The sequence below is a fragment of the Hydrogenophaga sp. genome (assembly GCF_019635465.1).
GTDB lineage: Bacteria > Pseudomonadota > Gammaproteobacteria > Burkholderiales > Burkholderiaceae_C > Hydrogenophaga.
Window position 1 is genome coordinate 1 of record NZ_JAHBZK010000019.1, and the last position, 57,671, is coordinate 57,671.

A 57,671-nucleotide genomic window follows, 5' to 3' on the forward strand; every position below is an offset into this window, starting at 1 on the left:
AACAGGTGCCGGAGCGGGTGCCGGAGCAGGTGCCGGAGCAGGTGCCGGAGCAGGTGCCGGAGCAGGTGCGGTCGTGCTCGAGGTCCACCAAGCTGGCGGCTTCCAGTTGGGGAACAGACGCTTGCGCTCGGCCTCGTCCATCTCAAGTATGTTGGCCGGGTATTCGGTCGTGCTGTCCAGCATGGCCGTATCGCCACCGCCACCACCGCCGCCACAGGCGGTCAGGGAAACGCACGCAAACGCAGCCAGGAGCAAGGCCCTGGCGCTGGGTGTGCTGAAATCTGTAATCAATTCGGTTTGCATGGCGGGGCGGGTGACAACTTAAATTAAATGGCCTTGTCGGATAAATTCGGTGAAATCCGAAAAAGGTACTATTTCTGATGCGGGGGAGGCCTTTTCGGCGTGATGCAATTCACGGGTGTTTGGCCTTCCTTTGCGATCTCGGCAGGACTGTGGCGGAATTTAAGGGCCGCAAAAGCGTGAAAAGCGGCACGGATGACAGGCAGTTTGAAAACCAGGATGTGCGGAATTCCACGGTCGCGAGCGGTGGATTCCCACCGATCGACGGCAAATTGATTACGAATTGACACAAAACGCCCCGACCCCCATCCTGGAAATGGGTGTGCAATGGCTGTGGAGACAGGCGGTCGCCTGGGCGGCGTCAGCGGAAGAAATTCGCTGAATGCACTGCGAAAGGATTATTGACCAGGCATTTCCATTTCCCGGTGGCGGCGCGGTAAGGAAATGAAAGTTTCATTCCGGAGGAATTGGTCATTTGTCGCTGATCGTATTGAAGGGGTGTCTAATTGTTAATCCCGGAAATCAATTGCGCCCGGCGACGAGGCGGCAGGGCGCTGGCGTCCCTTGAAATCGGTCGCCACTTGGCTGGGCACGGCGGTGCTTGAGGTCGGCCGCCAGCGCAGCCGGTCCGCATCGACCGTGGCCAAAACAGCGGCCAGTGGAACGTCGTGCTCGCTTTGCACGTTGCTTGCGTCGCGCAGATATGGGCCGTTCTCGATCAGGTTGGCGGCCGACCTCGCGCTGGAGCCGTCGCGCGCGCTGATGCCCCCGGTGTTGATCAGCGTGTTGTGCACGAGGTTGATGTCGAGGGCGTGGTTCAGGTCGAGCCCGCTGTCGTTGCAATGCGCAACGATGTTGTTGGCGGCGAGGCCGAGGCGATGCTCGTGCTCGCGACAGCCGTCACGACGGCATGCGGCGGCGCCGGTGCGGCCACCTCCGAACGAGATGCCCACGCGCACGCCGGGTTGCGAGATGTCCCTTGGCGTGCAGACGACGAGGTTGCGCTCGATGCGCGCGCCCTCGCTGCCTCCCTTGACAAACAGGCCGTAGGAGACGCCATTGCCGGCTTGCTTGACGAAGTTGCCAACGAGGTTGTCCTCGATCACCCAGGCGTCAGCGCCGACCAGATCGAACATGACCACCGGGTTGGCTGTGACGCGGGGGCGGTCGTTGACCAGGGTGTTGTGCGCCAGCAGACCGTGATCGGGCCACACGCCTTGGTGGCCGTTGACCTTCACGGCAGCATTGAAATTGCGCAGTGCGTTGTTGCGAATCACCGTGTGATGCGCATCGCCCACCACATGAAAGGCGTGCTCGCAGTCGTCGTCGCGTGCGCATGTGCCTTCGATTTGCAGGTTCTCGAACACCCAGTGGGGTTTGTCCACCAATACGCCCTCGACCTGCTTGAAGGCCAGCCACGCAGTGCCTGGCTGCTGCGCGCGAAGGGTGATGGGCTCGCGAGCTGTCCCACCATGGCCGAGGCGCAGCGTGGTGTCAAAGGCGTAGCGCCCGGGCGCTATCTCGATCGTCGCGCCCGCCTGGGCTTCCCGCAAAGCCTGCGCCAAGGCGATCTCGGAGACGACCAGTCGATGCTCGCCTGTGGCATGGATCGGGGGCAGGGCCTGGGGTTGTTGACCCTTGCCCAATGCCGGCAGGCTCTCGGCCGGCGGGTCTCGTTCAATCTGGCGCTGCCACCAATGAAGGACGGGTACCGCTGCCAATTCCAGCGAGGGATGGCCCTGCAGGCGCCTGAGCGCGTGGCGGACCAGATCGCGTTGACCGTGCCCCGTCGCAGTTTGCACAAGATGCTGTCCCCTTTCGCTTGAGAACAGCCAAATTCCGACGCCCAGGCCCAACATCAGAAGCCCCACCAGCGTGTACTTCAACCAACGCAACAGGAAATACTTCATACCCGCACCTCGTTTCTAGGCCGAAAGTGTCACAACGCGCCGCTATCATGCGTCGTCCCCGCGGGAGAGGGATGACACACAGGAAACACGGCACATGAAAGTCACGGTGGTGGGAACGGGGTACGTGGGGCTGGTGAGCGGCGCTTGCCTGGCTGAGGTTGGCAACGATGTGCTCTGCCTCGACGTCAATCCGGAGAAGATCCGCATTCTGGAATCGGGCGGCATTCCGATCTACGAGCCCGGATTGAAGGAGATGGTGGCCCGCAACGTGGCCGCGGGCCGTTTGCACTTCACCACCGATGTGTCCCGAGCGGTCAACCACGGCACCATCCAGTTCATCGCGGTGGGCACCCCTCCCGATGAAGACGGATCGGCAGACATGCAGTACGTCCTCGCGGCCGCGCGCAGCATTGGACGTCTGATGACCGACTACAAGGTGGTGGTCGACAAGAGCACCGTGCCTGTGGGCACGGCGGACAAGGTGCAGGCGGCCATTGCCGAGGAGTTGGCCAAGCGCGGTGTGAACACGCCTTTCGGGGTGGTGTCAAACCCCGAGTTCCTGAAGGAAGGCGCCGCCGTCGACGACTTCATGAAGCCCGATCGCATCATTGTGGGCGGCAGCGACGAGCAAGCCATTTTCCTGATGCGTGCGCTCTATGCACCGTTCCAGCGAAACCACGAGCGCCTGCTCGTGACCGACGTGCGCAGCGCCGAGCTCATCAAGTACGCGGCCAACGCCATGCTGGCGACTCGCATCAGCTTCATGAACGAGCTGGCCAATCTGGCTGAAAAGCTGGGTGCCGACATTGAAATGGTTCGCCAAGGCATCGGTTCGGACCCGCGGATCGGCTATCACTTTCTGTACCCGGGCGCGGGCTACGGTGGATCTTGCTTCCCCAAGGACGTCAAGGCGCTCATCCACACCGCCGCCACCGATGGTGGCCTGGATCTTCAGGTTCTCAAGGCGGTGGAAGCCGCCAATGACGCGCAGAAGCAAGTGCTGGTTCGCAAGGTCAAAACCCGGTTTGGCAACGATCTGAAGGGTCGGCATTTCGCGCTTTGGGGTTTGGCCTTCAAGCCGAACACCGACGACATGCGCGAGGCCCCGAGCTTGACCTTCATCGACGAGGTGCTGGCTGCAGGCGCCACGGTCAGCGCCTATGACCCCGCCGCCATGGAAGAAGCACGGCGCGTGATCGGCGATGAGCCTCGCGTGCGCTATGCGGGCAGCCCCGCCGAAGCGCTTGAGGGCGCAGATGCGTTGATCGTGGTGACCGAGTGGAAGGAGTTCCGCAGTCCCGACTTCGAGCTCATCAAGCAAAAGCTCAAACAGCCGCTGATCATCGACGGGCGCAATCTGTACGACCCCATGTTCGTGCGCCGCATGGGATTTGACTACCTGCCCATCGGTCGCTGACCGACTGACCTTGCCCCAAGGAGATCGGAAATGTTGTCCTGCTTTGGTGAAGGCGTCGACGCCCAACTGCTTGACCGAAAACCGTTTCGGTTCGACCACCGGCTCATGGGACACCCCTCGCTCTCCATCGAGAACCTGGCCCGTGTGATTCCCCGCCTGCCGGCATCGCAGGTGATGTACTCGACCCGGATGCTCTCGACCTCGGACAACTTCGAGAAGACCTTCCGTCAGCGGCCGCTGGACCGCAGCATCGAAGAGACCATCGAGACGCTGCGCACGTCCGACTCGTACATCATGGTCAGCTCGCCCCAGACCGATGAGTCATTGCGCGATCTCTATGAATCGCTGATTGGCGACGTCGAGGCGCTGATGCATGAACGTGGCATCGCAGGCAAGGCGGTCACGCCCAAGCTGTACCTGTTCCTTGCGTCCCCCAACAGCGTCACGCCGTTTCACATCGATCGCTACTCGACCTTCCTCTTGCAGTTTCGCGGCAGCAAGCAGGTCACGGTGTCCATGCCCTTTGACGATCGCGTGGTCACTCAGGAGAACTGCGAGAACTACGTCGCGTATGTGAACACCCAGTTGCCCTGGCGCCCTGAGCTCGATGCCTATTCGACGTGCTTTGACTTCGCACCCGGGCAGGCGCTGCACATTCCGTTTGTGGCCGGGCATCACGTGCGCAATGGCGCCGAAGACGTGTCGATTTCGATGTCGATCATCTTCAACACGCCCGAAACCATGATGTGGCGCGAGGCGCTCAACTTCAATCAGCGTGCGCGCAAGTGGTTTGGGCGCATGGGCTACCGGCCGGCACCGGTGGGTGAGGGCGGTGTTCGCGATGGTTTGAAAGCGGGTGCCTGGCGCGCATACGCCCGCGTGCGCTCCTATTGACCGCACTGGATCGCGCCCACCAGCGCAGCCGCATTGGCACTACATCGCCAGGTGGGTACTGACCGGATCGAGCCAGGCCACAGCCGCCTGGGCCTGCACGTGATTCGGTAGCGACAGGCTGCGCACAAGCACCTGGCACTCCTCGTCAGCGACGGCTATGCGTGTGCGGACCTCGGCCGTGTTGGTGCCGGCTTCGAAGACATGGGGTTCGATGGACAAGCCGCTGCCGAGGGCTTTCAGACAGGCTTCCTTGCGGCTCCAGCATCGATAGAAGGTGACCATGCGCGCGTCGGCCGGGGTGGCCAGGAGCGAGTTGAACTCCGTCTGCGAGAAGTTTTGCCGCGCCAAAGTCAGCAAGTCATCCAGAGGGCGCTCGACCTCTATGTCCACCCCGACGGGCGTCTCTGCGCCGATGCCCAGCAGGGCCCATCGGCCGCTGTGGCTCAGGTTGAATGGCGGCGCTCCCGGGCTCGTCAGCACAGGCTTTCCGTGCGCGCCTTCTGCAAACTGCAATGACTCGGGTGGGCATTCCAGGTGGCGCCCGAGCAGCTCGCGCAAAGCCTGGTGACTTCGGCGATAGCGGTGCGCATCTCTCGGGAAATGAAACCTGGCCGCCCGGGCGCGCTCTTGCGGGGACAGCCACCTGTCATCAGCACCTTCTGCCGGAGGGTCGCCCAGATCGATCAGCCACAGGTCGACGTTGCCAGGGCAATCGACCTTCAAGGCGCCACTGGTCAACCTGTCAATGGGGTCGGGGGTATCGGTAATATTTCCTACCTATTGCCTGGTTTCGCGTGTCCAATGCCAGCGGTCATCGGCTTTCTCTGGTGGATTGGCTCTTCGCAGGGTGCCGAAACGCGGTAGATGCGGGAGACATTGTGAGGGATCCGCACGCTATCGGTGCCTCAGCGCTGTTTCGCTTGCGACCCCGTGATGAATGGCACTCGGGAAGGCCCGGGCGGAGCGGGATCGGATGATACGTTCGGTAACATGTCGTCCTGAAAAGCCATACCTTCACGCTACACGCGTTGGGAGTGGTTGGCCGGGGCCGATAGTGCAATTGTGGAGTTCAGGGACGCGCCAATGGAGGGTGACATGGTGGTTTGTGGCACTGGCGCGGTGGTCGCAGTGTGTGGGAGGCTGGCGCCATGAGCAACAGCTGGTTGCTGCGTTTCGTTCCGCGTCATTCACCTCGGATGAGGCTGTTTTGCTTCACGCATGCGGGCGCCAGCGCCGGGGTGTTTCGTCCCTGGTGTCAGGATCTGCCAGAGTCCATCGAACTGGTGGCCATTCAGTTGCCTGGGCGCGCCAATCGCCTCAATGAAGCGCCGCTCAGGCGCATGGCCGATCTGGTGGCAGGGGTGGTGCAGTCGCTCGGTGGGCAGTTGGGTCTGCCCTATGCGTTCTTTGGCCACAGCATGGGCGCCGTGCTGGCCAGCGAAGTGGCGCGGCGACTGCGCGACATGGGCGAACGCGCGCCGGTGCACCTGTTCGTCTCGGGCCGACGTCCACCACATTGGCCCAACCCCGATCCGCTGTTGCACGTGCTCGACGACGCAGGGTTTGTCAGCGAGGTTCAACGCCGCTACGGCGGCATTCCGCCCGAGGTCGCAGTGCACGAGGACCTGATGGCCCTGTTGCTGCCTGCTTTACGTGCCGACATCGAGGCGCTGGAGACGCATCTGCCGCCGTTGGGCCGCGAGCCGCTGGCGTGCCCTGTCACCGTATACGGCGGCGCGGACGACCCGCTCACTCCCCTTGATCACTTGCACGCCTGGCGTGAAGACGCGGGCGGCAGCTTCCGTGTGCGGGTGTGGCCCGGTGACCACTTCTACCTGCAGGCGCAACGCAGCCCGTTGCTGGCCGACCTGGCCGACAGTCTGTTGCCCACTCTGGTCGGCACGGCTCGCGAGGCCGTGGGATGAGCGGGATGCCGGACAACGCAGTGGCCATTGTGGGCATCGGCTGCCGATGGCCCGGCGCGGCGCACGGTCCGGCGGATTTTTGGCAAATGCTGTGCGACGGCAAGGACGCCATCGCCGAGATTCCCCCGGATCGCATCGACCTGGGGCGCTACTTCGATCCGAGGCCTGCCACGCCCGGGCGCATGATGACGCGCTGGGGTGGCTTTCTCGACGCGATCCAGACGTTCGATGCCGACTTCTTCGGCATTTCGCCGCGTGAGGCTGAGCGCATGGACCCGCAGCAGCGACTGCTGCTGGAGACCGCCTGGGAGGCCCTGGAGGACGCGGGCTTCGATGCCTCTTCGCTCGAGGGATCGCAGACCGGCGTCTTCGTGGGCCAATGGTTGAGCGATTTTGAGGCCAGGTTGTTCGCCGACCCCGAGGCGGTCGATTTCCTCATGACCACTGGCAGCGGTCGCTATGCAAGTTCGGGTCGCCTGTCTTACCTGCTTGGGCTGCGAGGTCCCAGTCTCACGCTGGATACGGCCTGTTCGTCCTCGCTGGCGGCGGTGCATCTGGCTGCGCGCAGCGTGCGCAGCGGCGAGAGCGATCTGGCCATCGCCGGTGGCGTGAACATCATCCTGCAGCCCCACATCAGCGTTGCGTACTCACAGAGCCGCATGATGGCGCCCGATGGCCGCTGCAAGTTTGGCGATGCACGCGGCGACGGCTATGTGCGCAGCGAAGGCGCCGGTGTGGTGGTGCTCAAGCCACTGGCGCGTGCGCTTGCCGACGGTGACCGTATCTATGCGCTCGTGCGCGGTAGCGCGCTCAACAACGATGGCCGCAGCAGCGGGTCCATGGGGACACCCAGCCAGGCCGGACAGGAAGCATTGCTGCGCAGCGCCTGTGCCGATGCCGGCGTGGCGCCTGCGGCGATCGACTACGTGGAAGCGCATGGCACAGGCACGCGCGCGGGCGACCCGGTGGAACTGGGCGCGATCGGCACCGTGCTGGGTGAAGCGCGCGAACGCGGGCGACCGGTGCACGTGGGCTCGGTCAAGACCAACATCGGCCACACCGAAGGTGCGGCGGGGGTCGCCGGGCTGATCAAGGCGGCGTTGGCACTGCACCATGAGCGCATACCGCAGAGCCTTCATTGCCAACAACCGAACCCCGCCATCGACTGGGATGGCCTGGGCGTGGCGATCGCCCGCGAGGCCATGACGTGGCCACGCGGGGATCATCCGCGCCGCGCCGGCGTGAGCGCCTTCGGCATCGCCGGCACGAACGCCCATGTGGTGCTGGAAGAAGCGCCTGAGCCTCAGCCGAGAGCCTCAGAGGTGCCCAATCAACGGCCGTCGCTCCTGGTGTTGTCCGCGCGTGATGCGGCCGCGTTGCGTGAGCTGGCCGGACGCTTTGCCCTGTTGCTGGAGCGTGGCGCGCACCTGACCGACGTCTGCCACAGTGCGGCGCGTCGCCGCACGCACCATGAACATCGGGCAGCGTTTGTAGCCCACGACGCCATGGGCATGGCTGAGGCCTTGCGTCAGTACGCCGACGGTGGTCCGGCAGCAGCGCAAGGCCGGGCAGTGCCGGGCCAGGCCCCGCGGCTGGCCTTTGTATGCCCGGGGCAAGGTGCGCAATGGCCAGGCATGGCACGCGGCCTGATGGCCAGCGAGCCGGTTTTCATGGATGAGCTGCTGCGCTGTGATGAAGCGGCGCGTCCGTGGATGGAGGCCTCTATCGTTGCGCAATTGGGCCTCGAGCCAGGTGATCCTGATTCTCTGCTCGACCGGATCGATGTGGTCCAGCCTGTGCTGGTGGCGTTGGCACTGGCCTATGCAGCGTTGTTGCGGGCTTGTGGCGTTCGCCCCGATGCGGTGGTTGGCCACAGCATGGGCGAAGTGGCGGCTGCGGCCATCGCTGGCGTGCTCTCGCGCGACGACGCCATGCGCATCATTTGTCGGCGCAGTGCGCTGATGAGCCGTACCAGCGGCCAGGGCGCCATGGCGCTGGTCGATTTGCCGATGTCGCAAGTCCAGCAACGCCTGGCAGGCCATGAGGCCGAGGTGTCGGTGGCCGTAAGCAACAGCCCGAGGTCTTGTGTGATTTCGGGGCAGGCCGAGGTGGTGAAGAGCCTGATTGCCGGCTGGTCGAGCGACAACGTGTTCTGTCGCCTGATCAACGTCGACGTAGCGTCGCACAGCCCTCAGATGGATCCGCTGGCACAGGCGTTGCGAGCTGAACTCGGCGACCTGAACGCGCGTGCGGTCGATGTGCCCTTGTTCTCGACCGTGCTCGCCCGGCAGGCGGAGCCGCATGAACTGGGGGCCGCCTATTGGGGCGACAACCTGCGGCAGCCGGTGCGCTTCGGGGCGACGGTCGAAGGCATGCTGGCCGAGGGCATTGCCGGCTTCATCGAGCTGGGCCCCCACCCCGTGTTGCTGCCCTCGATCGAACAGACCGCGCAAGCGGCCGACGTTGAGGTGATGGTGGCGGCGCCTGCGCGCCGCGGCGAACCCGATTTGACCGCCTGGCTCTCGACTGTGGGTGCTCTTCACTGCGCCGGTCATCAGGTCAACTGGGCCCAGGTAGTGGCCCCTGGCGGGCGACTGACCGACCTGCCTGCCTATCCCTGGCAGCGCGAAAGACATTGGGTCGACGCTGCCGAACTGGCGGCCTCTGGTGCGCCCGCCCATGGCCTGGCGGTGCCTGGTCATCACCCGGTTCTCGGCGCCGGCGTCGCGCTGGGTGGGACGCCCGCCGGAGCGCTGTGGGCGCTGTCCATCGATCCGGGCCGTGTACCCGCGTGGTTTGAGCACAGACTGCACGGCAGCCCGGTGCTGCCGGCATCGGCCTACCTTGAGCTGGCCTTTGCAGCGGCCGCCGCCTTGATACCGGGCGCCTCATTCGAGCTGGTCCGCCTGTCCTTTGATCGTGCATTGCACCTGCAGACCGATGCGGCCTGCAGCTTGCAGCTGTTGGCCACTCCCGATGGCAATGGTGGGCTTCGCCTGGGCTTTCAATCCCACACGGGCACGACCTGGCAGGTGCATGCGGTGGCCGAGTTGCGCGCCGGGAGCGGGTTTGAGGTGGAGCGCCCATCCGCCAACGCCATCCAGGCCCTGCAGCAAAAGACGGCGGATGCAGCCGATGCCGTGTATGGGCAACTGGCGAGCGTTGGTGCCGGCATCGGCGAACGTCTGCGTGGCATCGCCTCTGCCTGGATCGGGCCCGAAGAGGTCTTGTCCCGCCTGACTGACTCCCCCGTCGACGAGCCAGCTGCGATCGGTTTTGGTTTCGTGCCAGCCGCGCTGGACGCCTGCATGCAGACCGCCGTGTTGCTGGCGCTGTCGTCGGGACTGTGCGTCCCCGTGTCGGTTGAGCGCGTGATTTGGCACCGCCAATCGCAGGGTGCAAGGTGGGTCCATGCGCGTCGCCGGGTGAGCGGCGAACCCGCATCGCCCATCGATCTCACGTTGTTCGACGAGCAAGGTCCTGTGCTTTCAGTCGTCGGCGTACAGCTGCAAGCGGTGGGTGAACTTGGTGCCGTGCAGTCCGGCGATCCCTGCTACGAATTGCGTTGGATCACCCAGGAAGGCGATGCGAACGCAGCCGCAGCCAATGCGCGCCGCTGGCTGGCGTTGGCCGATCGGTCAGGGCAGGGCAGGTTGCTCGTCGATGCGCTGACACGGCTGGGTGAGGTCGCTGAAGTGGTCGATGCCCATCGTGCGGTGGACGCGCCCGCGGTCGGCTCACCTGCGATCGAATGGGTCGACTTGCGCGCACTGGACCTGGCCTCGCCGCAGGCGGTGGTGCCTGGCCTGGGTCTGCTCGTGCGTACTGCGCAGGCACTTGAGCGTTGGTCCCCTGCCGTGTCGGCCAGGCTGCACTGGGTTACCCGCGGTTCGCAGGTGACCGACGACCAGGATGTATCGCAGCTGGCCATGTCGCAAACGCCGGTGAACGGCCTGGCGGCAGTGATGGCGGTTGAACTGGGGAGTCGATGGGGGGGCGTGATCGATCTCGACCCTGGGGCGGATCCGGTGTCCGGTGCTGAGGCATTGGCTCTGGCGTTGGTGCAGAGCGCAGGTACCTGCGCGTTGCGGTCGGGGCGCCGCCTGAGGCCGTCACTGCAAAACGTCGATGCGCCGACCGCTATGGCGCCTGTCAACTTCCGACCCGATGCGAGTTACGTCGTGACCGGCGGCCTTGGTGGTGTGGGGGGGGCTCTGGCGCGTTGGCTTGTTGCGCAAGGTGTGCGCCACTTGGTGGTGTTGTCGCGCACCCCCGTGCCGGCACGTTTGCAATGGGCGGGGCTGACGGCTGACTCGCCCGCAGCGCCCGCTGTGCGGGCGCTGCGGGACATCGAGGCGCTCGGCGCCAGCGTGCAGCATGTCGCGCTGGATGTGGCCGATGAAGCGGCTTTGCAGACTTGGCTGGCCAGCCACCAGGCACAGGCGAGGCCGCCTGTGCGTGGCTTGTTCCATCTCGCCGGTATCACCGAAGACCGCTTGGTGCGCGATCTGGATGAGTCTTCGCTGGCGGCTGTGCTGCGTCCCAAGCTGACGGGCGCCTGGAATCTGCATCGCCTGTTGCCCGAGCTGGATCACTTCGTGATGTTCTCTTCCATGGCAGGTGTTATGCCGCAGGCGGGGCAAGGCAGCTATGCCGCAGCCAACGCTTTCCTCGATTCGCTGGCTCGGCAGCGCCGTGCCACTGGACAAGCTGCGCTGAGCATCGGTTGGGGTGTATGGGCGGGCACGGGCGTGATGCAGGGCGAAGGCGGCCGGCGGCAACAGGACGAACTGCTTCGCCAGGGCATCGGCAGCTTCACCGTGCAACAGGCCACGTCGCTGCTGCCGGTGCTGCTGCAATGGCCGCAGGCCCATGTGCTGGCCATGCCAATCGATTGGCAGCGCATGCGGGCGCAACCTGCCTGGCGCGATGCACCGCTGCTGATGGACCTGCTAGCGCAGGTGCAGACGGTACAAGCCGATGGCAGCAGCGCGGACATTCCGACCACCTCCGATCCGCTTGAGCGCCGTCGCGCCGTTGAACAGGCCGTGCGCGATGTCGTAGGCCGCGTGCTCAAGGTGCAGCCTTCGCGCATCGATCCGCGCAAACCGTTGGGCAACATGGGTATGACATCGCTCATGGCGCTCGAGCTTCGCAACCGCTTGGAGCCGCTGCACGGCAAGCCGCTGTCGGCCACCCTGGCCTGGAACTACCCCACTGTCGAAGCGCTCGTGACCTTCCTCGCAGGGGCGGATGCCGCGCCTGCGGTGCCGCCAGCCAGCCCGACGGCTGCGGCTGGTGACACCCCACCCGCCTTGGCGGACGTGCTCGATGACGTCAACGCCCTCTCCGACGACGACGCGGCCCTGCTGCTTCGCAAGCGCCGCTGACGCCATGAGTGACAAACCTTCTTCCCCGTCGCTTGGCGGACTGTCCGCGGTAAAGCTGGCGCTCATGGCCCAGCAGGTGCGCGCGCAAAGCGAGGCCGTGCTTAAAGCCGATCCGGTGGCGATCGTCGGGATGGGCTGCCGCTTCCCTGGTGGCGCCGATACACCCGAGGCCTTCTGGGACCTGCTTGCCAATGGTGTTGACGCGGTGCGTGCCGTCCCACCCGATCGCTGGGACGCGAAATCGCTGTACGACCCTGATCCCTCTGCGCCGGCCAAGGCGGTGACGCAATGGGGTGGATTTCTTGATCGCATCGATGGCTTCGATGCCGCGTACTTTAACATCCTGCCGCGCGAAGCCGAGCGCATGGACCCGCAGCACCGCCTGTTTCTGGAAGTCGCCATGGAGGCGCTCGACGACGCCGGCCTCACGCGAGCGCGCCTTCGCGGAAGTCGAACGGGCGCCTTTGTTGCCAGCTACCACAACGACTACCAGTTGCTCGAGTACCGGGACCACGAGGCCATTGACGCCCGCACGCTCACGGGCACCGTGCACAGCGTGCTCGTCAATCGCCTGTCCTACCTGCTGGATCTGCGCGGCCCCAGCATCTCCGTGGATACCGCCTGCTCGTCATCACTGGTGGCCATTCATCTCGCCTGCCAAAGCCTGCGCCATGGCGAGAGCGACATCGCACTGGCCGGCGGCGTATCGCTCATGGTGACGCCCGACCTGATGGTGTCTCTGTCCAAAGTCGGGTTCATGGCGCCCGATGGTCGCTGCAAGACCTTCGACGATCGCGCCGACGGTTTCGGCAGGGGCGAGGGCTGCGGCGTGATCGTGCTCAAGCGGCTGAGCGATGCCATCGCAGACGGCGACCGGGTGCTCGGCGTGGTGCGGGGCTCGGCGGTCAACCAGGATGGTCACTCAACACTGCTGGCCGCGCCGAACGGATTGGCGCAACAGGATCTGATCCGTGAGGCACTGGCCTCTGCCCAGCTTGAGCCCGGTCGGATCGGCTTCGTGGAAGCACACGGTACAGGGACACCACTCGGTGATCCGATCGAGGTCGAGGCGCTGGCCGCCACGGTGGGACGCGCTGACGCTGGTGGCGGTACCTGTTGGCTGGGCGCCGCCAAGGCCAATCTGGCCCACATGGAGGCCGCTGCTGGTGTGGCCGGTGTGATCAAGACCGTGCTGGCCATGCAGCATGAGGCCATTCCGCCGCAAATCCATTTCACCTCGCTGAACCGCCATCTCTCGCTTGAGGGCACGCGACTGGCCGTGCCGACCTCGCTGACACCATGGCCGAGAGGCGGCAAGCCTCGCTGTGCCGGCACCAGCTCGTTTGGCGTCGGCGGCACCAACGCGCACGTCATCATCGAAGAGCCGCCGCGGCTGGGATCGGCCGGCGACGCCGGCGGCGCGGCCTCACCCTATCTGTTGTGCCTGTCGGCTCAAAGCGAGTCCGCGCTGCGGGACCTGGCCGTCCGCTGGATCGACTTCCTCGGCCGCAGCCGTGATTCCCTGCGCGACATTTGCTACACCGCTGGCGCTCGCCGCAGCGCGCTCGACCACCGCCTGGCGCTGGTCGGAGATGACCGCGAGGCCCTGCGGTCGCGGCTCGAGGCTTTTCTGCGCGAGGAGTCGCCGCCCGGTTTGAGCGCAGGGCGGGTGCCCACAGACGTCCTTCCGCGGCTCGCCTTTGTGTTCAGCGGACAGGGGCCGCAGTGGTTCGCGATGGGTCGAGAGCTGATGGCCAGTGAACCCGTGTTTCGGGACACCATGGCTCGCTGCGACGCACTGGTGAAGGCCGAGACCGGCTGGTCGCTGCTGGCAGAGTTGGCTGCCGATGAAGCTGCCTCGCGTCTGGACCAGACCGCCATCGCGCAACCGGCGCTGTTCGCAATCCAGGTTGCACTGGCGGCTTTGTGGGCTTCCTGGGGCATACGCCCCGACGGCGTGGTTGGGCACAGCGTGGGCGAACTGGCTGCCTTGCATGTGGCCGGCGTGCTTGGCCTGGACGAGGCCGTGCGCGTGGTATGCCTGCGCGGTCGCGTGATGCAGCGGGCGACCGGCAGCGGCCGCATGGCGGCTGTGGACCTGGACGAAGCCGACGCACTGGCCCTGCTGGGGCCCTTGGGCGATCGTTTGTCGTTGGCGGCGGTCAATGCGCCGCGAAGCGTGGTGCTCTCGGGCGAGCCAGCGGCGCTGGAGGAAGCGCTGGCGGCGTTGACCGCGCGTGGCGTGAACCACCGCATGCTGCCGGTGCAATACGCCTTTCACAGCGCGCAGATGGCGCCGCTGCAGCGAGAACTGGTGGCCGCACTTGGCGCGGTAGCTACCGGCCCGGCCGCGATACCCGTGTACTCAACTGTGACCGGAGCGGGCGCAACGCGCGAGCGCTTTGATGCCACCTACTTCGGCCGAAACGTGCGCGAGCCGGTTCGCCTGCAGGGCGCCATCGCTGCGATGGTCGAAGATGGCCACACGGCCTTTCTGGAGATTGGCCCACATCCGGTTTTGGGTGGTGCGGTTGCCGCCACCCTGGAAGCGCTCGGCTGCGACGCGACGGTCGCAGCATCCTTGCGCCGTGGCAGGCCAGAGCGCGAATCCTTGATGGCCTCGGCCGCAGCATTGCACTCAGCAGGGCATACGCCCGACGTTCAGGCCCTGCTGGGTGGGCCTGGCGACGTGGTTTCGCTGCCTCGCTATCCCTGGCAACGCAAACGATTCTGGTTGCGGCCCACACCTCAGCCAGGGCCGACGATGCCCGCAACTGCGCATGTGCACCCCTTGCTGGGGGTGCGTGTGCCCCTGGCCGACCCCCGTCTGCAGGTGTTCGAGTGCCACTGGACGGCGCACAGCGCCGGTTCCCTGGACGACCACCGCATCGGCGGTCGCTTGCTGATGCCGGCCGCCGCGATGGCTGAGGTTTTGCTGGCTGCCAGCCAGATGAGCAGTGGCCACGTTGCGCGGGCCATTGATGGCTTGGTACTTGATCGGTCAATGGTCTTGCCCGACGCCGGCGAGCGGTGCTGGCAAGTCCATGTGCGCGAAGAGGGCGACATGACGCAGGTCGAGTTGTTCCAGGCGATCGAGACCGGTTGGCAGCGGATCTGCGGCGCCTCAGTCTTGCGCGAGGCGCCCGAGCCTGCTCTCTCGATCGGCGAAGCCAATGAACAGGGTCTTGCCGTTGATCACGACACCTTCTACCAGCGCTTTGAAGCGCTGGGCGTGGCTTTCGGGCCCGGCTTTCGCACAGTGCAGGGCCTCACGGGCGGGGCTGGCTGGGCCCGGGGCAGGCTGGTGCTGCCCGATGCCTGTGCTGAGCAGGCGGTCAGGTTCGGACTGCACCCAGGCCTGCTCGATGGAGCCTTGCAGGTCTGCGCAGCGGCGTCGGCTGAGGCGGCCGATGGCCTGCCGGACCGGCTTTGGGCACCCATGGGCGTGGGCCGGATGATCGTCTGGCGTGCCGGTGCCTCGCGCCTGCGCGCCCATGCCCGTGTGCACCTGGAGGCTGGTGGCCAGACCTTGGTGGCCGATGTCCATATCGAAGACGAAGAGGGCCACCCGGTGGCTTCGTTGAGCCAGGCGCGGTTCACAAGAACCGATGCCCGGCGGCTGGAGGGTGGGGGTCGCGACGACTGGCTCCATCGCTTGCACTGGTACGAGCGAGCGCCGTCGGCGCAGGCGGCCGATGTTCGTGCAGAGGGCACCTGGCTCTTGCTGGCCGACGATTCGCCGTTGCTCGACAGCCTGCGCTCGGCAATTCAGTCACTGGGGGGGCGCTGCGTTCAAGTGCGCGCCGGCTTGGCGCGCGAACGCGATCTCGAAGATCGCTGGAGCGTGAATCCCGCCAGCCCGGAAGATCTGGCTGCGGTATTGCAGGCGGTAGGCCCGGTGCGGGCGGCGATTCATCTCTGGGGCCTTGATGCCGACGCAGTGGAGCCGCAGGACCCCGCGCGCGCCGAGTTGCTTTGCAGCGGTGGCCTGTTGCATCTGGCGCAAGCGCTCGTGGCGCAGGGACAGCCGGCTGCCCTGACCTTGGTCACCCGAGCGGCGCAGGCCACCAACGAGGCCGAAGTGCCCTCCACGCTGGCGGCAGCAGGTGCCTGGGCTTTTCTGGGCGTGGTCCGGGTTGAACACCCGGAGCTGTCGGCGCGCGCTATCGATCTGAGTGCCACCGACGAAGACGGCGCTGCGCTTGCCCGGTTGCTGCTCGCGCCAGGCTCGCAGCCAGATCTGGCGGTACGCCACGGCCGCCAGCTCCAGCGGCGCCTCGAGGTCGTTGGCGAGCCCGGTGCCGCTGTTGCGGTACCTCAGCGTCGCCTGGAAGTCGTGCGGGCAGGCACGCTGGATGGGCTTGCGCTTCGGCCGCTCGTTGCGCGCGCGCTGAAGACCGGGGAGGTGCGCATTGCCGTGGCCGCCGCCGCCCTGAATTTCCGCGACGTGCTGCTGGCGCTGGGGGTCTATCCTGGTGAAGGCATCGCGCTCGGGGCCGAGTGCGCCGGAACCGTGATTGAAGTTGGCCCCGGTGTTGACCAACCGCGCGTGGGCGAGCGCGTATTTGGCTTTGCCCATGACAGCATGGGCAGCGAGGCGGTGGTGCCCGCTGCCTTTGTGTACCCCATGCCACCGGACCTGTCGTTCGACCAGGCAGCGGCGCTGCCGGTGGCCTACCTCACGGCACACCATGGACTGCACGCGATCGCGGGCCTCCAGCGTGGCCAGCGGGTGTTGATCCATGCCGGCGCCGGCGGTGTCGGAATGGCCGCGGTGCAGCTGGCGCTGCGTGCGGGAGCAGAGGTCTACGCCACGGCGGGCTCCCCCGGCAAGCGGGCGTTCCTGCAAGCGCTGGGCGTGTCTCACGTCTTCGACTCGCGCAGTACCTCGTTCGCCACGGAGCTGCTGACCCTGACTGCGGGAGAGGGGGTACAGCTTGTGCTCAACTCTCTGGCCGGCGAGTTCATTCCGGCCGGTTTGTCCGTGGTGGCGCCGCAAGGCTGGTTCCTGGAGCTGGGCAAGCGAGACATCTGGACTGCCGAGGAGGTGGCGCAAAGCCACCCGAAGGTGCGCTATCGCGCCTTTGATTTCGGCGATGAAGCGTATGCCAACCCTGCCATCGTGCGTCCCATGCTGGCTGACGTGCTGGCGGGCATCGCGCGTGGCGAGCTGCGCACCTTGCCCGTCACGGCATTTGGCATCGAGCACGCTGCCGAGGCCTTTCGCTACATGGCGCAGGCACGCCACATTGGCAAGCTGGTGTTGCGACTGCCGGCAATGCCAATCGGCGTCGACCTGCAAGTGCGTGCCGATGCGAGCTACCTGATCACCGGTGGCCTGGGCGCGCTGGGGCTGCACACCGCGCGCTGGTTGCATGATGCCGGCGCGCGCCACCTGGTACTGGTGGGGCGGCGCGACCCGGGACCCGAAGCGCAAACTGCGATCGATGCATTGCGAGCGGCGGGCGCTCAGGTGCACGTGGTGGCAGCTGACGCCGCCAACGAGACCGCCATGCAGGCCTTGCTGAGTGAGCTTGCCCGCGACATGCCGCCGCTGCGCGGAGTGGTTCATGCGGCCGGCGTGATCGACGACGGCGCACTGATCCGCCAGACCTGGCCGCGTTGTGCTGCGGTGCTGCGCCAAAAGGTGCGCGGCGCGCAGGTGCTGGACCGTCTCACGCGACCGCTGGCACTGGATTTCTTTGTCCTGTATTCCGCAGCCGGCCAATGGCTGGGTGCTCCCGGGCAATGCGCTTATGCGGCCGCCAACGCGCAACTTGATGCGCTGACCGGCATGCGCCGTGCCCATGGCCAGGCGGCCCTGAGCGTGGCCTGGGGCATGTGGGGCGATGGTGGAATGGCCTCCCGATTGGCTGACCGTGGTCAAGATCCGTGGGGCGAACGCGGCCTCGGGCGCATCGATGCCGAAGGTGGTATGGCCCGTCTGGAGCGGCTGCTGCGAGAAGGCGTTACCCAGGCCATCGTGCTGCCGATCGACTGGGCACGATTTCTGGCGACCTTGCCTCCTGGGCTGGATCCGAACTTCTTTCCTGGCGCGGCGACACAGGCGGCGCGCCCCGCCGACGTGCCTGCACAGGTGTCGCTGGCCGATAGCATGCGCCGCCTGCCGGCGAGCCAACGCCGAGCGGCGCTCATGGCCCATTTGCGCGAGCGGGCCTTGCAGGTGCTTGGTCTGGAGGCCGCGACACAGGTCGACCCCACTCGTGCGCTCAAGGAACTCGGCCTGGACTCGCTGATGGCGGTCGAATTGCGCAACGCGCTGACCCGCTCGGTCGGCAAGCCGCTGCCGGCCACGCTGTTGTTCGATTACCCCAACCTCAACGCCCTGACGGACCATCTGGCGCGAGTGCTCGGCCTTGACGAAGCGCGCGCCCCAAGTACCGTGCCTGCCGCAGCGACGCCTGTGGCCGCCGACCTGGCTTCCCTCAGCGAAGAGGAGGCCGAAGCGCAGCTGCTGCAGGAGCTCTCCGGCGGCGGTATCCAATCATGACCATGAACGACCCTCTGAACGCCGAAGCCCTGTCGCCCGTCAAGCGTGCCTTGCTCGAGATTCGCGAGCTCAAGGCCCAGTTGGCGCGCGCGCAGGGCGCGGCGCACGAACCGCTGGCGATCGTGGGAATGGCCATGCGCTTGCCCGGTGGCGTGAAGGATGCGGCCGGGCTGGCCGAGCTGCTCTGGCAGGGGCGCGATGCGATCGATGTCGTTCCGCCCGATCGATGGTCGCTCGATGAACTGTTGTCCGACGACCCGGATGCGCCCGGACGCATGACCACCCGCCACGGCGGCTTTATCGACAACGTTGATCGATTTGACGCCGAGTTCTTCGGCATTTCGCCGCGTGAGGCCGCGAGCATGGACCCGCAGCAGCGCCTGCTGCTCGAAGTGGCCTGGGAGGCCCTTGAGGACGCTGGTCAGGCGCCCTCGTCGCTGGCTGGATCGCGCACCGGCGTCTACCTGGGCATCAGCAACAACGACTATGGCCGCGCGCTGTTTGGCCATCGCGAACTCATCGACGCCTACTTCAGCACTGGCAATGCCTTCAGCGTGGCTTCCGGGCGCATGTCCTACGTGCTGGGCCTTCAGGGCCCCAGCGTGGCCGTCGACACGGCCTGCTCGTCCTCCCTGGTTGCGCTGCACCTGGCTTGCCAGGGCCTGCGCCTGGGAGAGTGCGACAGTGCGCTGGTGGGTGCGGTGAACCTCATCCTCACGCCCGAGATGAACATCAACTTCTCGCGGGCCCGGATGATGGCCGCCGACGGTCGTTGCAAGACCTTCGACGCGGCCGCCGACGGCTATGTGCGGGGCGAAGGCTGCGTGGTGCTGGTGGTCAGGCGCCTGCGGGACGCGCAAGCCCGCGGCGACCGGGTGCTGGCGGTGATCCGCGGCAGCGCCATCAACCAGGATGGCCGAAGCGGCGGACTGACCGCACCCAATGGTCCCGCACAAGAGGATGTGATTCGTGCTGCGCTGGCGTCGGCCCGGGTCTCGCCCGGGGACATCGGCTATGTGGAAGCGCATGGCACTGGCACGCCACTGGGCGATCCGATCGAGGTCGGCGCATTGGGTGCTGTGCTGGGCAGCGCCCGCGACGCCAACCATCGGTTGCTCATCGGCTCGGTCAAGACCAACATTGGTCACCTCGAAGCCGCTGCGGGGCTGGCCGGCGTGGCCAAGGTCGTGCTCGCATTGCAGCGTGGGCAGATTCCGCCGCACCTGCACTTCCACCAAGGCAACCCCCACATCGACTGGTCGGCGTGGCCGCTGGCGGTACCTACCGTCACGACGCCCTGGGAGCCGATCAATGGGCGCCGTCTGGCCGGGGTGAGTGCCTTTGGTTTCAGTGGCACCAATGCCCATGTGGTGCTAGAACAGGCGCCCGCTGATGCATCGCCGATGAAATGCGAAGCGCCGCAGCCAGACACCTGCGTTCTGGCGTTGTCGGCACGTTACGAAGGCGCGTTGCAGGAGCTGGCCCGCCGCCATCGGCAGGCACTGGCCGCTCCGGGTGTGAGCCTGGCAGACCTATGTTTCACCGCCAACGCCGGGCGCACGCATTTCGCCCATCGACTGGCGGTGCGCGCCAACAACCCGGCCCGCATGATCGAAGGTTTGCAGGCCTACCTCGACGGGCGCGATGACGAAGCCGTCCTGTATGGCCATGCCGATGGACCGTCGTCGCCTTCGGTGGCCTTTCTGTTCACGGGTCAGGGTGCCCAGTACGCCGGTATGGGGCGCGCCCTGTACGAGCGCTTTCCGGTGTTCCGTGCGTCGATGGATGCCTGCAATGCCGCGCTGGTGCAACACCTCGATCGAGGCCTGCTCGAGCTGCTGTACGCAGCCGACGCGCAGGAAGCACCCATTGACGACACCGCTTATGCCCAGCCAGTCACCTTTGCGATCGAAGTGTCGCTGGCGGCGCTGTGGCGCTCATGGGGCATCGAGCCTGTGGCCCTGCTTGGGCACAGTCTGGGTGAATACGCTGCGGCCTGCGTGGCCGGTGCCATGTCGCTGGAAGACGGGTTACGGGCAGTGGCAGCGCGTGGAAGGCTCACCCAGGCGCTGCCCGCCGACGGCGCGATGGCGGCGGTGTTCGCTTCCCAGGCCATCGTTGAGGAAGCAGTGGTCGCGGAAGGCGATGCGCTGACCATTGCCGCCTACAACGGGCCGGCGCACTTTGTCATCAGCGGCGCACGCGAGGCGGTGTTCGCCGCGCAGGAGCGGCTGGAGAAGCAGGGTGTGCGTGTGAAGCCGCTGCGGGTGCCGCATGCGGCGCATTCGTCGTTGATCGAGCCCGCGCTGCCAGGTCTTCGGGAGGTCATGGGCACAGTGCACTGGTCGCCACCCGCCGTTGCCCTGGTGTCCAACCTCACCGGCGACTGGGTGGGGCCTGAGCAGTTGGCAGATCCCGACTATTGGGTGCAACACATGCGCCAGCCAGTGCGCTTTGCTCAGGCCATGCAGGTACTGCTGCGTCAAGGCATTACCCACTTCGTCGAGGTGGGTCCGCATCCCGTGCTGCTGGGCATGGGCGCGGAGTGTGCGGCAGGAACCACCGCGCAATGGTTGCCATCGCTGCACCGTGAACGTGGCGGCGGCGAGGACATGCTGGAGGGCCTGCAACGCCTGTACGCGTCCGGCGCCGTGGTCGACTGGGCTGGCTTTGACAGTGGCCAGATGCGCCAGCGCGTGGCCGCACCGGTTTACCCCTTCCGCGCCGTGCGCCACTGGATGGATGTCGTCGGCGAACCGCCTGCGGCCACAACGGGGCGCTCCTGGTCCGAAATCAGTCAGTTGCTCGATCGCGTTGCCAACAGCGGTCCGCTGGACCTGGACGTGCGCAGCTACCCTGCCAAATGGGACCGCCTGCGGACAATCACGCGCGCGCATGCGGTCCACACGTTGCGCGCGGCGGGTTTGTTCCTGCGCCCGGGCGAGTCCCATGATCTCGACGATGTGCTGCGATGCGCTGGCATTGATGCCGGCTACCGCCACCTTGTCTCGCGCTGGCTGCAAGGGTTGGCCGGGGAGGGCATGTTGCAACGCAAGGGCGACCAATTCGTCGCCGACGCACCCTTGCCTCAGCCTGACCTTGAGCAGTTGTGGGCCGATGCGGCGCCCATGTTTGCCGACAATCAGCCCTTGTTTGACTATGTGCGCCATTGCGGCGGACTGGTGGAGCCGGTGCTGCGCGGGCGCGAAAGTCCTTTGGAGACCCTGTTCCCGGGCGGCTCGTTCGAACTCGCGGAAAACCTCTATCAGCGCTCGGCCACCATGCGCTATATCAACGGCTTGGCGGCGGCTGCCTTCGATGCCATGGCCGCCACCGTGCCGTCTGGTCGACGCATTCGCGTGCTCGAAATCGGGGGTGGTACGGGCGGCACGAGTGCTGCGGTTCTGGACGCTCTGCCGCCAGAGCGCACGCAGTACCACTTCACCGACGTGTCCGATGTGTTCCTGGACCGTGCGCGCGAGCGCTTTGCCGCTCACGGATGTTTGAGCTTTGGCCGCTTCGACATGGACGCCGATGCCGGCGCCCAGGGGTACGCGCCCCACAGCTTCGATGCCATCGTTGCCGCCAACGCCGTGCATGCCAGCAAGGACCTGCGGGCGGCGCTGCAAACCCTGCGTGGCCTGTTGGCGCCTGGGGGCACCGTGGTGCTGGTGGAGTCAACCACGCACCTGGACTGGTTCGACATGACCACGGGTTTGATCGAAGGTTGGCAGCATTTCGCTGACGACCTGCGTGGCGACAACCCCTTGCTGGCTCCGGCGACCTGGTTGCAGGCGCTGCGCGAGGCTGGCTTCGAGCATGCCGGCGCCTGGCCGCCTGCCGGCTCACCAGCCGAGGTGCTGGGCCAGCACCTCATCGTGGCACGCGTGCCGGGCGAGGGCGGCAGCGGGCTCGCGCCAGCAGAGGCGCCAAGTGCTCAGGCGGCTGATGTGCCGGCGGCGCGCGCCAGTGCACAGGAACTCGCGGCGGGCTTCGTGCAGCGTCTGCGCGACGCACTACCTGCGGAGCAGGAGGATCTGCTGCGTGAATTCGTGCGCGAAAGGGTGGTCCGGGTGCTGCGCCTCGGTTCGGATAACCCACCGGGCAGGCACGATAGGCTGATGGACTTGGGTTTTGATTCCCTCATGGCGGTGCAATTGCGCAATCAGCTCGGTACTGGCCTGGGGCTGGACAAGCCGTTGCCAGCGACCGTGATGTTCGATCACCCGACCATCGAAGCTTTGGCCCGGTACCTGAGGGCTCGGGTCGTGCCCGAAGGCACCGCTACGCCCGCCACGGCGGTTGAGCCGATCGCGGCCACGACGCTCCCGGCGTCGCCTGTGCTGGGTGAGGCCACCGTGGCTGCCATGAGTGATGCCGACATCGAGGCGCTGTTGCTGGCGCGGCTGGATCCGAAGACATGACGGACAAGCACCCGCCGCCACCTGCAACGACCGAGCCAGGGTTGTCCCCGCTCAAACGCGCCTTTCTTGCACTGGAGGCGGCGCAGGCGCGCGTGGCCACGCTGGAAGCCGCCGCCAGCGAGCCCATCGCCGTCATTGGCCTGGGCTGCCGTGTGCCTGGCGGAGGCAACGACGCCGAGAGCTTCTGGCGGCTGATGCGAGACGGGGTGGACGCCATAGGCCCTCTGCCCGCTGACCGGTGGGACACCGACGCCCTGTACGACCCCGATCCCGATGCGCCAGGACGCATCGCCACCCGCAATGGCGGGTTCATCGGACCGGTCGACGGCTTTGATGCCGGTCTTTTCGGCATCGTGCCGCGCGAAGCCCAGGGCATGGACCCGCAGCAGCGCTTGCTGCTCGAAGTCGCCTGGGAGGCCCTGGAGCACGCAGGCATGGCGCCCGACAGACTCGAAGGCACGCCCACAGGTGTGTATGTGGGCGTGACCGCCAGCGACTACGCCTACATGCAGCTCATGAGCGGCGATCGCAAGTTGCTTGACGCGCACTTCACCTCGGGCATTGCACACAGCATCCACTCGGGTCGGCTGTCTTACCTGCTCGGGCTGCAAGGGCCCAGCCTCACGGTGGACACGGCCTGCTCGTCTTCACTGGTGGCGATTCACCTTGCCTGCCAGGCTTTGCGCGCGCGTGATTGCCGCATGGCGCTGGCCGGTGGTGTCAATCTCATCCTTTCTCCCGATATCTTCATTGCCTTGTCGCATGCGCGCATGCTCGCGCCCGATGGCCGCTGCAAGACCTTCGATGCTGCCGCCGACGGCTTCGCGCGGGGTGAAGGTTGTGGCGTGGTGGTGCTCAAGCGGCTGAGCGACGCGCAGGCCGATGGCGATCGGGTGCTGGCGGTGATCCGCGGGAGTGCGGTCAACCAGGATGGCCCCAGCAGCGGCCTCACGGCACCGAATGGCCCGGCGCAGGAGGCCGTGGTGCGCGAGGCACTGGCCCGCGCAGGCTTGACGCCGGATGCTGTGAGCTACATCGAAGCCCACGGCACGGGTACCCAACTCGGTGACCCGCTGGAGGTACAGGCGTTGGGACAGGTGTTCGGTGCCAACCGCCAGCAGCCTTTGTGGTTGGGTTCGGTGAAAACCAACCTGGGCCACCTGGAGGCTGCCGCTGGCGTCACCGGCCTGATCAAGCTGGTGCTGTCGCTTCGGAATCAGCAGATTCCAGCGCACCTGCATTTCCGGCAACCCAGCCCGCATATCCCTTGGGACGAATTCGCACTGCGCGTGCCCACCGCGCTGACACCCTGGGAGCCCATCAATGGGCGCCGCATCGCTGGTGTGAGCTCCTTTGGTTTCAGTGGCACCAATGCACATATCGTTGTCGAAGAGGCCCCGCCGCCTGCAGTGCCAGTTCCCCGCGACGGCGTCGGGCGGCAGCACCTGTTCGTGCTGTCGGCGCGCGACGAAGTGGCGTTGGCGGCCCACGCGGGCCGATTGGCAAAGGCTCTCGAAGGTCAGCCCGACGCCTTGCTTGCAGACGCCTGCTTCACCGCGGCGATCGGGCGGGCGGCGCTGCCGCAGCGGGCGATCGTTTTGTCGCGCAGCATGGGCGAACTGGTCGTGGGTCTGCGGGCATTGGCTGCCGGAGAAGAAGCGCCCGGCCTGCGCACTGCACGCATAAGCAGGCGCGATCCGGCGCGCATCGCCTGGCTGTTCACTGGGCAAGGCGCGCAATACGCGGGCATGGGGCGCGCGCTGTATGAGCGCGAGCCGGTCTTTCGCGAGGCGATGGATGCCTGCGCGGCCGTGCTCGATGAACTCTTGCCACAGCCGCTGCTTGATGTGGTCTTCGGCTCGTCCGGTACACCGATCGACGAAACCGCTTTCACCCAACCGGCGCTGTTTTCGCTCGAGTACGCGCTCGCGCAGCTGTGGCAGCACTGGGGCATCGTACCCGATGCACTCATCGGCCATTCGGTTGGTGAGCTGGTGGCCGCCTGTGTTGCGGGGGTCATGTCTTTGCCGCAGGCACTGGCGCTGGTCGCCGAGCGCGGCAGGTTGATGCAGTCCCTGCCTGCGGGTGGCGGGATGGCAGCGGTGTTTGCGCCCGAATCCCTGGTGGCGCAGGCCATCGCGGCATGCTCGACGCGCGTATCCGTTGCCGCAGTCAACGGACCGGCGCAGACCGTGATAGCCGGACCGATCGACGATTTGCGAGCGGTGTGCGAGACCTTCGCCGCGCAGTCTGTACGCACCCAGTTGCTGCCCGTCTCGCATGCGTTTCACTCGCCTCTGGTCGAGCCGGTACTGGATGCGTTCGAGCGGGCCGCCAGTTCGATGGTCCTTTCCAGGCCGCGCGTGCGACTGGTGTCCAACCTCACCGGGGCTTGGGCCGAGTCGCAGGAGGTGTCTCGGGCGGGCTATTGGCGTCGACATGTGCGGGAAGCCGTGCGTTTTGCCGACGGTCTCCAAACGCTGGTCAGCGCCTCGCCTCAGGTATGCATTGAGCTGGGCCCGCAGCCGACACTGCTGGGATTTGCCGAAGCCACGCTGGGAGAAGCTGCGCCGACGCTGGTTCCGTCTCTGCGCAAGGGCCGCGACGATCATGACCAGCTCGCGGAGTCCCTGGGGGCCTTGTTCCTTGCGGGCGCCACGCCGGACTGGCGCGCGGTGTGGTCGTCATCCGGGGCGTCGCTGATCGATCTTCCGTCCTACCCATTCCAGCGTGAGCGGCATTGGTTCCGCGCCCGTGCAACGCAGCCGGCGGCCGCGGGGCGAGAGACCAATCACCCACTGCTCGGCAAGCGCCTGCGTTCTGCCGCTCGCGACCTGGTGTGTTTTGAGCAAGTCATGAGCGCCGACGCGGTGCGCTGGCTCGCCGATCACCAGGTCAACGGGCGAGCCATCCTGCCGGCCACCGGCTTTCTCGATCTGGCGCTGGCCGCCAGCCGCGAGCTGTGTGGTCGGCCACGTGCGCTGCTCGACGTGGTCATTCTCGAGCCGCTGGCGTTCGCCGACGGCGAGGTGCGCACGGTGCAGCTGGTGCTGCGACGCGGCCAGGCCCAGGTTGAAGAATTCAGCGTTCTGTCCCAGGCGACCGATGCCGCAGAGGACGACTGGCAACTGCACGTGCAGGGGCACTATGGCGAATCCGAAGCCCTGGCCGGGCCGCCATCTGCGCCAGATGACGCCTTGCGAGCGCGTTGCAGCGAGCGAATCGAGCAGCAGGAACACTTGAGGCGACTGCATGAGCGAGGTCTGGTGTTCGGGCCCAGCCTGCATGGCCTGTCCGTCGTCTACCGCGGTGAAGCCGAGGCGCTGGGGGAGGTTGAGTTGCCCGCCGCAGCCGATGCCGCCAGCTATGTGATTCACCCGGCCCTGCTCGATGCCTGTCTGCAGGTGATGGCTGCGGCGCTGCCCCAGGGTACCGCTGCAGGTCGTGCCTACTTGCCCATGGCCATCGAACACATGCAATGGGTGCGCACGCCAGGCCTCAGGGTGACCAGCCAAGTGCGCGTGAGTACCACAGATGCAGTGGCTGGCACGCTCAAGGCCGACGTGGAGGTGTTCGACGAGGCAGGCCTTGTGGCAAGGCTGAAAGGCATCGCGTTGCGACCCGTCAGCGCCAGCACCGCTCCGGTCTACAGCGTCGAATGGCCGCGCGCGCCCGACGCGTCCTGGATCCCCGCGCCCGCAGAGCTGGCCGCGCAGGCCGGACCCGCACTCGATGCGCTGGCGCATGAGCATGGCCTCGACGACTACCACGAGGCTTTCCTCGCGTTGGAGCAACTGAGCGCGCACTGGATCCAGCGTGCACTGTGCGAACTCGGCTGGCAGCCCGCGGTGGGCGATTCGGTGCAGGCCGACCTCCTTGCCCTCGAGCTCGGCATTGCGGCGCGTTTTCACCGATTGTTGCCCCAGCTCCTGGGCATCCTGTCAGAAGATGGCCTGTTGCGCGCCGATGGCACTGGCTGGCGGGTGTTGCGCTGGCCCGCCCCGCAAGATCCGATGCGGGCCGTGCCCGCGCTGTTGGAGCGCCACCCGGCTTCGCGGCCGCGTATCCAGTTGACGGCCCGGTGTGGCGAGGTCCTGTCCGGCATCCTGCGCGGCGAGGTCGACCCGCTGCACCGACTGTTCCCCGACGGATCGGCCGAGCTTGCTGAAGCGTTGTACCGCGACGCACCCGAGGCGCGGGCCTACAACCAACTGGTGCGCGAGACGGTCAGCGTGGCCCTGCGTCGCTTGCCCGTCGGGCAACGGTTGCGCGTGCTTGAAGTGGGCGGTGGCACAGGCGGCACCACGGCATGGTTGGCGCCCGCGTTGCCGGCTGAGCGCTGTGACTACCTGTTTACTGATGTCGGCCCGTCGATGGTGCTGCGCGCCAAGGAGAAGTTCGCGGCTCACGCATTCATGGAGTTCCAGGTGCTCGATCTCGAGCAGGACTTCAATGCGCAGGGCCTGGGTGAGCGGTGTTTCGACCTTGTGATTGCCTCCAATGTGGTTCACGCCACTGCCGACTTGCGGCGAACGCTGGGAAGAATCCAGTCCGTGCTCGCGCCCGGTGGCACGCTCTTGATGCTCGAGGTCGCTGGCCACGAACGCTGGATCGACATCACCTTTGGACTGACCGAAGGTTGGTGGCTGTTCACCGACACGGATCTGCGACCCGACCAGCCGCTGCTCACGCGCCAGACCTGGTTGTCCTTGCTCGACTCGATGGGCTTCGAAGCGGCGGCTGTGGATACCCCGCATGCGCGTTCCCGCGAGGTCCTTCTGGCCGCTCGTCAGCCAGTGCAGCAAGCCGCGGCCTTCTCCGGAACGGGCGACTGGCTGTTGCTGGTCGACGACACGGGTGTCGGTCAAGTGCTGGCACAGCGGTTGCGTGAGGCTGGGCAGCGGGTGCAAGTGGCCCCGGCCAACGGGGACACGGCCAGCCTGCAGCGGGCACTGACGGATGCAACCGGATCGTGGCGAGGCATCGTCCACCTGGGGATGCTCGATGTCCCCGAGCAGGTTGGCGTCGGTGCAGCCGTCGCGGCTGTGCGTCCCTCACTTGCCTCACTGCTTGCGCTCGTGCAGTCGCTGGGTGCGTCGTCATTCGTCACTGCCCCGAGGTTGTGGATGGTGACCTGCGGCGCTCAGGCCGTGGCCACTCTGGACGATGTGGCACCTGGGCAGGCCGCGGGCTGGGGATTGGGGAGGGTGATCGCGCTGGAACACCCCGAGTGGGGCACGCGGTGCGTGGATATTGACCCAGGGGACACGTTGGAGGACCAAGTGAGCTCGCTGTTGCGTGAACTGGCGCGTCCCGATCTTGAGGATCAGATCGCGCTGCGCGGAGCCACGCGTCACGTAGCGCGCCTCATGCCACACGACGAAGGTGGAGACGAACAGCCAGTGCGGCTGGACAAGTCACCCAGCGGTGTGCTCGACGATATCGCTCTGGTTCCCGCCGTGCGGCGCACACCTGCTGCGGGTGAGGTCGAGATTGCCGTGCTGGCAGCGGGCTTGAATTTTCGCGACATCATGAACGCTGTCGCCATGCGCGACGACCCGGAGCCGCTGGGTGGGGAGTGTGCCGGGCGCATCGTGCGGGTGGGCGAAGGCGTGCGAGGGATGGCAGTGGGTGATGCGGTCGTCGCCACGGGCGAGGCCTGCTTTGCCAGTCACATGATCACCGACGCGCGCCATGTGGCCGCGCTGCCGCAGGGCATGGACTATGTCCAGGCGGCGACGTTGCCGTTTGCCTTCATGACGGCATGGCACGCGCTGCATGTACTGGGCGGCATGTCCAAGGGGACGCGCGTGTTGATCCATGCGGCTGCCGGCGGGGTGGGCATGGCTGCCGTTCAGTTGGCCCTGCGTGCCGGTGCCGAGATATTCGCCACGGCGGGTAGCGAGGCCAAGCGCACCGCATTGCGTGCGCTGGGCGTGCCCCACGTCATGGATTCGCGCTCCCTTGACTTCGCCGAGCAAGTGCAACTCGCCACGCAGGGGCGTGGGGTCGACCTCGTGCTCAACTCACTCGCGGGTGATTTCATCGAGACCAGCGTACGTTGCCTGGCGAGCGATGGGGCGTTTCTGGAGATCGGCAAACGCGACATCTGGACTGCCGAGCGTTTCATTCAGGAGCGTCCGCAGGCGCGGTACCACGCGATCGATCTCAATGCACAGCGCTATGAGAATCCGGTGGCTGCTCAAGCCTTGTTCAGGCAAGTGATTGCCTTGGCCAATGCTGGCGAGATTTCGGCGTTGCCGCACCACACCTTTGACCTGAGTCGTGGTGCCCAGGCGTTTCGTTTCATGGCTCAGGCCCGCCACATCGGCAAGGTCGTGCTCACGCGCCACGACTCGCTGTCGGCCTCGATGGAAATGCTGGCGGCGGACGCCAGCTATCTGGTCACCGGTGGCCTGTCCGGCCTGGGGCTGATCACTGCTGCCAGGCTGGCCGAGCGGGGTGCTCGCCATCTGGTGCTGGTCGGCCGGCGGGCGCCCGGCGATGCGGCACTCTCGCAGCTCGACCGGCTGCGAGCGCTGGGCGTTCAGGTCACTGTGGTGCAGGCCGACATGTCGCGCGCTGACGAGGTCGCACGCGTGCTGGCCAGCATCGAGCCGGCGCACCCATTGCGCGGCGTGATTCATTCGGCGGGTGTGCTCGACGACGGTGCGCTGCAGCAGCAGACCTGGTCGCGCTTTCAGGTACCGCTGGGACCGAAAGTGGAGGGCGCCTGGGCGTTGCATCGGTTGACCCAGGCCATGCCACTGGACTTCTTCGTGCTCTATTCGTCGATTGCCGGCACGCTGGGGTCCTCCGGACAGGGCAATCACGCGGCGGCAAATGCCTTCATGGATGCCTTGGCGGCGCATCGGCGCGCGCTGGGCCTGCCGGGGATGAGCATCGCCTGGGGCGCATGGAGCGAAGTGGGCGCTGCTGCCGATCGCTCGGTTGGGCAACGCGTCGGCGATCGAGGGATTCACTCAATCGCGCCAAGCCAGGGACTGGACTGGCTGCAGGATCTGATGCGTGGCGGCGGCGTGCAGGTTGCGGTGTTTCCGGTCGACTGGGAGCGCTTCCTGGAAAACGGCGCTTCCCCGATGCTGGCGCACCTGCGCTCTGCCCGGCGCAGCCTCGCGCCGCGGACCAGCGTTTCTTCTGCGCCCGCAGGCGGGGCCGTGTTGGCCGATGACCTGCGACTGGCGTCGCCCGAGCAGCGCGGCGAACGTTTGCTGGCCTTTGTGGGGGAGCATGTGGCGCGCGTGGTCGACGTCGCAGATCCCCGCCGCATCGACCCCCGCCAGCCGCTGAACGAAATGGGGCTGGATTCGCTGATGGCGGTTGACCTGCGCAACCGTCTGTCCAAAGACCTCGGACTGGCGCGCAGCCTGCCGGCCACACTGGTTTTTGACTACCCAACGCTGGAGGCCCTGGCGGCCTACATCGACCAGCTTTTGATACCGCAGGAACCGGTGCAACCGAGTGCGGCCGCCAGCGCATCGACCCAATCTGTGGCCGTCGATGCGGTCGAAGCCATCGATGACCTCAGCGATGACGAGATCGAGGCCATGTTCGCCAAGAAGTTGCAGAGAAAGTAAAGGCATGTCGGATTTCCTCGAACGCATCAGCCACTTTTCGCCCAAGCGCCTGGCGCTGTTGGCCGATCAGTTGCAGAGTCGCGTGCTGGCACTGGAGGGCGAACTTGCCAAGGGAAGTTCACGCGATCCGATCGCCATCGTCGGTATCGGTTGCCGCTTCCCGGGTGGCGCCGACACGCCGGAAGGTTTCTGGGAACAGTTGCGCGACGGCGTGGATGCCATCACCGAAGTGCCGGCCCAACGGTGGGCGATCAACGACTACTTTGATCCCGATCCCGACGCCGCAGGCCGCATGAACACCCGCTGGGGCGGCTTTGTGGGCGATGTCGACGGCTTCGACCCGCACTTCTTTGGCATTTCACCGCGTGAGGCACGCAGCATGGATCCACAGCAACGCTTGTTGCTGGAGGTCACCTGGCGCGCGCTGGAACACGCCGGAATTGCGGCTGATCGGATTGAGGGCAGTCGCACCGGCGTCTTTGTTGGCATGTCCGCTGGCGACTACTTTCAGATGCTGCGCGACGGCGGCGCCGAGCATTTCGATGCCTACACAGCCTCCGGGATTGCGCACAGCATTGCGTCCGGTCGGCTGTCCTATGTGTTGGGTGCGCGTGGCCCAAGCCTGTCGATAGACACCGCATGTTCTTCATCGTTGGTTGCCATCCATGAAGCGGTGCAGAGCCTGCGCCGCGGCGAGTGCGACGCTGCGCTGGCTGGAGGCGTCAACCTGATCCTGACACCTGATGTGAGCGTGGCACTGTCGCGCGCTCACATGATGGCGCCCGACGGGCGTTGCAAGGCCTTCGATGCCCGCGCCGACGGCTTCGTGCGCAGCGAGGGATGCGCTGTGCTGGTGCTCAAGCGCCTTGCCGACGCGAAGGCCGATGGCGATCGGATCGTGGCTCTGATCCGAGGCTCAGCTATCAATCAGGATGGCCGCAGCAACGGTCTGACCGCACCCAACGGTCCTTCACAGGAGGCAGTACTTCGCGACGCGCTGGCCGATGCGGGGGTTCAGCCTGCGCAAGTGGGCTTTGTCGAGGCCCATGGCACGGGCACCTCGTTGGGTGATCCGATCGAGGTGCAAGCGCTGGCCCGAGTGCTGGGCGAAGGGCGCGCTGCACAACATCCGCTGCTCATCGGTTCGGTCAAGGCCAATGTCGGTCACATGGAGGCTGCGGCCGGTGTGGGCGGCGTGGTCAAGTTGGCCATGGCATTGCGTCATGGACAGGTTCCCGGCCAGTTGCACCTGAGCTCGCTCAACCCTTACATCCCATGGGATGAGCTGGCGGTTCGTGTGCCGACTGCACTGTCCCCTTGGCCAGAGGTCAGCACAGGCCCACGCATTGGCGGCGTGAGCTCCTTTGGTTTCAGCGGAACGAACGTGCACCTGGTGCTTGAAGAGGCACCCGAACCCGCACCATTCGAGCCGGCGGACGGCGCAGATCGCACGCAGCACCTTCTGGCCTTGTCGGCGCGCAGCGACGTCGCTCTGCGCGCCCTGGCCAGCGTCCATGCCGATGCGCTGGACGGCACGTCGTTGGCCGACCTCGCATTCAGCGCGCACACCGGGCGCGCCCATTTTCCGCATCGTTTGACGGTGGTGGCCGCGTCGGCACATGACGCGGCGCAAGCGCTGCGTGCCCATGCGGCGGGCACCGATGCCCCCGGGGCGGTGGCCGCCGTGGCGGGTCCTCGCGCACCCCGGGTGGCTTTTCTGTTCACCGGTCAGGGCGCGCAGTATGTGGGCATGTCGCGCGGGCTGTACGAAACCGAACCCGTGTTCCGCCGTGAGCTCGATCGATGCGCCGCCTGGCTTGACACCCGGCTGTCGCGGCCGCTGTTGCCTGTGCTGTTCGGCCTGCAGCCTGATGCCGCGGCCGATGCACTCGATGACACGGCCTTCACGCAGCCGGCACTGTTCGCGCTCGAATATGCACTGGCCCGCCTTTGGATGTCCTGGGGTGTGAGGCCATCCATGGTGATGGGGCACAGCGTCGGTGAGTACGTCGCGGCATGTATTGCCGATGTGCTGACGCTCGAAGAGGCGTTGCTGCTGATCAGCGAGCGTGGACGCCTCATGGGGCAGCTGCCGCGCAATGGCGCGATGCTCTCGATCGCTGCTGACGAGGCACGCGTGCAGGGTTTGATTGCGGGGCTTTCTGATGCGCTGTCCATTGCGGCGGTCAACGGGCCGCACAGCGTTGTCATTTCGGGCCTGGCAAGCGCTGTCGAGGCGGTGGAGTTGCAGTGCCGCGCCGATGGCCTGGAGACCACCCGGCTCAAGGTCTCGCACGCTTTTCACTCGCCACTGATGGAGCCCATGCTGGCCGAGTTTGCGCAGGTGGTGTCGACGGTGCAATTGCGCTCACCTCGGATTGCGCTGATTTCAAACCTCAACGGGCGCCCGGCAGCGGCAGAGATCACGCAACCCGCCTACTGGTGCGAGCACGTTCGCGCCGCGGTGCGTTTCGCCCCGGCGGTGCAGGCCATGGTGGAGGCTGGCGTCGGGGCCTTCCTGGAGATTGGCCCGCATCCCGTGCTCGTTGGCATGGGGCAGGACTGCGTGCCGCAAGGCGAAGGGACCTGGCTCGCCTCGCTGCGGCGCGGCCGGGACGACACGGAGCAGATGCTGGGTTCACTGGCTTGCCTCTACGGCCTCGGCGTAGCCATCGACTGGGTGGCTTTTGACTCGGGCCGCGCGCGCCAGCGCGTACCGGTGCCTCACTACCCCTTCCAGCGAGAGCGTTTCTGGGCACCCGACGATCACACGAACTCGCGGATTCGTGGTGCAGATCGAGTGGCGCAGGCACCGGGCCTGCCTGGTCGAGAAATCGCCCAGTCCCTGACCCCCGATCGTCTGGTCGAGGCCCACCTGGGACCTTCGCTGCAACCCTGGCTGAGCGATCACCGCATTCTGGGCACTGTGCTGCTGCCATCGCCGGTCTACATGGAAATGGCTCGGGCGGCCATCGCTGCACATAGCAACGCTCAGGCCGTGGAACTGCGCGACTTCGTCGTGCGTCGTGCACAGTCGGTCGAAGGTGACCAGCCGGTGCAGGTACAGCTCGCGGTCGGCGAGGCGGTTGATGGGGTGTCCTCATTGCGTATCGCTGTGCGCGACGCCGAGGGTGCGCCATGGCAGACCAGCGCGACGGCGCAGGCTTGCGCCTGTGGTGTTCCGGCGCGCGCTGCGCCCTCGCTCTCGTTGCTGACCGGGCGTGTCACCGAGCAGGTGCCTGTCGAGACCTACTACCAATGGCTGCAAGGGCTGGGACTGGAGTTCGGCCCGCTGTTTCGCGGCGTGGGCGAAATACGCCGCGCCGATGGTGAGGTGCTGGCCCGCATGCAATGGCCCGAGGCACTGCAAGCCGAGCCTGACCTGCAGTGGCACCCGGCCAGGCTGGATGCCTGCTTTCACGTGATCGGTGCAGCTCTGCCCGATCGGGGCAACGGTCTGGAGCAGGCATTCTTGCTGCTCCAGATCGAGCGCGTCCGCTGGTACCGTGCACCCGGGCGTGCCTGCTGGAACCACGTGCGACTGCGCACGCTGACGGACACGGGGCTCGCTGAAAGGGAAACCTTTGGCGCCGACATGGTCCTGTTCGACGACGACGGTACGGTGCTTGCCGAGTTCGATGGCATGCACTTCAAGCGGGCACATCCGCAGGCTCTGATGTCGCAGACTCAGGTGCCGGTGGCGGTGCAGCGCATGCTGCATCGAATCGCCTGGCGAGAAGTGCCCGCGCCGGGGGCGGTCGCCGTGTCGGTGGCCTCGATTGCCGAGGCCGTGATGCCGCGTTTGCACACGCTCGCCGCCGAGCACGACCTCGACAGCTACGCAGATTTCCTGCCTCGCCTGGACACACTTGCCGCCGAGCATGTGTTGCAGGCCTTGCAAAGGCTTGGAGCGTCGACCGATGAAGGGGAGGACCTGGGCGACGTTGCCACACTGGCCGCTCGCCTGGGCGTGCTGGCGCGCCACCACCGTCTGCTTGAGCGCATGCTGGCCATGCTGGTGGAGGATGGTGTCCTTGTGCGTCAGGCGGACTCGTATGTGGTGGCCCACTGGCGGACGCCTGCGCCGCAGGCCATGCACGCGGAATTGAGCGAACGCTTCCCGCAGGGCAGCGCCGAGATCGACCTCACCATGCGCTGCGCAGGTGAGCTCGCGGCCGTGTTGCGCGGCCAGACCGATCCGCTGGGCCTGCTGTTCCCGGGCGGCTCGCTGGCCGACACCGAGCGCCTGTACCAGTACTCGCCGCCAGCGCAGGTATACAACGGTGTGATCGCCGATGTGCTCGCCGCCATTGCCAGGAGCTGGGCAGCGGGGCGGCCGCTGCGCGTGCTTGAAATCGGTGCCGGGACTGGCAGCACGACCCACCATGTGTTGTCGCGACTGCCGCAGGTGATGCTCGAGTACACCTTTACCGATGTGTCGCCGCTGTTTCTGCACCGAGCGCGCGAGAAGTTCGGCGAGGCCGCCTTCATGCGGTACGCGGTACTCGACATTGGTCGCCCACCGGCCGACCAGGGTTTTGTCGAGCGTGGCTACGACGTGGTCATCGGCGCGAATGTCTTGCATGCCACGCCCGACCTGGACGTGACCTTGGGCCATGTCAACCGGTTGTTGGCACCGGGCGGCACTTTGGTGCTGCTGGAAGGGACGACCCCCCAACGCTTTGGCGACCTGACGGTGGGTTTGCTCGATGGCTGGTGGGCCTACACCGACACCCATCGGCGCAGCTATGCCCTCATGGAGCGCGAGGGCTGGCTGGAGTTGTTGCGCCAGCACGGACTCGCGGACGCCACTGCGCTGCCTGGCAACACGCAGCACCCTGTGCTGCAACAGCAGGCCGTGTTCGTTGCCCGCATGCCGCAAGTGCCGGTCGAGCGTACGGCACGGCGCTGGCTGATCGTGCCCGACACAAGCGGCCATGCACTACCACTGGCCGTCGCATTGCAGGCGAGGGGCGATCAGGCCAAGGTGCTGGCCGATGGCGGTCCCTCCCTGGCGCTGGCGCTGGCCGAGCCCGACACCTGGGATGGCGTGGTTCAACTGCAGGCGCTGGACGCGAAGCTGCACGACGATATGTCGGTGTCTGCTTTGGAGCAAGCGCAGCAGACGCTCATTGGCGGGGTGCTTGCCACCGTTCAGACGCTGAGCGCGCGATCGGCCGCCCATGCGCCACGCTTGTGGATCATTACCCGTGGCGCGCAGGCCACGTGCGCCGACGAGCCCGCTGATCCATCGCAGGCCACGGCATGGGGACTGAGCCATGTCGTTTCCGTTGAGCACCCCGAATTGCGCTGTGCCCGCCTGGATCTGGACCCCGGTGCAAGCGGCGAGGATTCGCTGGCCAGGGTAGTGGAGGAGTTGCAGGCCGACGCGGCTCAGGATCAGATCGCTTGGCGCGGTGCCTCCCGTTTTGTGCGACGCCTGGTGCACCATGAAGGCATTCCATCGACAGCGGGTCAGGTGAGGATCGATGCCGGGTCGAGCTACCTGATCACCGGTGGCCTGCGTGGCCTGGGTCTGCGGGTAGCCGAGTGGATGGTTGAGCAAGGCGCGCGTCATCTGATCCTGATGGGCCGTCAGGTGCCGGACCAGCGGGCCAGCACCGTGCTGGACCGCTTGCAGGCCCGTGGCGTCAAGGTGCTGGCTGTTCAGGGAGACGTGTCGGTACGCGCTGATCTGCAGCGCGTACTGGCTGAAGCTGCCGCAGTGATGCCATCGCTGGTGGGTGCGGTGCACGCAGCAGGGGTGCTTGACGATGGGGTGATCGCATCCCTCTCCTGGTCCCGGTTTGCGACGGTCATGGGGCCCAAGGTGCTGGGTAGCTGGAACTTGCATACGCTCTGCCCGCAACTGCAGTTTCTCGTGCTGTTTTCCTCCGGCGCTTCGGTGGCTGGGTCGCCCGGCCAGGCCAACCACGCTGCTGCCAACGCCTTTGAGGACGCGCTGGCCTGGTACCGCCAGTCGCAAGGGCTGCCTACAGTGAGCATCAATTGGGGCCCTTGGGCCGACATCGGCGCAGCCGCCGATCGGCACCTGGAGCGCCCAGGGTCCTTGCGCGCCATCACGCCTGTTGAGGGTTTGGCGGCGCTGGCCTATGCCATGCGCCAGACGACCGCGGGCGCGCTCTTTGCTCACGCGCAGCTTGCAGCGCTCGACAGCGACTGGCGCCACCTGGCGGCACAGCGAGCCGAAGGCGCCGCCGTGGCGCCGCTCTTCGACGAGCTGCTTCGCGATCTGGCACCGTCGAACAAGACACAAGCCCGGCCGCAAAGCGCAGAAGCGGCGGTGACTTCGCTGCGCGATCGATTGGCCGCAGCGGCGCCCAACCGGCGACGCACGCTGTTGCGCGACCATGTGCGTCAGCTCACGGTCAAGGTTCTGGGTGTTCAGCGCGGTGAAGAGCTTGACGTCACGGAACCCCTGCGCCAGCTGGGCCTGGACTCGCTGATGGCGGTCGAGTTGCGTAACTTGCTCGGTCAGTCGGTCGGACGCACGCTGCCAGCTACATTGACTTTCGATCACCCGTCGGTGGCGGCGCTCACCGAATGCCTGGCGTGTGAGGTGTTTGCCGATCTCATGAATGCACCGGACTCGCCGGCTGCGCGTCCGACAGCGTCGCCAGCCCCGGTACCCGAGGCTGCCACCGTCGCCGAATCGTTTGACGACTTGTCTGAAGATGAACTTGCCCAGCAGTTGCTGCGTCGCCTCGACGGACTGGGCCCGGAGGAAGTACTGTGAGTGAACAACGGCCTGGCGTCGACCATGCGGCGCTGCTCAAGCGCTCCCTGGTCGCCATCGACCAACTCAAGGCCCGCTTGGCGGCCGTCGAGGCGTCACGCAGCGAGCCCATCGCGATCATCGGCATCGGCTGCCGCTTTCCTGGAGGTGTGGACTCACCCGAGGCGTTCTGGACCTTGCTCCACAGTGGCCGAGATGCAGTGACCGAAGTGCCCCCGCATCGCTGGGATGTCGAGCGCTACTACGACGCCAACCCGGACGTTGTTGGCAAGAGCTACACGCGCTGGGGTTCGTTTGTCGATGACGTCGATCGCTTCGATGCGCCTTTCTTCGGCATATCGCCACGCGAGGCAGTCAGCCTGGATCCTCAGCAGCGCTTGCTGCTGGAGGTGACCTGGGAGTCGCTGGAGCGCGCTGGTATTGCACCCTCGTCGCTTGCGGGCTCACGCACCGCTGTGTACATGGGCATCACCACTGGCGACTACGCAGGGCTCATGAACGAGGAGCGTGGTCTGGGCAACGGTGACGCCTACACACCATCCGGCACGGCACACAGCGTGGCCGCAGGGCGGTTGTCCTATTTCCTCGGTCTGCATGGTCCCAACGTTGCGATCGATACGGCCTGTTCATCATCTCTCGTGGCGATCCACTGGGGCATCCAGTCGTTGCGCAACGGCGAGACCGATCTCGCACTTGCCGGCGGGGTGAACCTGACCTTGTCACCCGATGGGTCCATCCTGACCTCGCGCGCGCGCATGATGTCTTTCGACGGCCACTGCAAGACCTTCGACGCCAAGGCCGATGGCTATGTCCGCGGTGAAGGTTGCGGCGTGCTCGTGCTCAAGCGTTTGTCTGACGCACGTCGGGATGGCGACCGCGTTCTGGCTGTCCTGCGTGGCTCTGCGCTCAATCAGGATGGACGCAGCAGCGGCCTGACGGCACCCAACGGTGCGGCACAGGAGGCCGTGATCCGCGATGCGCTGGCCAATGCGCGGCTGCAGCCCGCAGATATTGGCTACGTCGAGGCCCATGGCACCGGCACGCCGCTGGGCGATCCCATTGAAGTAAAGGCCCTGCATCAGGTTTATGGGCGAGAGCGAACCGGGGGCAAGCTCTTGCTGGGGTCGGTCAAGACCAATATTGGTCACCTGGAAGCCGCTGCCGGCGTGGCCGGTGTCATCAAAGTGGTGATGGCGTTGCAGCACGCGACCATCCCCCCGCACCTTCACCTGAAGAACCCCAATCCGCTGATTGCCTGGGATCAGTATCCGATCCAGGTGCCGACTGTTCCAACGCCCTGGCCGCGCGAAGGCGCCGCGCCGCGCCGTGCGGCCGTGAGTTCGTTCGGCTTCAGCGGTACCAATGCCCACATGGTGATCGAGGAAGCGCCGACGCACGATGTGACCAGCGAGACGGGTGTGCGCGCCGAGCATCTGTTTGTACTGTCGGCGCAGACGCCGTCGGCACTGACCGAACAGGCTCGCCGCCTGGCCGATGCGCTGGCGGCCGACCCTTCTCTGGCGCCAGGTCCGGTAGCCGCCACCTTGGCACTGGGGCGCTCGCATTTTGTCGAGCGCCTGGCGACTGTGGCTGGCAGCACCGAGGAGCTGCGTTCGCAATTGCGCAGCTTTGTTGATGCAACCGACGCCGACGATGCGGTCCTGCCGGGGGGTCTGGTGCGGTCGCGCGCTTCGCTTGGCGCCGCACCCGAGGTGGTGTTCATGTTCACTGGACAGGGCGCGCAGTACCTGGACATGGGGCGTCAGTTGTACGAGCAGGAACCCGTGTTTCGCGCCGCGATGGACGAATGCGACCGGCTCGCGTCGCCGCACCTGCCTCAGGGTCTGCTGCAGACCATGTTTGGGCAGGAAGCAGACCGTCTGGACGACACGGCGTTCACCCAGCCGTCGCTGTTTGCCATCGAATACTCGCTGGCCCAGTTGTGGCGCTCCTGGGGCGTTGAGCCAACCGGTGTGATGGGGCACAGCGTCGGCGAATACGTCGCGGCCTGCGTCGCAGGCGTGTTCAGCCTCGAAGACGGCCTGCGCCTGATTGCCGAGCGGGGCCGGCTCATGAGTGCGCTGCCACGCGACGGCGGCATGGCTGCGGTTTTTGCCGATGAGGCCACCGTGCGCGAGGCCATCGCTGGCGCCGGCAGTGCGCTGTCCATTGCCGCCGTCAACGGCCCGCAGAACACCGTGATCTCAGGTCGCATGGATGCTTTGCAGGCCGCACTGGCCTGGCTCCAGAACAAAGGCATCGAGGCGCAGGCGTTGAGCGTGTCCCATGCCTTTCACTCGCCTCTGATGGAACCCATGCTCGAGGCCTTCCGCTCGGTGGTGGCCGGGGTCGAACTACGTCCGCCCGGCATCGACCTGGCGTCCAACCTCAGTGGCTCGCTGGCGGGCGAGGAGCTCTGCCAGCCCGACTACTGGTGTCGCCACATCCGCGATGCGGTGCGGTTCGACGATGGCATCGTGGCCATGCAGCAAGCTGGCTATCGGGTCTTTCTGGAAGTGGGGCCATCGCCCACGCTTGTGAACATGGCGCAGCGTGGCAGCGGCGCGGCCGACGCGACCTGGATCGCTTCCCTGCGCAAGGGGCGTGTTGACACGCGTTGTCTGCTTGACGGCCTGGGCCGTTTGCACGCGCGCGGCGTGCCGGTGCGTTGGCCCGCTGTGCTGGGTGAGGCAATGGCGCGCCGACGTGTCAACCTGCCAACGTATGCGTTCCAGCGCGAGCGGTACTGGTTCGAGCCGACGGGGCGCCCTGGCGGCGCCTCCCTGGCCGCCACTCGCAGCGGGCATCCGCTGCTCGGTGGACAGGTGCCAAGCCCGCTGTCCATCTTTCAGAACGACATCGACCTGTCCACCCAGCCCTGGCTCAAGGACCACCGCATTTTCGAATTCACACTGTTCCCCGGCACAGGGTTCCTGGAGCTGGCGCAGATTGCAGCACGTGAAGTATCTGGTGTGCAGAACATCGGCTTGGTGGACGTGGTGATCCGCGAAGGGCTGCCGTTGCCCGACGAAGGTCACCGCACCGTGCAGGTGATCGTGCAGCCGCCCGAGGGCGGTCTGCAGCAGGTGCGCGTGTACAGCATGGTCAAACCGGCACATACCGGCGCTGCGGAGGTGGAGTGGAAGCTGCACGTGAGCGCAGCCTTCGCCGTGACCCCTTTGGCCGCGCCAGCCATGGTTCAGCGCGCGTCGCTGCTGGGCGAAGCGGCGACAAGGCACGACGTTCAGGACTACTACGAGCGTCTGGCTATGCAAGGCGCGCACTATGGACCGGCATTTCGCTGCATCACCGCCGTCGAGTCTGAAGGTCCGTCGGTGCTGGGTCGTGTCGCGTTGCCTGCGGAGTTGGCCGCGTCGGCCACGTCGTATCTGGTGCATCCGGCATTGCTCGATGCCTGCCTGCAACTGGTGGGGATTGGACTGCCCTGGGGAACCGGATCGGGGCAGGACACTTCCGGGGATGACTTGTGCGTACCGGTAGGAATGGGCAGCTATGCGGTGCACCGTGCGGGCCAGGCGATGGCCTGGTGTCACGTCCAGGTGGAACCCGCGCCGGCCGATGCCGATGTGGTTCGTGGTGACGTGACGCTCTTCAATGACGACGGTTCGGTAGTGGCCGAGTTGCGCGGTCTCGAACTGCGCCGCGTCACTCGCGCGGCACTGCAGCGGGCCATGTCGGGCTCTGCACCGCCAGCGGAATGGGCCTTTGAGTCGGTCTGGCAGAGCGTTCCGTTGGCGCAGACGCCAGCAACTCATGCGACCGGGCGTTGGTTGGTGCTGGCCGACGAAAGCGGCGTCGGTCAGGCTCTTGCGGCCCGTCTGCAAGGTGACGGCGCCACTGTGGCGCTGATCGGGCGTGGCGAGTCGGTCGGCGCGCCAGGTCCGGGAGTCTGGCGCGTGGATGCCGACGATGCTGCTCAGCTGCGACGGGCCGTGGAAGAGGCTTTGCGTGCCGAAGGTCCCGCGCTGCAGGGCATCGTCCTCGCCTGGAGCCTTGCCGCGCCCGAGGGCGAGGACACGCTGCAGGCCCGGCACCTGCGCTTGCTCGATGACATGCTGCGTGTGGTGCGCTCGCTTGGCGACGTGCCCGGAGCCCGACTGTGGTGGCTCACGCGTGGAGCGCAAGCAGTGGCGGGGTCGCAGGTCGACCTGCTGCAAGCTCCGCTGTGGGGCCTTGGTGGGGTGTTCGCGTCGGAGTACCCGGCATTGCGCTGTGCCCGTGTCGATCTCGACCCGGTGCGCCGTGAGGATGAACCAGTCCTGCTGATGGCCACCATCGTGGGCGGCGATGTCGAGGACCGCGTGGCTCTGCGCGGTGGAGAACGCTATGTCGCGCGATTGCAGCCCGGCGAGTTTGTGCCCGAGCCCCGACCATTGTTGCTGGACATCACGGAGCGTGGCTCGCTTGATCGCCTGGCGCTGGTCGAGGTGCCTCGCCCCGCACCTGGCCCGGGGCAGGTCGAAATCCGCGTTCATGCCACGGGCTTGAACTTTCGCGACGTTCTCAATGCCCTGGGCATGTACCCGGGCGACCCTGGACCACTGGGCAATGAATGTGCGGGGGTCATCAGCGCCGTTGGCGAGGGCGTCACCGATCTCGCTGTTGGCGATGAGGTGGTCGCCATGGTGGATCGCAGTTTTGCCACCTGGGTCATTGCACCGGCCGTGATGGCCGTTCTCAAGCCGCCGGGCATGACCTTTGCCGAAGCGGCAACCATCCCCGTCACGTTTCTCACTGCCGAATACGCCTTGCGTCACCTGGCGGGCATGAAGAAGGGCGACCGAGTGCTGGTGCACGCGGTCACCGGCGGTGTGGGCATGGCCGCGCTGCAACTGGCTCGGCGCGCCGGTGCGGAGGTGTTTGGTACGGCAGGGTCGCCAGCCAAGCGGGCACTGGCACGCGAACTGGGGGCGCACCATCTGGCGGACTCTCGATCGTTGAGCTTCGCAGAGGATGTCATGCGCGACACCAACGGTGAGGGCGTGGACATCGTGCTGAACTCGCTGGCCGGCGACTTCATCCCCGAGAGTTTGCGCATGCTGCGTCGTGGCGGCCATTTCATCGAGATCGGCAAGACCGGTATCTGGGATGCGGCCACGGTCGCGGAATCATTCCCGGGCGTTCACTATCACCCGCTCTACCTTGGCGAGGTTGCGGCTGCGCGCCCTGAGTTTGTGCGCGACATGCTCAGGGATCTGTTGGCCGACTTCGAGCGCGGCGTGCTCAAGCCGCTGCCGCACAAGCTGTACCCCATCGAGCGCGCCGAGCAGGCCTTCCGCTTCATGGGGCAGGGACATCACGTCGGAAAGCTGGTGATCACCCAACACGAGGCGCCTGTCATTCGTGGGGATGCAAGCTACCTCGTCACTGGTGGCCTGAGTGGCCTGGGTCTTGTCACTGCACGTTGGCTCGCCAGCGAGGGAGCGCGCCACCTGGTATTGGTCGGGCGTCGCGATCCCACGCCTGAGGCTCAGGCCGGCATCGACGCGCTGGTCAGTGAGGGTGTGCAGGTGCGTGTGGCCCGTTGTGATGTCGCAGATGCCGCCCAGGTGCAGGCGCTGGTTCACAGCCTTGCCTCAGGGGGGCCCCGGCTTCGCGGCGTGATGCACGCCGCCGGGGTGATCGACGATGGCATGCTGGCTGAACTCGATATCGGGCGCTTTGCACCCGTGATGGCTCCCAAGGTTCAAGGTACCTGGAACCTGCATCAGGCCACGCTCCCTCTCGCCCTGGACTTCTTTGTCTGTTTCTCCTCGGGAGCCGCGCTGATGGGTTCACCCGGGCAGGGCAACTACGCAGCGGCCAACGCGTTCATGGACGCGCTGGCCAGCGTGCGCCGCGAGCAAGGTCAACACGCACTGAGCATCAACTGGGGCAGTTGGTCCGAGGTCGGCATGGCGGCTGGTCTGGGCGAGTTGCATCACCGCCGCTGGGCATCCATGGGGCTGGGCATGATTGCACCTGAAGAAGGCATGCACATGCTCGCTCGCATGCTGCGCAGTGCGCGAGCCCCGCAAATGGCCGCGATGCCTTTGGTGCGGTCGCGTCTGCCAGTCAATCTGGGGCCGTTTTTCTCAGCTCTGGTGAAGGCGGCACCCGACAGGGCGACGGCCAAAGCGCCGGCGCCCGCGCCAGACATACTGCCGCGTCTGGCCGTGACGCCGGCTGGCGAGCGCCATGCCGTGCTGTCGGAGTTCCTCAGCGCGCAAATCGTCAGCGTGCTCGCACTGGGCAGTGCGCACCGCCTTGACCCGCAGAGCTCCTTGATTGACCTCGGCATGGATTCCCTCATGGCCATGGAACTGCGCAACCGCATGCTGGCCTCGCTCAAGGCCAGCGTGGCGGTGGCCGATCTGCTGCAGGGCCCGAGCGTGTCCACGCTGGCTGCCACGCTCTTGGCAGAAATCGCTTTGCCCGCGTTCGCAGCATCGGAGACGATGGGCGATGCGCCGGTGGGCGAATGGGAGGAGGGCACACTTTGATGGTCGATCGCGCGCAGGCTGCAATGACGAGGTCGTGGATGAACCCACGGCGCGTGGCAATTTTGTTAACCCTGGGCTTCACCATGGTGTGGGCGCTGGCGGAGCTGTTGGTCGTGCAGCTGCATCACCGCTACAGCTTGGTGCAGGTCGAATCGATTCGCTTTGCGACGCAGTTCGTGCTGTTGCTGCTGGTGGCTCGTCCACGTACAACCGGCCAGGTTGCCCGGTTGTGGCACAGCCGTCGTCCGGCACTGCAGGTCTTGCGTGGCCTGGCGCTGCTGGGGCTGCCCTTCGGTTTCGCCAGCGCCGTGTACTCGGGCGTCTCAATCCCAGTGGCGCTGGTGGGGCTCTGGTGCGCACCCTTGTTCACCGTGGCCCTGGCGGCGTTGGTACTGCGCGAACAAGTTCAGGTGCGGATGTGGCTGGCGGCCCTGGCGGGAATGGTGGCTGCGCTGCTGCTGATTGCGCCGCCAGGCCCGATAGAGCCAGCGGACCTGATCATGCCCATGCTATCGGGCCTGTCCCTGGCGCTCTTTCTGGTTCTCTCGCGCACCCTTGGCGACGAATCCGTTCAGACCGGGCTTCTGTTTGTGGCCACGGTCGGTCTGTTGGTGCTGCTGCCTTTCGTGGCGGGCAAGTGGGTGCAGCCCGGCATTCGGGATGGATTGGTGCTGCTGGTCGTCGCCCTGTTGGGTACTCTGGCGCTTTGGTTGATCGATCTTGCCTTGCGCTACGGGAAGGCATCCGAAGTGGCGTCGCTGCTTTACGTGCATGTGCTCGTCATGCACTGGATGCCGCCGCTGTGGCATGGCCAGACGCCGTCCTGGCGTCTGCTGTTGGCCACCAGCCTGATGGGCATGCTGGTGCTGGCCTTGTGGTGGTCCAAAGAGCGGCAGCTTAGAGAGGCCATGGCATGAGCCTGTGGTCGGCTGTCGGTGACCCTGTCCGCCTGGAGGGTGGTCGCCGGGCTTGGCTGTTGCTGGCTGTGTTCGCGCTGTCGTGGACCCTGCTCGAAGGCGTTGTGGGCGCCCAGTTCCAGCACCCGTACCACCTGCTGCAGATTGTCTGGTGCCGCTATGCGGTGCACCTGCTGGCCGTGTGGGTAATCTGGGGGCGGCGCCATCCTGCGCAACTGTGGCGCACGCAGCGACCGGTGTTCCATGTAATGCGCTCTCTGTGCATGCTGGTGATGCCGCTGGGATTCGCCATGGCGCTGTATGGCGGCATGCAAATGCACACCGTATGGGCGTTGTTCTGGATGGCGCCCTTGCTGATCCTGGTGCTGGCCCGGCTATGGCTGCGCGAACTCGTGCCGGCGTCGGCCTGGGTGGCTGCGGTGTTGGGCAGCGCCTCGGCTGTGTTGTTGCTGGGCCTGCACTGGCCAGCCCATGCGTTCACAGTGTTGTGGCCCCTGGCCATGGCGGCGTCGTTTGCGGTCTACATGGCCATGACGCGCCAGTTGCGCTCAGAGCCTGTACAGACCAACCTGTTTCATACCGCAGCGGCCGTGTTCCTGCTGCTGACGCCGATCATGCCCTGGGTGTGGACGATGCCCACACTGCACGATGTCGCGGTGCTGATCGCGATTGGCCTGGTGGGCCTGCTGGGCCTGTGGGTGCTGGATCGTGCCTGCGAAGCCGCGCCCGTGTCCGCAACCGCCCCGGTACTCTATCTGCATCTGGCCGGTATGTTCGCCATTGAAGCCTGGGGTGGTAGCGTGGCGCTGCTGGCCCGCCAGGGCCTGTCCCTGGTACTGGTAGCGATCGTGTTGGTCATCGCATGGCGGATGTCGGCCCAAGGTGCGCCGAACCCCACCAGACTGGAAAGGCATTGAGCTCGTGTCCGAAGAACTGACGCAATGGATCGCCGACTTGCGCGCACAGGGGGTGCAGCTGTGGGAGGAGGGTGGGCAGCTCCGTTTCCGCGCGCCCTCAGGTGCGCTGTCGGCCCAGGCCCGCGAGCGGCTGGCCGCCCACCGGGACGCCCTCATCGCCTTGCTGGCCGATCGCGGTCGCCACGAGGCCGTTGCGGCGGATGCGGGTGAACTGGTTGAGCGCCTGGCGCGACTGGATGTACGGTTGTCGGTTGAAGGCGAAAAGCTCAACGTGAGTGCACCCAAGGGCGTACTGACCCCGACGCTTCGCGACGAGCTGGGCCGGCGCAAGGAAGAGGTCGTAACCTATCTGATCGCGCAACGCCCCGCCGTGCGCGCGCCAGCGGGACCCGCGCTGGTGGTTGTGCCGCGTCACGCAGAGATGCCGGTTTCGCACACGCAGCAGCGGCTTTGGTTTCTGCGCCAGGTAGACCCATCCAGCAACGCGTACAACATCCCCGCTGTCTTGCGACTTGTCGGCCCACTTGACCAGACGGCACTGGAGCGGGCCTTTGATCTGCTGCTGATGCGGCACGAAGGCCTGCGTACGCGGTTTGTCACGGTCAACGGTGAGCCACGTTGTGTCGTTGAGCCGCAAGTGTCGCTGCAGATTGAGCGCATCGACGTCTCGCACCTGGACGGCTCTGTCCAGGTCGCGGCGTCCGATGCAGCCATGGCGGCGATCGTGCAACGTCCGTTCGACCTGAGCCGTGCACCATTGCTGCATGTGGGGCTGATCACGGAGGCGCCTGACCGTTTCGTGCTGGCTCTGGCGCTTGATCACATCGTCTCGGATGGCCTTTCCATGGGCATCTTCATGGCCGAGTTTCAGGCCATCTACAACAGCCTCGTACAGGGGCGCGAGCCGACGCTCGCGCCCTTGCCAGTGCAGTACCTTGACTACGCCGAGTGGGAGCGCGAAACCTTTGCGCGAGGCGCGCTGCAGTCGCATGCCGACTTCTGGAAATCCGAGCTCGAAGGGTTGCCCACGCTGCTGCAGTTGCCCACTGACCGACCGCGTCCGCCGGTTCAAACCAGTCGAGGCGACCGATGCTTGCTGCTGCTGCCGCCAGCGCTGTCGCAGCGGCTCAAGGCGTTTGCGCGCGCCGAGGGTGCCACCCTTTACATGGTGCTGATGACCGCCTTCCAGACGCTGCTACATCGCTATAGCGGCGAGACGGACTTTGCGATCGGCACCGCGATTGCCAACCGCAACCGCAGTGAAGTCGAACAGGTGATCGGCTTCTTTGCCAACAACCTCGTGATGCGCGCCGATCTGCACGGTAGCCCGTCGGTTCGTGGGCTGATGGCGCGGGTGCGTGAGCGTGCGCTCAAGGCCTACCAGCACCAGGCCATGCCTTTCGACATGCTGGTCGAGCAGCTTGGCGTCAAGCGCGAGCTCGACCATCCGCCGCTGTTTCAGGTGTTGTTTGTGCTGCAGCATCTGTCGATCTCGACGATCGAGCTCCATGGACTGCGTACGGAGGCCATCAACCCACACGTGCGATCTTCGCGCTTCGACTTGGCGGTTGATGTTTTCGACGCGCCCGCAGGCCTGCATTGCTACTTTGAGTTCAACACCGATTTGTTCGACCGGGCAACGATCGAGCGCATGATGGCCCACTACGAACGCCTGCTGCAGGCGCTCATGGACACGCCTGACGCGCGCATCGGCGATCTGCCGCTGCTCACGCCGGCCGAAGAATCGCAGCTGTTGGTGGGATGGAACGCCACGGACGTGGCGTATCCGCGCGAACAGACTTTGCACGGGCTGTTCGAAGCGCAGGTGGCGCGCACGCCTGAGGCGACGGCACTCTGCTTTGGCGAAGGCACGCTGAGCTATGCCGAGCTCAACGCACGCGCCAATCGGCTGGCCCATCACCTGCGCGCGCAGGGCGCTGGCCCAGGCGCGCTGGTGGGGGTGTGGATCGAACGTGGGCCGGACATGGTGGTGGCGCTGTTGGGGGTGCTCAAAGCCGGTGCCGCCTACGTGCCGCTGGACCCGGCATTCCCGCGTGACCGGCTCGACTACATGATGGAAGACGCCGAACTGCGGTTGGTGGTCTCCCAGGCCTCGCTGGCGGTGGGGCTGCCGGCGGGGGTTCAGGGCGTCTGTCTGGACACGGACGCGGCGATGCTGGCAGGGCTCTCACCACTGGATCCGCCGGCCTCGGCACAGGCGGGCGATCTGGCCTACGTGATCTACACCTCGGGTTCAACCGGCCGGCCCAAGGGTGTGATGCTTGAGCACCGTTCGGTGGTGAACTTTCTGTTGTCCATGCAGCGCCAGCCGGGCATCTCGGCCGGCGACCGTTTCGTGGCGGTGACCACACTGTCCTTCGATATTGCGGGGCTTGAGCTGCACGGGCCGCTGACGGTGGGGGGAACGGTGGTGCTGGCCGCGCGCGCCGACGCGCTGGACGGGGTGCAACTGGCGCGGCTGCTGCAGCGCCATGAGGCCACGTTGCTGCAAGCAACGCCCGCCACCTGGCGGCTGCTTCTCGACAGCGGCTGGACCGGTCGGCCCGGCCTCAAGATGCTGTGCGGCGGTGAAGGCCTGCCTCGCGAGCTCGCCGACAAGTTGGTCGCCACCGGGGGCCAGCTGTGGAATATGTACGGGCCGACGGAGACCACGATCTGGTCGACGTTGCAACACATTGCGTCGACTCGAGAGGGGATCTCGATCGGCCGCCCGATTGCCAATACCCAGGTCTATGTCCTGGAACCATCGGGTTTGCCGGCGCCGATCGGTGTGGGTGGTGAGTTGTGCATCGGTGGCGACGGTCTGGCGCGTGGCTACCGCAAGCGCGAGGAACTGACGGCCGAGAAGTTCGTGACGCTGGAGCTGCCCGGGGTGGGGCCCACGCGGGTGTACCGCACCGGAGACATCGTGCGTTGGCGGGCCGATGGGCGCCTGGAGTTCGTGGGTCGACGCGACCACCAGGTCAAGGTGCGCGGCTTTCGCATCGAGCTGGGGGAAATCGAGACCGTGCTGTCGCGCCACGAAGGCATCAAAGGCAACGTGGTGCACGTGCGCGAGGACACGCCGGGTGACCAGCGCCTGGTGGCCTATGTCGTGCCCGAGCCCGGTGTCACCCCGCAGGCCGACGCCATGCGGGCAACACTGCGAGCCCAGTTGCCCGAGTACATGGTGCCCAACCAGTTCGTGGTGCTGCCCACATTTCCGCTCACCCCCAACGGCAAGGTCGACCGCAAGGCACTGCCTGCGCCACAAGCGCCCGAGCCGGACGTGGCCGACGACGTGGCCGAGGCATTGATGACGCCGGTGCAACGGCAGGTGGCTGCACTGTGGCGCAGCGTGCTCAAGCAGGACCGCGTTGGGCTGCACGCGAACTTCTTCGACATCGGTGGCCATTCCTTGCTGCTGGTGCGGCTGCAGGCAGCCATCAAGCGGGAGTTCGGGCAGGAAATCGCTCTGGTCGAGCTGTTTCAGCGCACCACCGTGGCGTCACAGGCCGAGCGTCTATCGGCACCGGTGGCGTCCAATGCGGCGCTTGAGCGCGCGCGCGCCCGCGCCGCCAGACAGATACAAGGTTGACAGTCAGGGTTGTTGAATGGATTCCAAGGACACGTTTCCCCCGCACGCCATCGCCATTGTTGGCATGGCGGGCCGCTTTCCCGATGCACAGGACCTCGACGGGTTCTGGCGCAACATCCGCGAAGGTGTCGAGTCGCTGGAGACGTTCAGCGACGAGGACCTGCGCGAGGCCGGGGTCGATCCGGCTCTGAGTGCCCAGCCACACTATGTGCGGCGTGGCACCGTGCTGCAGGATGCCGAGCACTTCGATGCGGCGTTCTTCGGGATGTCGCCGCGCGAGGCGCAGGTGATCGATCCGCAGCAGCGCATCTTCCTGGAGTGCGCCTGGGAGGCGCTCGAGCATGCGGGCTATGCGCCAGGCGCTATCGATGCGCCGGTCGGCGTGTATGCGGGCGCGAGCATGAACTCCTATTTGCTTGCACAGATTCTTCGCAACCCCAAGGTCGCTGCGACGGTGGGGGGCTACCAGCTGATGCTGGGCAACGACAAGGACTTTCTCTGCACCCGGGTGTCCTACAAGCTGGACCTGCACGGACCGAGCATGACGCTGCAGACCGCTTGTTCCACCTCGTTGGTGGCGGTGCAGGTGGCTTGCCGCGCACTGGAGCGCCACGAGTGCGACATCGCCCTGGCGGGTGGCGTGTCGGTGAGTTATCCGCAGCGTGGCGGCTACCTGTACCAGGAAGGCATGATCCTGTCGCCCGATGGGCACTGCCGCCCCTTCGACGCTGACGCCAAGGGCACTCGCCCCGGCGCTGGCGCCGGCATCGTGGTGCTCAAGCGCCTGGCCGATGCGCTGGCCGACGGTGACACGGTGCACGCCGTCATTCGAGGTGCGGCCATCAACAACGATGGATCGGGCAAGGCCGGGTACACCGCCCCCAGCGTCGATGGCCAGGTCGAGGTCATTGCCACCGCGCAGATCCTGGCCGGTGTGCAGCCGCACAGCATTGGCTACATCGAGGCGCACGGCACGGCCACACCTTTGGGCGACCCGATCGAGATCGCGGCCTTGAAGCAGGTGTTCGCGTCGGATACCGATGCAGCTGGACATTGCCGCCTGGGATCGCTCAAGGCCAACCTGGGGCACCTGGATGCGGCAGCCGGCGTGGCCGGCCTCATCAAGACCGTGCTGGTGCTCAAACACCGCGAGTTGCCGCCGCTCGTGAATTTCCAGCGCGCAAACCCGCAATTGGACCTGGCCAACTCGCCCTTCACCGCCAGTGCCGAGGTCGCGCCATGGCCTGCTGGCGAGACACCGCGTCGCGCAGGGGTCAGCTCGTTCGGCATTGGCGGCACCAATGCGCACGTCGTGCTCGAAGAGGCACCAGAGCCTGCCGCACGGGATCGCCACGCAGCGCCGCATCTGGTAGTGCTGTCGGCGCGCAGCGAGGCCGCGCTCGCCTCGGCGTCGCAGCGACTGGCTGCGCACCTGCACAAGCACCCGGGTGAAGCACTGGCTGACGTCGCCTGGACGCTGCAAGTCGGGCGGCGCGCGTTTGCCCACCGGCGCGCAGTCGTGGCTGGCTCGACCGCCGAGCTGGCGCAGGCCCTGGAAGCCGGGTCGCGCCCCCCGGTCCACAGCAGCCTCCACGAAGGTGGCGAACGCCCGGTCGCCTTCCTTTTCAGTGGGCAGGGCAGCCAGTTCGCTGGCATGGGTGCCGGCTTGTACGAGACGTATCCGGTCTATCGCGACGCCGTCGATCGCTGCGCCGTGCAGTTGCAGGCCACGCTGGGGCGGGATCTGCGCGATCTGCTGTTTGCGACCCAGGGCGACACCACCATCAACGAAACGCGCTACGCGCAGCCGGCCCTGTTCGTCACCGAATACGCGCTGGCCATGCTGTGGCAAAGCTGGGGCGTTCGCCCCGCGGCCATGCTCGGTCACAGCATCGGCGAGTACGTGGCCGCGCACCTCGCAGGGGTCATGACGCTGGCCGACGCGCTGACGCTGGTGGCCGCACGCGGGAGACTCATGCAGTCCATGGCGCCGGGTGCCATGGCGGCGGTACACATGGACAAGGCCGAGCTCAAGGCCTGGCTGGGTGCGCATGCCCCGAACCTCGAAATCGCGGCCGTGAACGCGCCCGGCCTGTGTGCCATCGCGGGCCCGCGCCAGGTCATGGACGCAGCGCTAGTCGCTCTGGCCGCACAGGGGGTCGAGGCCCAGCTGCTGCACACCTCGCACGCCTTTCACTCGTCCATGATGGACGCCGTGCTGACCCCGTTCACCGACCTGGTGGCACAACGGGTGCTGAGTGCGCCTGTCGTGCCCTATGTGTCCAACGTCACCGGCCAATGGATCACGGCAGAGCAGGCGACCTCGCCAGCGTACTACGCCGAACACCTGCGCAGCGCCGTGCTGTTCGAAGCCGGCGTGCGCACGCTGGGGGCCGACGCGTCGCTGCATTTGCTGGAGGTGGGTCCGGGGCGCTCGCTCAGCACCCTGGCGGGTCTGTCCCTGGGTCCCAAAGGTGTTCGCCGTGTGGTGGCCTCGCTGGGGGGCGCGCGCGAGCCCCAGCAGGAAGCACGTGCGCTGCTGGAGGCCGCCGGGCGACTGTGGCTGGCCGGTGCCGCCCTGGACGCGTCGGGGATGCATGCGGGTCATCACCCGCGCCGCATTCCCTTGCCAACCTACGCCTTCGAGCGGCAGCGCCATGTGATCGAGGCGGCGCCTGGTGATTCGTCGGTGGGCGTCGAGACACCCGCTTCGCCTTCGACCAGCAGGGCCTCCCGCGATTCCGCCGAGGTGACCTATCGCGCCGACGTCGGCGATTGGCTCTACGCGCCGACCTGGGTGCGTGCGCCCGACAACCGCGCCCCCGGGCTCAAGGACACCTGGCTCATTGCCGGCGGCGAAGATGCGCTGGCCACAGCCTTGGCCCAAGGCCTGCAGGCCATGGGCGCCGACGTGGTGCGCGCGAGCACGGTGCAGGAGGCAGCCAGCGCTGTCAGCGAAGCGCGGGCCAATGCCCAGCGGATCGAGGGGGCGTTCTCGCTGTGGGGCTTGCGCGCTGACGCAGGGCGCGACGCGCTGTACCACCTGCCGGTGGCACTGGCCAATGCGCTGGCACCCCGTTCGTCAGAGCCGGTGCGGCTGGTGGTGGCAACCATGGGCGCGCACAGCGTGTTGGGTGAGCCGGTTCGTTGCAGCGAGGCGGCCTTGGCCATGGGGCCGGTGCTGGCGATGCCGCTGGAGTTGCCCGGCCTTCGCATGCGCCAGCTGGATCTCCCGGTGGAGGAGGTCGACAAGCAGCCGATGCTCGTGCAGGCCTTGATCGATGAGGCAACCACGCGCGACCACGAAGACGTCGTGGCACGTCGCATGGGCCAGCGCTGGCTGCGACGGATGGAGTCCTGTCCGCTGCCCAGGGTTTCGCCTGACCAGCCGTTGTTGAGCACGGGCGCCGTCGTGGTGATGACCGGCGGACTGGGTGGTATGGGGCTGGCCATTGCGCAGCGACTTGCGCAGCGACACCAGGCGCGATTGCTGTTAACCGCGCGCACCGCACTGCCAGCCCGCGCCGAATGGGCGGCGTGGCGGGCTTCGCACGACGCAGGCGATCGCACCGCGCAGGTGATCGCCGCGCTGCAGTCCATCGAAGCGGCTGGCGGCGAAGTGGAGGTGGCCTGCGCCGATGCGGCGGACGCCTCGGCGATGGCCGAGGCCATTGAAACCGCCCGACGACGCTGGGGGCGTATCGACGCGCTGATACACGCGGCCGGTGTGGCGGGCGAGGGGACTCTGGCAACCCTGAAATCGACCCAGGCGGTCGACGCCGTGCTGGCCCCCAAGGTGGATGGCCTGGGCGTGTTACGCGATTTGCTGGCCAATGACGCGCTGGAGTGCGTCGTGCTCATGGGGTCCATCAACGCCGTGCTGGGTGCACCCGGGGTGAGCGACTACGCCTCGGCCAACGCGGTGCTGGATGCCTTTGCCGAGTCGAATGAGGTGCCGCCGAACTGGCGCCGTGTGCTTGCCTTTGACTGGGGTGCCTGGCGTGAGGTCGGCATGGCGGCCAGGCTGGAGGTGCCTGCCTGGCGTCGGGCAGCCTGGGATGCCTACCTGGCCAAAGGCATTGGCACCGAGCAGGGGTTGGACGCATTCGAGCGGGTGATGGCCAGCGCGCTTCGCCGTGCGGTCGTGGTGCCCTACGACCTGCCTGCGGCCTTGGCGCTGACGCGTGCGGCCGTGTTGAACCCCGCACACGCTCAGCCCGACCCTGCGCAACCACAGGATGCCGCCACCGCGACATCTGATCGTGCGGCCGCGGGCAAGCCCGTCGCGCCGGTGCGAACCGATGATGTGCAGGGGCAGGTGGCTGCCATCTGGATGGAGTTGCTCGGTCTGGAGCAGGTGGTTCCCGAAGACGATTTCTTCCAGCTGGGCGGTCATTCGCTGCTGGCCACCCGGGTGCTGGCGAGGGTGCGCGATTCCATGGGGGTTCAGCTCGCGCTGCGTGACATGTTCGATGCTTCGACATTGCAAGCGTTCGCAGCACGGGTGCAGGCAGGCCTGAGTGGGACAGAATCGGCCGATGATGACCGGGAGGAGATCGAGTTTTGAACGCGCATGAGCTGCTGCACCGGCTGCAAGAGCTCGGTGTGGAACTGGCGGTGTCCGAAGGCCGGCTGCGCGCAAGCGCCAGCCGCGGTCGGCTCGACGACGAGCTCAAGGCGGCCATCGCGGCCAACAAGCTCGAGCTGATCGCTCTGCTCGATGCGCGACATGGGGCAATTGAGTCGTCGACGCTGCCTCGGGTGAATCGCGAGGGCCTGTTGCCCTTGTCCATGTTTCAGGAGCGCCTGTGGATCCTGCAGCGGCTCGATCCACAAAGCACCACCTACCTGTTGGCGCTTGCCTGGCCGGTATCGGGCGAGGTTCCCCGTGATCGCCTGGTGAGCGCGGTCCGGCGCGTGCATGCCCGCCACCTTGGCCTGCGGGTGCACTTTGTGCAGGAAGGTGACGCGCTGGGCGCCCGGGTGGTCGACGTGCCCGAGGTGCTGGTGCGTGACATGCGCGAGATTGCGCCTGAGGCGCGCCGGGATGCGGTGCAGTCGGCCATCGACGCCGCCGTGCACACCCCGATCGATCTGGCTGCGCAGACACCCTTGCGCTTCGAGGTGCTGGACTTCGGCCCTGATGGGCAGGTGCTGCTCGCCGTGGCACACCACATTGCGGTGGATGCCTGGTCACTGAACATCCTGCTGCGCGAACTGGGTGAAGAGCTTGTGCAGCCGCAACCGGAGCTGTCAGCTGCCGATGGCTTGCAGTACGCCGATTTCGCGGCCTGGCAGCGCACGCACCAGCAACCGCAGACGCTGGCCAGCGAGCTCGACTGGTGGAGCCAGGCACTGCAGGGCGCGCCCCAGACCTCCATGTTTGTGCCCGACCTGGTTGATACCGACGTGCCGGCCCGAGGTGCAACCGTCGACTTCACGCTGGACGCGGAACTCACTCGCGGCCTCAAGCAATGGGTGCAGCCTCGTCACGTCACGGTCTACATGGCATTTCTGGCCGCGATCGCCACGCTGCTTCGCGTTCACACCGGCCAGCAAGACGTCTTGCTCGGTAGCCCGATGGGGGTTCGCGAGCGGCCGGAATTCGAGTCGCTGATCGGGCCATTTGTGAACCTGTTGGTGCTTCGCCTGCAGATGCAGGACGACCCCTCGTTTGCCGATCTGGTGCAACGGGCGCGTGGGGCCTTGCTTGACGCCCACGAACACCGCGCGACGCCCTTCGAGAGCGTGGTCGAGCGTGTGCGACCAACACGTTCATTCCAGCATTCGCCGCTGTTTCAGGTGGCGGTGGTGTATCACCAGGCGGGCGCGCAGAGCGACGTGGTGGTTCACAGTGGGGGTGCGCTCAACGAGATAACCTGGTTCGCTCGTGAAGTCGATGCCTGCATTGTCTGCAGCCTGGAATACCGCAGCGACCTCTACAGCGCGGCGAGCATGCAACGCCTGGCGGCCCAGTTGCAAGCCCTGCTGACTGCGGTGGTGGCACAGGGCGATGCGCCGCTGAGCCAGCTGCCCTGCATGGATGCCGCCGCGCAGCGACAGGTGTTGATCGAGTTCAATGACACCGATCAGACGCTGGATGACAGGCCCTTCGTTCGCCAATTCGAGCAACAGGCGGCCAGGGCGCCGGAGCGAATCGCCGCTGCATTCGAAGGCGCGACGCTGAGCTACGAGGCACTCAACCGGCGCGCCAACCAGTGGGCGCGACAGTTGCGCGCTCTGGGCGTGACTTCCGGCGTGCGCGTGGGTGTGTGCGTCGAGCGCTCGCTGGACATGCTGGTGGCGCTGATCGCAGTTCAAAAGGCCGGCGGCGCCTATGTGCCGCTTGACCCGGGCTTCCCGGCTGATCGGTTGGCTTACATGCTCGAAGACAGTGGCGCACCGGTGCTCATCAGTACCGGCGAGGCTCTGGACATGGTGGATCCGCCGCCAGGGGTTCAGCTGTTCGATCCTGCACAACAGGCCACTGCGCTTGCTGGTCTGGATGCGCGCGACCTGGACGTTCACCTGAACCCCGGCGAGGCGGTGTATGTGATCTACACCTCGGGCTCCACCGGTCGGCCCAAGGGCGTGGCGATCTCCCATGGGGCATTGAGCAACTTCCTCGGCAGCATGCGGCAGGCGCCCGGCCTGTCGAGCGACGACGTGGTGGCGGCGGTCACCACGATCTCTTTTGACATTGCCGGGCTGGAGCTCTACCTGCCGTTGCTGGTGGGTGCTCGCGTGGAGCTCGTCTCGCGCGAGGTCGCCACCGACGGGCAGGCGCTGGAGGCACAACTGCGTGCGGCCGGTGCCACCGTGCTGCAGGCCACGCCTGCGACGTGGCGCCTGTTGCTGGAGTCGGGCTGGCGGGGCGACCGCACGGTGCGCGCCTTCTGCGGTGGCGAGGCCCTGCCCAGAGAGCTGGCCGATGCCTTGCTCGAGCGTGTGGGCGAGCTGTGGAACCTGTACGGACCGACCGAAACGACCATCTGGTCGACCATCGAATGTGTGCCACGCGCCAGCTCGCCAGTGAGCATCGGCAGGCCGATCGCCAACACCCGCGTTTACGTGCTGGACGCTCACCGTCGTCCCTTGCCGATTGGCGTTGCGGGGGAGCTTTGGATCGGTGGGCAGGGTGTCGCGATGGGTTACCACCAGCGTCCTGAGCTCACGGCCGAGCGTTTTGCCCCCGACCCCTTTGCACCGAGCGCGTCTGGCGGCGTCGAGCCACGGATGTATCGCACCGGCGACCTGGCCCGTTGGGATGCGGACGGGCGCCTGTACCACCTGGGGCGGTTGGATCACCAGGTCAAGATCCGCGGCTTTCGCATCGAGCTGGGCGAAATCGAGGCGCGATTGGCCACCCATCCGTCGGTGCAGCAAACCGTGGTGATGGGCAGAGAGGCAGCGCCTGGGGATCTGAGGCTGGTGGCGTATGTCGTCCCTGCACCCGGCGCCGACCTGACCGCCAGCGATGTGCGTCGCCACCTGCGTCGTGACTTGCCCGACTACATGATTCCAGCGGTGGTGGCTTCGGTTGACGCCATACCACTGACCCCCAATGGCAAGGTGGACCGCGCGGCCTTGCCCGATCCGTTCCGCAACGCCGTGCAGGCCTCACGTCACTATGTGGCACCCGCATCCGGAGCGGAAGAGACCATGGCGGCGATCTGGTGCGACATTCTGCGCGTGGAGCGTGTGAGCGCCGAAGACAACTTCTTCGAACTCGGAGGGCACTCCTTGCTGTCGCTGAGGGTGGTGCTGGCGGTCGAGCAGCGTCTGGGCTGGCGCATGGACGCGCGCACCTTGTTTTTCCAGAACCTGCGCCAGGTGGTGGCCTCCGCTGCAGCGGGCAAAGGAGTCGTCAAGGCATGACGCCGCTGTATTTTGGTGACCGCTCGCGGCGCCTCTTCGGGCTGTATACCCCGGCGCATGCCAGTGGCACGCGTGCGCGCGGTGCTGTGATTTGCGCGCCCTGGGGCGTCGAGCACTTGCGCGCGCACCGCAGCATGGCGCAGTTGGGCAAGTGGCTTGGCGAGGCCGGCGTGCATGTCTTGCGCTTTGACTACCACGGCACCGGGGACTCGGCGGGCGACATGGGCGATGCGCGACTGGACGGATGGCGCGACGACGTGATGACCGCTGTCGAAGAGCTCAAGGACACCGCAGGTGTGCAGCGCGTGACGCTCGTGGGTCTGCGGCTCGGGGCGGTGCTCGCCGCGCAGGCGGCGGCCGCGCGACGCCGCGACATCGATGGCCTGGTGCTCTGGGACCCGGTCGTTCATGGCGCTACCTATCTGCGCGAATTGCAAGCGCTGCACGCCCAGACCTTGCATGCCCGTGCGTTGTCTGGCCAGGAGGGCGAGTTGCTGGGGTTCCCGGTCAGCGAAGGGCTGCTGCAGGACATGGCTGGCATGGACCTGCTTGAGCAGGTGGCGAAGTGGCCGAGCCGCATGCTGGTCTTGAGCAGCGGTCCGATGGAGGAGGGCCCGGCGCTTACCGAGGCGCTTCGCTCGGCCGGTCGCGAAGACGCGGTGGAATGCCTGGACGTGCAGGCCGCCTGGTTGGAGGACCGGCATTCGGGTGCCGGGGCGGTGCCGGTGAAGT

At 66.5% G+C, this 57,671-nt stretch carries 17 protein-coding genes and 1 pseudogene (1 of these 18 running past the window's edge); 15 read left to right on the plus strand and 3 right to left on the minus strand.

Going from position 1 to position 57,671, the window contains the following annotated elements:
* Both KF871_RS16330 and KF871_RS16335 read right to left on the minus strand, forming a co-directional pair.
* A pseudogene (locus KF871_RS16330) lies at window positions 1–303 on the minus strand (hypothetical protein); the annotation flags it as partial.
* A gap of 506 nt (window positions 304–809) precedes the next feature.
* A complete protein-coding gene (locus KF871_RS16335) occupies window positions 810–2,186 on the minus strand; it encodes a chondroitinase-B domain-containing protein (RefSeq protein WP_291144900.1) in 1,377 nt (458 codons plus the stop codon).
* A 118-nt stretch (window positions 2,187–2,304) separates the two neighbouring features.
* Here KF871_RS16335 and KF871_RS16340 point away from each other — a divergent pair, with 118 nt between their 5' ends.
* Window positions 2,305–3,627 (plus strand): UDP-glucose/GDP-mannose dehydrogenase family protein, encoded by a 1,323-nt coding sequence (locus KF871_RS16340; protein WP_291144903.1) that lies wholly within the window; start codon window positions 2,305–2,307, stop codon window positions 3,625–3,627.
* A gap of 30 nt (window positions 3,628–3,657) precedes the next feature.
* Window positions 3,658–4,521: a cupin-like domain-containing protein gene (locus KF871_RS16345; RefSeq protein ID WP_291144906.1), complete on the plus strand. Its 864-nt coding sequence runs from the start codon at window positions 3,658–3,660 to the stop codon at window positions 4,519–4,521.
* 39 nt (window positions 4,522–4,560) lie between these two features.
* Here KF871_RS16345 and KF871_RS16350 read toward each other — a convergent pair whose 3' ends face one another.
* Complete coding sequence (locus KF871_RS16350) at window positions 4,561–5,244, minus strand: 4'-phosphopantetheinyl transferase superfamily protein (protein WP_291144909.1); 684 nt, start codon at window positions 5,242–5,244, stop codon at window positions 4,561–4,563.
* 425 nt (window positions 5,245–5,669) lie between these two features.
* On the opposite strand from KF871_RS16350, the gene KF871_RS16355 reads away from it, so the two are divergent.
* The 13 genes in view from KF871_RS16355 to KF871_RS16415 are tightly spaced (at most 38 nt apart) and all read left to right on the plus strand, a layout consistent with a single transcriptional unit that may run on beyond the window.
* Window positions 5,670–6,446 (plus strand): thioesterase II family protein, encoded by a 777-nt coding sequence (locus KF871_RS16355; protein ID WP_291144913.1) that lies wholly within the window; start codon window positions 5,670–5,672, stop codon window positions 6,444–6,446.
* Window positions 6,447–6,451: 5 nt separating this feature from the next.
* Window positions 6,452–11,836, plus strand: a complete 5,385-nt coding sequence (locus tag KF871_RS16360) for a type I polyketide synthase (RefSeq protein ID WP_291144916.1) — start codon at window positions 6,452–6,454, stop codon at window positions 11,834–11,836.
* A 4-nt stretch (window positions 11,837–11,840) separates the two neighbouring features.
* Entirely contained in the window at window positions 11,841–18,347 is a 6,507-nt protein-coding gene (locus KF871_RS16365; protein ID WP_291144918.1) for a type I polyketide synthase, read from the plus strand.
* 2 nt (window positions 18,348–18,349) lie between these two features.
* Window positions 18,350–22,771, plus strand: coding sequence for a beta-ketoacyl synthase N-terminal-like domain-containing protein (locus tag KF871_RS16370; RefSeq protein ID WP_291144922.1), 4,422 nt, complete (start codon window positions 18,350–18,352; stop codon window positions 22,769–22,771).
* A complete protein-coding gene (locus KF871_RS16375; protein WP_291144924.1) occupies window positions 22,768–30,369 on the plus strand; it encodes a type I polyketide synthase in 7,602 nt (2,533 codons plus the stop codon). The genes KF871_RS16370 and KF871_RS16375 overlap by 4 nt, the downstream gene beginning before the upstream one ends.
* 4 nt (window positions 30,370–30,373) lie before the next feature.
* Window positions 30,374–37,126 (plus strand): type I polyketide synthase, encoded by a 6,753-nt coding sequence (locus KF871_RS16380; protein WP_291144927.1) that lies wholly within the window; start codon window positions 30,374–30,376, stop codon window positions 37,124–37,126.
* Complete coding sequence (locus KF871_RS16385; protein WP_291144930.1) at window positions 37,123–43,629, plus strand: type I polyketide synthase; 6,507 nt, start codon at window positions 37,123–37,125, stop codon at window positions 43,627–43,629. Before KF871_RS16380 ends, KF871_RS16385 begins: the two co-directional genes overlap by 4 nt.
* A 38-nt stretch (window positions 43,630–43,667) precedes the next feature.
* Window positions 43,668–44,546: an EamA family transporter gene (locus tag KF871_RS16390; RefSeq protein ID WP_291144932.1), complete on the plus strand. Its 879-nt coding sequence runs from the start codon at window positions 43,668–43,670 to the stop codon at window positions 44,544–44,546.
* A complete protein-coding gene (locus tag KF871_RS16395; RefSeq protein ID WP_291144935.1) occupies window positions 44,543–45,463 on the plus strand; it encodes a DMT family transporter in 921 nt (306 codons plus the stop codon). Before KF871_RS16390 ends, KF871_RS16395 begins: the two co-directional genes overlap by 4 nt.
* Window positions 45,464–45,467: 4 nt before the next feature.
* Complete coding sequence (locus KF871_RS16400; RefSeq protein WP_291144938.1) at window positions 45,468–49,061, plus strand: amino acid adenylation domain-containing protein; 3,594 nt, start codon at window positions 45,468–45,470, stop codon at window positions 49,059–49,061.
* Between the two features lie 16 nt (window positions 49,062–49,077).
* Window positions 49,078–53,628, plus strand: coding sequence for a type I polyketide synthase (locus KF871_RS16405; RefSeq protein ID WP_291144941.1), 4,551 nt, complete (start codon window positions 49,078–49,080; stop codon window positions 53,626–53,628).
* Window positions 53,625–56,939 carry an amino acid adenylation domain-containing protein gene (locus KF871_RS16410; protein WP_291144944.1) on the plus strand — a complete coding sequence of 1,105 codons (3,315 nt, stop codon included), beginning with the start codon at window positions 53,625–53,627 and terminating at the stop codon, window positions 56,937–56,939. Before KF871_RS16405 ends, KF871_RS16410 begins: the two co-directional genes overlap by 4 nt.
* Window positions 56,936–57,671 carry the 5' portion of an alpha/beta hydrolase gene (locus tag KF871_RS16415; protein WP_291144947.1) on the plus strand. It continues 35 nt past the right edge of the window, so the window shows 736 of its 771 coding nt (coding positions 1–736); the start codon lies at window positions 56,936–56,938; its stop codon lies off the right edge, out of view. Before KF871_RS16410 ends, KF871_RS16415 begins: the two co-directional genes overlap by 4 nt.

Bases quoted from the DNA above. Each gene is read 5' to 3' on its own strand.
- KF871_RS16340 (WP_291144903.1), top strand. From the start codon at position 2,305: ATGAAAGTCACGGTGGTGGGAACGGGGTACGTGGGGCTGGTGAGCGGC.
- KF871_RS16345 (WP_291144906.1), top strand. From the start codon at position 3,658: ATGTTGTCCTGCTTTGGTGAAGGCGTCGACGCCCAACTGCTTGACCGA.
- KF871_RS16355 (WP_291144913.1), top strand. From the start codon at position 5,670: ATGAGCAACAGCTGGTTGCTGCGTTTCGTTCCGCGTCATTCACCTCGG.
- KF871_RS16360 (WP_291144916.1), top strand. From the start codon at position 6,452: ATGCCGGACAACGCAGTGGCCATTGTGGGCATCGGCTGCCGATGGCCC.
- KF871_RS16365 (WP_291144918.1), top strand. From the start codon at position 11,841: ATGAGTGACAAACCTTCTTCCCCGTCGCTTGGCGGACTGTCCGCGGTA.
- KF871_RS16370 (WP_291144922.1), top strand. From the start codon at position 18,350: ATGAACGACCCTCTGAACGCCGAAGCCCTGTCGCCCGTCAAGCGTGCC.
- KF871_RS16375 (WP_291144924.1), top strand. From the start codon at position 22,768: ATGACGGACAAGCACCCGCCGCCACCTGCAACGACCGAGCCAGGGTTG.
- KF871_RS16380 (WP_291144927.1), top strand. From the start codon at position 30,374: ATGTCGGATTTCCTCGAACGCATCAGCCACTTTTCGCCCAAGCGCCTG.
- KF871_RS16390 (WP_291144932.1), top strand. From the start codon at position 43,668: ATGAACCCACGGCGCGTGGCAATTTTGTTAACCCTGGGCTTCACCATG.
- KF871_RS16395 (WP_291144935.1), top strand. From the start codon at position 44,543: ATGAGCCTGTGGTCGGCTGTCGGTGACCCTGTCCGCCTGGAGGGTGGT.
- KF871_RS16405 (WP_291144941.1), top strand. From the start codon at position 49,078: ATGGATTCCAAGGACACGTTTCCCCCGCACGCCATCGCCATTGTTGGC.